At 65.9% G+C, this 57,538-nt stretch carries 47 protein-coding genes (2 of these 47 only partly in view); 16 read left to right on the forward strand and 31 right to left on the reverse strand.

The window, feature by feature from the left end:
• On the forward strand, positions 1–1,471 hold the 3' portion of the coding sequence (locus M2319_RS05525) for a M23 family metallopeptidase (protein ID WP_264600449.1). The gene continues 431 nt to the left of window position 1, outside the view; only the last 1,471 of its 1,902 coding nucleotides appear in the window; its start codon lies beyond the left edge, outside the window; the stop codon is at positions 1,469–1,471.
• A gap of 18 nt (positions 1,472–1,489) precedes the next feature.
• Here M2319_RS05525 and M2319_RS05530 read toward each other — a convergent pair whose 3' ends face one another.
• The 3 genes from M2319_RS05530 to clpB all read right to left on the reverse strand — a co-directional run bounded on the left by M2319_RS05530 (position 1,490) and on the right by clpB (position 5,035).
• A complete protein-coding gene (locus M2319_RS05530) occupies positions 1,490–1,852 on the reverse strand; it encodes an MmcQ/YjbR family DNA-binding protein (protein WP_264600450.1) in 363 nt (120 codons plus the stop codon).
• The gene (locus tag M2319_RS05535) at positions 1,852–2,328 is read right to left on the reverse strand and encodes a GNAT family N-acetyltransferase (protein WP_264600451.1); all 477 of its coding nucleotides are present in this window, start codon (positions 2,326–2,328) and stop codon (positions 1,852–1,854) included. Before M2319_RS05535 ends, M2319_RS05530 begins: the two co-directional genes overlap by 1 nt.
• Positions 2,329–2,425: 97 nt before the next feature.
• Complete coding sequence (clpB, locus tag M2319_RS05540) at positions 2,426–5,035, reverse strand: ATP-dependent chaperone ClpB (protein ID WP_264600452.1); 2,610 nt, start codon at positions 5,033–5,035, stop codon at positions 2,426–2,428.
• A 314-nt stretch (positions 5,036–5,349) separates the two neighbouring features.
• Between clpB and M2319_RS05545 the strand changes: the two genes are divergently transcribed.
• The gene (locus tag M2319_RS05545; protein WP_264600453.1) at positions 5,350–6,117 is read left to right on the forward strand and encodes an MOSC domain-containing protein; all 768 of its coding nucleotides are present in this window, start codon (positions 5,350–5,352) and stop codon (positions 6,115–6,117) included.
• Between the two features lie 112 nt (positions 6,118–6,229).
• On the opposite strand, the gene M2319_RS05550 is transcribed toward M2319_RS05545, so the two are convergent.
• The 5 genes from M2319_RS05550 to M2319_RS05570 form a co-directional block, all read right to left on the reverse strand.
• Complete coding sequence (locus M2319_RS05550) at positions 6,230–6,973, reverse strand: DUF4167 domain-containing protein (RefSeq protein ID WP_264600454.1); 744 nt, start codon at positions 6,971–6,973, stop codon at positions 6,230–6,232.
• Positions 6,974–7,320: 347 nt separating this feature from the next.
• Positions 7,321–8,232 (reverse strand): peptide chain release factor N(5)-glutamine methyltransferase, encoded by a 912-nt coding sequence (gene prmC, locus M2319_RS05555; protein ID WP_264600455.1) that lies wholly within the window; start codon positions 8,230–8,232, stop codon positions 7,321–7,323.
• Positions 8,225–9,301, reverse strand: a complete 1,077-nt coding sequence (gene prfA / locus M2319_RS05560) for a peptide chain release factor 1 (RefSeq protein ID WP_264600456.1) — start codon at positions 9,299–9,301, stop codon at positions 8,225–8,227. The genes prmC and prfA overlap by 8 nt, the downstream gene beginning before the upstream one ends.
• A 66-nt stretch (positions 9,302–9,367) precedes the next feature.
• The gene (ptsP, locus tag M2319_RS05565) at positions 9,368–11,635 is read right to left on the reverse strand and encodes a phosphoenolpyruvate--protein phosphotransferase (protein ID WP_264600457.1); all 2,268 of its coding nucleotides are present in this window, start codon (positions 11,633–11,635) and stop codon (positions 9,368–9,370) included.
• Between the two features lie 85 nt (positions 11,636–11,720).
• Entirely contained in the window at positions 11,721–12,974 is a 1,254-nt protein-coding gene (locus M2319_RS05570; protein WP_264600458.1) for an aspartate kinase, read from the reverse strand.
• A gap of 178 nt (positions 12,975–13,152) precedes the next feature.
• Between M2319_RS05570 and ubiG the strand changes: the two genes are divergently transcribed.
• Positions 13,153–13,938 carry a bifunctional 2-polyprenyl-6-hydroxyphenol methylase/3-demethylubiquinol 3-O-methyltransferase UbiG gene (gene ubiG, locus M2319_RS05575; RefSeq protein ID WP_264600459.1) on the forward strand — a complete coding sequence of 262 codons (786 nt, stop codon included), beginning with the start codon at positions 13,153–13,155 and terminating at the stop codon, positions 13,936–13,938.
• Between the two features lie 26 nt (positions 13,939–13,964).
• On the opposite strand, the gene M2319_RS05580 is transcribed toward ubiG, so the two are convergent.
• From M2319_RS05580 to M2319_RS05595, 4 genes are read right to left on the reverse strand one after another with little or no spacing between them, the layout of a single operon-like run.
• Positions 13,965–14,507, reverse strand: a complete 543-nt coding sequence (locus M2319_RS05580) for a DUF1178 family protein (protein ID WP_264600460.1) — start codon at positions 14,505–14,507, stop codon at positions 13,965–13,967.
• Positions 14,504–15,358 carry a carbon-nitrogen hydrolase family protein gene (locus M2319_RS05585; protein WP_264600461.1) on the reverse strand — a complete coding sequence of 285 codons (855 nt, stop codon included), beginning with the start codon at positions 15,356–15,358 and terminating at the stop codon, positions 14,504–14,506. The genes M2319_RS05580 and M2319_RS05585 overlap by 4 nt, the downstream gene beginning before the upstream one ends.
• Before the next feature lie 42 nt (positions 15,359–15,400).
• The gene (gene grxC / locus M2319_RS05590) at positions 15,401–15,658 is read right to left on the reverse strand and encodes a glutaredoxin 3 (protein ID WP_264600462.1); all 258 of its coding nucleotides are present in this window, start codon (positions 15,656–15,658) and stop codon (positions 15,401–15,403) included.
• A gap of 60 nt (positions 15,659–15,718) precedes the next feature.
• Positions 15,719–16,528 carry a ComF family protein gene (locus M2319_RS05595; RefSeq protein WP_406682081.1) on the reverse strand — a complete coding sequence of 270 codons (810 nt, stop codon included), beginning with the start codon at positions 16,526–16,528 and terminating at the stop codon, positions 15,719–15,721.
• Between the two features lie 134 nt (positions 16,529–16,662).
• Here M2319_RS05595 and M2319_RS05600 point away from each other — a divergent pair, with 134 nt between their 5' ends.
• Positions 16,663–17,556, forward strand: a complete 894-nt coding sequence (locus tag M2319_RS05600) for a class I SAM-dependent methyltransferase (protein WP_264600464.1) — start codon at positions 16,663–16,665, stop codon at positions 17,554–17,556.
• Here M2319_RS05600 and M2319_RS05605 read toward each other — a convergent pair.
• The 6 genes from M2319_RS05605 to M2319_RS05630 all read right to left on the reverse strand — a co-directional run bounded on the left by M2319_RS05605 (position 17,540) and on the right by M2319_RS05630 (position 21,544).
• On the reverse strand, positions 17,540–17,908 hold the full coding sequence (locus tag M2319_RS05605) for a Flp family type IVb pilin (protein ID WP_264600465.1): 369 nt from the start codon (positions 17,906–17,908) through the stop codon (positions 17,540–17,542). The genes M2319_RS05600 and M2319_RS05605 overlap by 17 nt on opposite strands.
• An 80-nt stretch (positions 17,909–17,988) precedes the next feature.
• Positions 17,989–18,204 (reverse strand): Flp family type IVb pilin, encoded by a 216-nt coding sequence (locus M2319_RS05610; RefSeq protein WP_264600466.1) that lies wholly within the window; start codon positions 18,202–18,204, stop codon positions 17,989–17,991.
• Between the two features lie 43 nt (positions 18,205–18,247).
• Positions 18,248–18,646, reverse strand: coding sequence for a (deoxy)nucleoside triphosphate pyrophosphohydrolase (locus tag M2319_RS05615; RefSeq protein ID WP_264600467.1), 399 nt, complete (start codon positions 18,644–18,646; stop codon positions 18,248–18,250).
• Complete coding sequence (locus tag M2319_RS05620) at positions 18,643–19,431, reverse strand: GNAT family N-acetyltransferase (protein ID WP_264600468.1); 789 nt, start codon at positions 19,429–19,431, stop codon at positions 18,643–18,645. The genes M2319_RS05615 and M2319_RS05620 overlap by 4 nt, the downstream gene beginning before the upstream one ends.
• 6 nt (positions 19,432–19,437) lie before the next feature.
• Entirely contained in the window at positions 19,438–20,679 is a 1,242-nt protein-coding gene (gene argJ, locus M2319_RS05625; RefSeq protein ID WP_264600469.1) for a bifunctional glutamate N-acetyltransferase/amino-acid acetyltransferase ArgJ, read from the reverse strand.
• A gap of 7 nt (positions 20,680–20,686) precedes the next feature.
• Positions 20,687–21,544 (reverse strand): peptidylprolyl isomerase, encoded by an 858-nt coding sequence (locus M2319_RS05630; RefSeq protein WP_264600470.1) that lies wholly within the window; start codon positions 21,542–21,544, stop codon positions 20,687–20,689.
• A gap of 297 nt (positions 21,545–21,841) precedes the next feature.
• Between M2319_RS05630 and secA the strand changes: the two genes are divergently transcribed.
• From secA to M2319_RS05655, 5 genes are all read left to right on the forward strand, one after another.
• The gene (secA, locus tag M2319_RS05635; RefSeq protein ID WP_264600471.1) at positions 21,842–24,649 is read left to right on the forward strand and encodes a preprotein translocase subunit SecA; all 2,808 of its coding nucleotides are present in this window, start codon (positions 21,842–21,844) and stop codon (positions 24,647–24,649) included.
• A gap of 872 nt (positions 24,650–25,521) precedes the next feature.
• Positions 25,522–26,199: a CerR family C-terminal domain-containing protein gene (locus M2319_RS05640; protein WP_264600472.1), complete on the forward strand. Its 678-nt coding sequence runs from the start codon at positions 25,522–25,524 to the stop codon at positions 26,197–26,199.
• Positions 26,199–27,170 (forward strand): HlyD family secretion protein, encoded by a 972-nt coding sequence (locus M2319_RS05645; RefSeq protein WP_264600861.1) that lies wholly within the window; start codon positions 26,199–26,201, stop codon positions 27,168–27,170. Before M2319_RS05640 ends, M2319_RS05645 begins: the two co-directional genes overlap by 1 nt.
• Positions 27,167–28,114 (forward strand): ABC transporter ATP-binding protein, encoded by a 948-nt coding sequence (locus tag M2319_RS05650; protein ID WP_264600473.1) that lies wholly within the window; start codon positions 27,167–27,169, stop codon positions 28,112–28,114. Before M2319_RS05645 ends, M2319_RS05650 begins: the two co-directional genes overlap by 4 nt.
• Entirely contained in the window at positions 28,111–29,247 is a 1,137-nt protein-coding gene (locus tag M2319_RS05655) for an ABC transporter permease (RefSeq protein ID WP_264600474.1), read from the forward strand. Before M2319_RS05650 ends, M2319_RS05655 begins: the two co-directional genes overlap by 4 nt.
• Before the next feature lie 250 nt (positions 29,248–29,497).
• Here M2319_RS05655 and putA read toward each other — a convergent pair whose 3' ends face one another.
• On the reverse strand, positions 29,498–33,211 hold the full coding sequence (putA, locus tag M2319_RS05660; protein WP_264600475.1) for a bifunctional proline dehydrogenase/L-glutamate gamma-semialdehyde dehydrogenase PutA: 3,714 nt from the start codon (positions 33,209–33,211) through the stop codon (positions 29,498–29,500).
• Between the two features lie 143 nt (positions 33,212–33,354).
• Between putA and M2319_RS05665 the strand changes: the two genes are divergently transcribed.
• The 4 genes from M2319_RS05665 (at position 33,355) to M2319_RS05680 (ending at position 37,640) form a co-directional block, all read left to right on the forward strand.
• On the forward strand, positions 33,355–33,807 hold the full coding sequence (locus M2319_RS05665; RefSeq protein ID WP_264600476.1) for an Lrp/AsnC ligand binding domain-containing protein: 453 nt from the start codon (positions 33,355–33,357) through the stop codon (positions 33,805–33,807).
• Positions 33,808–33,905: 98 nt separating this feature from the next.
• Entirely contained in the window at positions 33,906–34,412 is a 507-nt protein-coding gene (locus M2319_RS05670; protein WP_264600477.1) for a hypothetical protein, read from the forward strand.
• Between the two features lie 243 nt (positions 34,413–34,655).
• Complete coding sequence (locus M2319_RS05675; RefSeq protein WP_264600478.1) at positions 34,656–36,440, forward strand: SulP family inorganic anion transporter; 1,785 nt, start codon at positions 34,656–34,658, stop codon at positions 36,438–36,440.
• 183 nt (positions 36,441–36,623) lie between these two features.
• Positions 36,624–37,640 (forward strand): hypothetical protein, encoded by a 1,017-nt coding sequence (locus tag M2319_RS05680; protein WP_264600479.1) that lies wholly within the window; start codon positions 36,624–36,626, stop codon positions 37,638–37,640.
• Positions 37,641–37,682: 42 nt separating this feature from the next.
• Here M2319_RS05680 and M2319_RS05685 read toward each other — a convergent pair whose 3' ends face one another.
• From M2319_RS05685 to M2319_RS05700, 4 genes are all read right to left on the reverse strand, one after another.
• Positions 37,683–38,684, reverse strand: coding sequence for a 2-oxoacid:ferredoxin oxidoreductase subunit beta (locus M2319_RS05685; protein WP_264600480.1), 1,002 nt, complete (start codon positions 38,682–38,684; stop codon positions 37,683–37,685).
• Positions 38,681–40,585 carry a 2-oxoacid:acceptor oxidoreductase subunit alpha gene (locus tag M2319_RS05690; RefSeq protein WP_264600481.1) on the reverse strand — a complete coding sequence of 635 codons (1,905 nt, stop codon included), beginning with the start codon at positions 40,583–40,585 and terminating at the stop codon, positions 38,681–38,683. Before M2319_RS05690 ends, M2319_RS05685 begins: the two co-directional genes overlap by 4 nt.
• 225 nt (positions 40,586–40,810) lie before the next feature.
• Positions 40,811–43,066: a heavy metal translocating P-type ATPase gene (locus M2319_RS05695; RefSeq protein ID WP_264600482.1), complete on the reverse strand. Its 2,256-nt coding sequence runs from the start codon at positions 43,064–43,066 to the stop codon at positions 40,811–40,813.
• Positions 43,067–43,212: 146 nt separating this feature from the next.
• Complete coding sequence (locus M2319_RS05700) at positions 43,213–44,757, reverse strand: CYTH and CHAD domain-containing protein (protein WP_264600483.1); 1,545 nt, start codon at positions 44,755–44,757, stop codon at positions 43,213–43,215.
• Positions 44,758–44,983: 226 nt separating this feature from the next.
• On the opposite strand from M2319_RS05700, the gene M2319_RS05705 reads away from it, so the two are divergent.
• Positions 44,984–45,661: a ParA family protein gene (locus tag M2319_RS05705; RefSeq protein ID WP_264600484.1), complete on the forward strand. Its 678-nt coding sequence runs from the start codon at positions 44,984–44,986 to the stop codon at positions 45,659–45,661.
• Positions 45,662–45,670: 9 nt separating this feature from the next.
• Here the strand turns inward: M2319_RS05705 and argE are convergent, their stop codons facing one another.
• The 8 genes from argE to M2319_RS05745 all read right to left on the reverse strand — a co-directional run bounded on the left by argE (position 45,671) and on the right by M2319_RS05745 (position 55,207).
• On the reverse strand, positions 45,671–46,828 hold the full coding sequence (gene argE, locus M2319_RS05710; protein WP_264600485.1) for an acetylornithine deacetylase: 1,158 nt from the start codon (positions 46,826–46,828) through the stop codon (positions 45,671–45,673).
• Between the two features lie 19 nt (positions 46,829–46,847).
• Positions 46,848–47,819 carry a dipeptide ABC transporter ATP-binding protein gene (locus tag M2319_RS05715; protein ID WP_264600486.1) on the reverse strand — a complete coding sequence of 324 codons (972 nt, stop codon included), beginning with the start codon at positions 47,817–47,819 and terminating at the stop codon, positions 46,848–46,850.
• The gene (locus M2319_RS05720; protein WP_264600487.1) at positions 47,816–48,787 is read right to left on the reverse strand and encodes an ABC transporter ATP-binding protein; all 972 of its coding nucleotides are present in this window, start codon (positions 48,785–48,787) and stop codon (positions 47,816–47,818) included. The genes M2319_RS05715 and M2319_RS05720 overlap by 4 nt, the downstream gene beginning before the upstream one ends.
• Before the next feature lie 3 nt (positions 48,788–48,790).
• Positions 48,791–49,702, reverse strand: coding sequence for an ABC transporter permease subunit (locus M2319_RS05725; RefSeq protein WP_264600488.1), 912 nt, complete (start codon positions 49,700–49,702; stop codon positions 48,791–48,793).
• Between the two features lie 4 nt (positions 49,703–49,706).
• On the reverse strand, positions 49,707–50,717 hold the full coding sequence (locus M2319_RS05730; RefSeq protein WP_264600489.1) for an ABC transporter permease subunit: 1,011 nt from the start codon (positions 50,715–50,717) through the stop codon (positions 49,707–49,709).
• Positions 50,718–50,887: 170 nt separating this feature from the next.
• Positions 50,888–52,483, reverse strand: coding sequence for an ABC transporter substrate-binding protein (locus M2319_RS05735; RefSeq protein WP_264600490.1), 1,596 nt, complete (start codon positions 52,481–52,483; stop codon positions 50,888–50,890).
• A 151-nt stretch (positions 52,484–52,634) separates the two neighbouring features.
• Positions 52,635–54,350, reverse strand: a complete 1,716-nt coding sequence (locus tag M2319_RS05740; protein ID WP_264600491.1) for an adenylate/guanylate cyclase domain-containing protein — start codon at positions 54,348–54,350, stop codon at positions 52,635–52,637.
• A gap of 65 nt (positions 54,351–54,415) precedes the next feature.
• Positions 54,416–55,207 carry a creatininase family protein gene (locus tag M2319_RS05745; RefSeq protein WP_264600492.1) on the reverse strand — a complete coding sequence of 264 codons (792 nt, stop codon included), beginning with the start codon at positions 55,205–55,207 and terminating at the stop codon, positions 54,416–54,418.
• Between the two features lie 147 nt (positions 55,208–55,354).
• Between M2319_RS05745 and M2319_RS05750 the strand changes: the two genes are divergently transcribed.
• Positions 55,355–56,158 (forward strand): ABC transporter ATP-binding protein, encoded by an 804-nt coding sequence (locus M2319_RS05750; RefSeq protein ID WP_264600493.1) that lies wholly within the window; start codon positions 55,355–55,357, stop codon positions 56,156–56,158.
• A 239-nt stretch (positions 56,159–56,397) separates the two neighbouring features.
• Positions 56,398–57,538: the 5' portion of an FAD-binding oxidoreductase gene (locus tag M2319_RS05755; protein ID WP_264600494.1), read on the forward strand. The gene runs 278 nt beyond the window's last position; the window shows 1,141 of its 1,419 coding nt (coding positions 1–1,141); the start codon lies at positions 56,398–56,400; its stop codon lies off the right edge, out of view.

The raw sequence follows: 57,538 nt of genomic DNA on the forward strand, positions 1-57,538 counted from the left end.
GATCTACGGCGCGGAGGTCGATGGCGAGGTCGCGATCACCGTTCGCGACTTCCCCAAGGACAATCCGCTGATCGATGCCGACGCCGCACCGAGCGAGCCGGAGATCGAGGCGATGGTGCGGCGCCACGCCGTCAACCCGACCGGCGAGAACCTGCAGGTCGCTTCCCTGCCCCGGATCAACCCGGACCGGTTCGACTTCGAACTGGCCAAGCGGCCCTCCGCGCTCGGCCGTTTCGCCATCCGCATCGTGCCGGAGAACGTCTCCTTCGTCGCCAAGACCGAGGAGCCGACGGCGGACATCACCCCGGGCCTGCAGGAAAAGGTCATCGACGTCGACGACAACACGTCCCTGAAGGACCTGTTGACCGGCAACGGCTCCACCGACGACGAGGCCGAGGAGATCACCGCCGTGCTCGGCCGCGTCTTCCGCATCGGCAAGCCGCCGGAGAACGGCCGCGTTCGCCTCGGCATCGATGAGGCCGAGATCGACATCGACCGCTCGATCCCGGTGCGCATCAGCATCTATGACGGCGAAAAGCATATCGCCACGGTCGCCCGCTCCGACGACGGCTTCTACGTGCCGGCCAACGAGCCGCCGCCGATCGTCACCGCGGCCGCGGAAGAGGAAGAGCCGCAGCAGCCCGCCGTCTACAAGGGCGGCCCCGCGCTCAGTCTTTATGAGAGCATCTACCAGACCGGCATGGAGCAGCAGATTCCGGTCGCGCTGATCAACGACATGATCCGCATCTTCTCGTTCGAGGTCGACTTCAACACCCGCGTCAGCCCGGCCGACAAGCTGGAGGTGTTCTATGCGCTGGCCGACGAGCGCGACCCCGGCTCGGCCAAGGAGATCCTGTTCGCCTCGCTGACGCTGAAGTCCAACGAGCGCCGATTCTACCGCTTCAAGACGCCGGACGACGGCGCCGTCGACTACTATGACGAGACCGGCAAGAGTTCGAAGAAGTTCCTGATGCGCAAGCCGATGTCGCGCGGCAAGTTCCGCTCCGGCTTCGGCAGCCGGCGCCACCCGATCCTCGGCTATGCGCGCATGCACAAAGGCGTCGACTGGGCGGCCCCGCGCGGCACCCCGGTCATGGCATCCGGCAACGGCGTCATCGAAGAGGCCAAATGGAAGTCCGGCTACGGCCGCTGGGTGAAGATCCGCCACTCCAACGGCTACGCCACCGGCTACGGCCACATGTCGGGCTTTGCCAAAGGCATCCATTCCGGCCAGCGCATCCGCCAGGGCCAGGTGATCGGCTTCGTCGGCTCCACCGGCCTGTCGACCGGACCGCACCTGCACTACGAGGTCATGGTCAACGGCCGCCACGTCAACCCGTTGCGCATCCGCCTGCCGCGCGGCCGCGTGCTGACCGACGAGGTCCTGACCTCCTTCGAGCAGGAGCGCAACCACATCGACGCCCTGCTCGCCAAGGACCCGAGCCAGCAGCGCCTCATCGCCACCAACTGAGTTAGAGAAACAGCCGCATCAGCCCGAAAGGCCGAGATCGGCCCGTTGCCTGCGCGTCAGCTTGGCCACGACGATGCGGTGGGATTCGGCGAGATAGGCCTTCAGGTCGTCGTCCGAAAGCCCCGGATCGTCATGCATCTGGATCCAGGTAGGGCTGCGCGGCGACAGATACGGCGCCGGCCTCAGGCCCGGCTGCTCCCTCAGGATCCGGTAGGCGAGCTCGCTGCATTTGAAGGTGATGAAGGGCACCTCGCCCTTCGACCAGCCGGCGATGGCGAACACCTTGCCGCCGACCTTCCAGACATGCGCCCCGCCCCACTGCTCGACATATGTCGCTGCCCGCAGGCTGCCGCAGAAGGCATCGAAAGTCTCGTAACTCATCATGACATTGGCTTCGTCATCGGCGTGAAGCGCAGACCGTTATCGTCCCTTTCGCCGCTGGCCGGGACAAAGTCGGCCTTTTCATAGAACGGGACCGAATTCGGCGAAGCGTTGACGGTCATCGTCTTGCCGTGGCGATCGATCTCGCGGCAACGCTCGGCCGCGAGCGCGACCAGGGCGCGACCGATCCCTTTGCCCTGGTATTCGGGAGCAACGAAGAGCAGCGCGATATGGTGTCCGCGCGCCAATGCCACCATGCCGACAAGCACCGCCCCCTTTGCGGCAACGAATACGCCGCCGACAGGGTCCTCAGCCTTTTCCCGCAACGACGTTTCGGAAACCTGCGCGTAGAACCGGGCAACGCCGGACGGCGAATAGTGCGGCGCGACGCAGGCGTCGAAAACCCGCTGGATCAGGGAAAAGACGACAGGCTCTTGCCCCCTCTCCATCTGCCGATAGCAAACCTCGTCGGACATCGATCTTCCCCGAAAGCAAATCCCAGCGACCGAATTGGATGGGCCGGCGGCAATCCCGCCGCCGGCCCGATTCTACCTTGCACGAAGGTGCCTGTCGTCAGGCGGCCTGGCGGTCGTCCGTCACCACCTCGAAGTCGAGCGCATCGTCCGCAGTCGTCACCTTGACGGTTTGGCCGTCGGCCACGTCGCCTGCAAGAATGCGCTCCGCCAGCGGGTTCTGCACGAAGCGCTGGATCACCCGCTTCAGCGGCCGCGCGCCATAGACCGGGTCGTAGCCCTTGTCGGCGAGCCAGGCGCGGGCGCCCTCATCCAGCTCCAGCACGATCTTGCGGTCGTCCAGCAGCTTCTGCAGCCGGACGAGCTGGATATCGACGATCGCGCCCATCTGCTCGCGCTTCAGGCGATGGAACAGGATGATCTCGTCGAGCCGGTTGAGGAACTCCGGCCGGAAATGCGACCGGACGACGTCCATCACCGCATCGCGCGCGCCCTCGACATCCGCCCCCTCCGGCTGCTCGGCCAGGAACTCCGAGCCGAGGTTGGAGGTCATGATGATCAGCGTGTTGCGGAAGTCGACGGTGCGGCCCTGTCCATCCGTCAGCCGGCCGTCGTCGAGCACCTGCAGGAGCACGTTGAAGACGTCGTGGTGCGCCTTTTCGACCTCGTCGAACAGAATCACCTGGTACGGCCGGCGCCGAACCGTCTCCGTCAGCGCCCCGCCCTCCTCATAGCCGACATAGCCCGGAGGCGCGCCGATCAGACGGGCGACGGAATGTTTCTCCATGTATTCCGACATGTCGATGCGAGCCATCGCCGTCTCGTCGTCGAACAGGAACGCGGCCAGGGCCTTGGTCAGCTCGGTCTTGCCGACGCCGGTCGGGCCGAGGAACATGAACGAGCCGATCGGCCGGTTCGGGTCCTGCAGGCCGGCGCGGGCGCGGCGCACGGCCGTGGAGACGGCCTCGACCGCTTCCTCCTGGCCGACGACGCGCTTGGCGATCGCCTCTTCCATCCGGAGCAGCTTGTCGCGTTCGCCTTCCAGCATCTTGTCGACGGGAATGCCGGTCCAGCGTGAGACGATCTGGGCGATGTGGTCCGGCGTCACCGCCTCCTCCACCATCGCGCCCGGCTCGGCCGCGCTGCCCTCCGCCGCTTCGGTTTCGGCCAGCCGCTTTTCCAGTTCCGGAATCCGGCCATAGGCGATCTCGCCCGCCTTGGCGAGGTTGCCCTCGCGCTGCGCCCGCTCCAGGTCGCCGCGGGCCTCGTCGAGCGCCGCCTTGATCTGCTGGGCCGAGGACAGCTTGTCCTTCTCCGCCCGCCAGCGCGCGGTCAGCCCGGCAGACTTTTCTTCCAGGTCGACAAGCTCGCGATCGAGCCGCTCCAGCCGGTCCTTGGAGGCCTGGTCGGTCTCCTTCTTCAGCGCCTCGCGCTCGATCTTGAGCTGGATGATGCGCCGATCGAGTTCGTCCAGTTCCTCCGGCTTGGAATCGACCTGCATGCGCAGCCGCGAGGCGGCCTCGTCGACGAGGTCGATAGCCTTGTCCGGCAGGAACCGGTCGGTGATGTAGCGATTCGACAGGGTCGCGGCGGCGACCAGCGCGGAGTCGGTGACCCTGACGCCATGGTGCAGCTCGTATTTTTCCTTCAGGCCGCGCAGGATCGACACGGTATCGGTCACCGTCGGCTCGGAGACGAACACCGGCTGGAAGCGCCGTGCGAGGGCGGCGTCCTTTTCCACATGCTTGCGGTATTCGTCGAGCGTGGTGGCGCCGACGCAGTGCAGTTCGCCGCGGGCGAGAGCCGGCTTCAGGAGGTTGGAGGCGTCCATCGCCCCTTCCGCCTTGCCGGCGCCGACGAGGGTGTGCATTTCATCGATGAAGAGGATCACCTGGCCGCCCGCCGCCTGGATTTCCGAAAGAACGGCCTTCAGCCGCTCCTCGAACTCGCCGCGATATTTCGCGCCGGCGATCAGCGCGCCCATGTCGAGGGCCAGCAGCTTCTTGTCCTTCAGGCTCTCCGGCACGTCGCCATTGACGATACGCAGCGCCAGGCCCTCGGCAATCGCGGTCTTGCCGACGCCCGGCTCGCCGATCAGCACCGGATTGTTCTTGGTCCGGCGCGACAGCACCTGGATCGTGCGGCGGATTTCCTCATCCCGCCCGATGACGGGGTCGAGCTTTCCGTCCGCGGCGACTTCCGTCAGGTCGCGGGCATATTTCTTCAGGGCGTCGTAGCCCGATTCGGCCGACGCCGAATCGGCCGTGCGGCCCTTGCGAATCTCGTTGATCGCCTCGTTGAGGCCGGTCGGCGTAACGCCGGCCTCCTTCAGGATCTTCGAGCTTTCCGCTTCCTTCTCCATGGCCAGCGCCAACAGCAGGCGCTCCACGGTGACGAACGAGTCGCCCGCCTTCTTGGCGAGTTCCTCGGCGGTGTTGAAGACCTTGGCGGTGGGACCGGCGAGATAGAGCTGGCCTTCGCCACCGCTCACCTTCGGCATCTTGTCGAGCGCGAGATCCACGGCGGTGAGCGCCCGGCGCGGGCGGCCGCCGGCGGCCTCGATAAGCCGGGCCGACATGCCCTCCGGATCGTCGAGCAGCACCTTCAGGATGTGCTCGGGCGTGAATTGCTGGTGGCCCCTGGAAAGGGCCGCGTTCTGGGCGGATTGAATGAACCCGCGCGCACGTTCGGTATATTTCTCGAAATTCATCATGACCTCCTGAGCCCGCCCCGACCCGTCCGAAGCACGGGAACCGGTGACGTCCGGCCGTTGACAGATGTCCGCCCCGCATCCCCCGATAGCGGCAGGACGCGGACCCGGATCGGCCCCGGCACGCGCCGGGACGTCCTCAATATAGTGTTGCAGATCGGTAACAGAAGAGGGTACGGCAGAGAAGTCGGCCGCGCGGCGGACCGCAAGCCAAATTGGCCCAAAAGCCGCCGGGATTGGCTCTCGCCCGCCGCGCGGGCGCGCTATATGGTGGCCGCCAATCCGCCGATATTCCAGCCCACAGGACAAAGACGATGACGTCGATCGCGAAAATCGCCGGCCTTTACCGCTTTCCGGTCAAGGGCCTTTCCGCCGAACCGTTGGACCGCGTGGCGTTGCAGGTGGACCGCCCGCTCCCCGGCGACCGGGCGATCGCCCTGGAATTTCGCGATTCGGGGATAGACCCGGACCATCCGGAGTTCCGCAAGAAGTCCTATTTCCTGCAGCTCGCCCTCTTTCCGGCACTCGCCGTCCTGAAGAGCCGGTTCGATCCTGAGACCGGACGGCTGGAAGTGACCCGCAGTGGCGCGCCCTTCGCCGAGGGCGTCATTTCCGATGCCGCCGACCGGGAACGTATCGAAACCGCGTTCCAGAACTTCTTCGAGCCGCCCCTGCCGCGACAGCCGCGGCTGATCGCCGGCGGCGACGTCCAGTTCACCGACCAGTCCGGGCCGCTGATCTCACTGATCAACCTTGCCACCGTCAACGCCATCGCCGACGTCGCCGGCGGCCCGCTCGATCCGGTGCGCTTCCGCGGCAATCTGACCCTCGACGGCATGGAGGCCTGGGCCGAGAACGATCTCGTCGGCAAGCGGATCAGAGTCGGCGATAGAGCGGTGCTGGAGGTGGAAAAGCGCATCGACCGCTGCGCTGCCACCGAGGTCGACCTTGAGACCGGCGAGCGCAACCGGCCGGTCATCGCGCGCCTGCGCGAGACCTTCGGCCACATCGATTGCGGGGTGTTCGCCCGGGTCGTCGAACCGGGTGCCATCGCCCCCGGCGACGCTTTGAAAGTCCTGTAGGCAGAAAAGCAAACGGCGCCGGACGTGACCGTCCGGCGCCGCAAATAAGCTGGCGAAAAAAGTCCTTTGCCGGCGCCTGCACGTTGACAGGTGCAAGGGCGCAAAGCGCGGGTCAGGCCTCCGAGACGGCGCCTTCCGCGGAATCCGCCTTGGTCTCGCCGCCGTCGGACTTGGCCTCGGCGCCCTTGGCCTCGTCGCCGCCATCCGCGCCGTCCTCGGCCTTGGTCTTGCGACTGCCGCGCCCGCGCGTGCCGCGCACCCGGCGCTTCGGCTTCGGGGCATCCTCGCCGGCGTCAGCGGACATCGCCTCTTCAGCCTTGGCTTCGCTGGCCTTGTCCTCACCGGCTTTGTCGTCGCTGCCCTTGGCCTCTTCGGCCTTGGCCGGAGCCTCGGACCCGGCGTCGTCGCCGGAGGAGCCCTTCGGCGGCTTGGAGCCGTTGCCGCCCTTGGTGTTGACGCCGGGCATGGCGTCGACGAAGGGTTGCGGGGCATCGGCGGCCATCACCTGCCGGGACTGCCCGGACGGACCCGAGCCGTTGTTGCCGCCCTCGGCATCAGCGCCATTGCCCTGATTGCCCTGGTAGGGCTGGTCGTTGTCGCGCTGGGGATTGTTGGCGCCCTGTGCCGCGGCAATGATCCGGAAATAATGCTCGGCGTGCTGCAGGTAGTTCTCCGCCATGACGCGGTCGCCTGCGGATTGCGCATCGCGGGCGAGCTGGACGTATTTTTCCGCGACATGCATGGCCGATCCGCGGATTTTCACATCGGGACCGTTCGATTCGTAGGACCGCGTCAGCGGATTCGGACCCTTGCGGGTCCGGCCCCGAACGCGCTTGTTCTGGTTGTTCTGCCTCATTACGCCGTAGTCTCTTTCGGAAAAAGGTGCTGAGAGTCCCTCAACGCGACCGGGCTTGGGAACCACGGTCCAGGATAAGAGATCGCCCGTCCGAAAAGGGTCGAGATCCGATCAATCGAAAAACCGAAAGTCCGACCGAAATCCCTCGCGTTCTGCTCCCTGCAACCACCCGTCAGGGGCGATCGATGGACCACGCAGTCAAGGTCAAGATCGAAGTTCGGTTGTCGGCATGAGCCCCTGCTACCCGTTTCCCGAAACGTTTGCGCGGCGAAAATTGTGCTGCGCCGGGGCCTCATGCAGTGCTTCGGCGAGGTGAACCTAGCCGGTCCGCCTCAATTTTCCAAGCGCTAATTTCCGTTTTGCCTAATACCTGCGGTTCTTTTGCCGCAATCGGGGCGACGCGCCGCAACAACCCGGTCGTGTCCGGCAAGGTCCGTGTATACAGAAACGCCGGCAAGACCGACATCCGTGAACAACCCCGCAACATCGCCGGCCTGCCCGGCACCGGTCTCAACGACAAGCCCGCCGCCGGGGGCGAGCAGGCGCGCTGCATCCGCGGCGATTGCACGGTAGGCGTTCAGCCCGTCGGCACCGCCGTCGAGCGCACGGGCCGGATCGTGATCGCGCACCTCCGGGTCGAGCCCGGCGATCTCGCCGCTGGCGATATAGGGCGGGTTGGAGAGGACGAGGTCGAAACCGGGGCGCAGCCCGTCGCCGTAGTTCATGGCGGCAAAGGCCGCGCGGTCGCCGACGCCGGCCGCAACCGCATTTTCCCGCGCCATGGCGAGTGCGCCGGGCGCTAGATCGGTCCCGATGCCTTCGGCCTTCGGACATTCCGACAGGAGCGCGACGAGAAGCGCGCCGGACCCTGTGCCGAGGTCGGCGATCCGCAGCGGCGCCGATCGGCGGCCGGTGTCGTCGAGGAAGCCGAGCGCAGCCTCGACCACCGTTTCGGTATCGGCCCGCGGCTCCAGCGTGTCCGGCGACAGCCTGAACGAATGGCCCCAGAACTCCCGCGTGCCGAGGATGCGTCCGACAGGCTCGCGCGCGGCGCGCCGGGCAACAAGGTTCTCGATCCGCGTGCATTCCGAAGATGTGACGAAACGATCCGCCTCCAGCGCCAGCCGGAGCGGCGCAATATCGAGGGCGGCACCGACGAGAAGGCGCGCGTCCGTCTCCGTGCCCTCGATGCCCGCTTGCGCCAGCCGGGCCCGGACCTGCCGTAAAAGGTCGCCGAGCCGGACCGGCCCGTCAGGCATCTTCTTCAACGGCCGCCAGCAGCGTTGCCTGGTGATCGGTGATGAGCGCGTCGATCAGCTCGTCGAGACCCTCGCCGATGAGGATCTCGTTGAGCTTGTAGAGCGTGAGGCCGATGCGGTGATCGGTCACCCGGCCTTGCGGGAAATTGTAGGTGCGGATGCGCTCCGAGCGGTCGCCGGAGCCGACCTGGACGCGCCGCGCCTCGGCTCGCTCGTCGGCCGCCTTCTGGCGCTCCATGTCGAACAGGCGCGTGCGCAGGATTTCCATCGCCCGGGCCCGGTTCTGGTGCTGCGACTTTTCCGCCTGGACGACAACGATGCCGGTCGGGATATGGGTGATGCGCACGGCGGAGTCCGTCGTGTTGACGTGCTGGCCGCCGGCGCCGGAGGCGCGCATGGTGTCGATGCGGATGTCCTCGTTGCGGATCTCGATGTCGACGTCTTCCGCCTTCGGCAGCACCGCAACGGTCGCCGCCGACGTATGGATGCGCCCGCCCGATTCCGTTGCCGGCACCCGCTGCACCCGGTGGACACCCGATTCGAACTTCAGCCGGGCAAAGACGCCCGCCCCGGTGATCGTCGCGATGATCTCCTTGTAGCCGCCGACCTCGCCCTCGGTCGCCGACATCTCCTCCACCTTCCAGCCGCGCAGCGCCGCATAGCGTTCGTACATGCGATAGAGATCGCCGGCGAACAGCGCCGCCTCGTCGCCGCCGGTGCCGGCGCGCACCTCGATGATGACGTTCTTGTCGTCGGCCACGTCCTTGGGCAGGAGCGCGAATTGAATCTCCTGCAAGAGCCGCTCGACCGTCTCCTCAAGGTCCGGACGCTCCGCCTCGGCGAGCTCGCGCATTTCCCTGTCGGTATCGCCGTCCTCAAGCAGTTCGTCGAGGCCGGAAAGATCGGCGCGCGCGGACTGCAGCGCCCGGATCTTTTCCACGACCGGCTGCATCTCGGCGTATTCCCGCGACAGCCGGATATAGATCTCCGGCTCGGGGTTTTCCGCCATCGCCTGTTCCAGGTTGGAGAAGCGGGTAATGAGACTGTCGAGTTTTTCCTGTGCGAGCATTCTTCTTGTCCGGATGGGTCGGGCACAGGCACCGCCGTGCCCGTGCGGGGTCCAGCGCCAGATGCGCTAGACGGGAATGTTCTGGTCGTCGGCGTAGCTTTTCAGGAACAGGCGCAGATCGCCGTCCCAGCGCCCGGCCTCCAGCCGCGGAAGCAAGCGCGCGCGCAGTTCGTTCGCCTTCAGCTTGCGCAGCATCGCCTTCACCGGGCCGATCGCCGAGGGCGACATGGAGAGCGTGCGGTAGCCGAGCGCGATCAGCGCCATCGCCTCCAGCGGCCGGCCGGCCATCTCGCCGCAGATGCTGAGCGGCACGTCGGCAACGGCCGCCCGGTCGACGATGGTCTTCAGGACGCGCAGGAACGGCGCCGACATGGCGTCGTAGCGCTCCGCCACCCGCGGATTGCCGCGGTCGGTGGCGGTGAGGAAATGGAACAGGTCGTTGGAGCCGACCGAGGCGAAATCGACGATGCGGAACAGCTCGTCGAGCTCGAACAGCAGCGAGGGCACCTCGATCATGGTGCCGAGCTTGATCTCGGCCGGGACGTCGTGGCCGTGCTTCTTCAGGTGCAGCTTGTCGCGCTCAAGGATCGCGCGCGCCTGCTCGAACTCGCCGGTCTCCGTCACCATCGGGAACATCAGCCTGAGGCGCCGACCCGCCGAGGCGCGCAGCAGCGCCCGCTGCTGGGTGCGCAGGAGCGCCGGCCGGTCGAGGCCGAGGCGCACGGCGCGCCAGCCCATTGCCGGATTCTCCTCCTGCACCGCGCGCAGATACGGCAGCACCTTGTCACCGCCGATATCGAGGGTGCGGAACACGACGGGGCGCTCGCCCGCGGCCGAAATGACGTTCTCATAGAGCCCGGTCTGCTCGCGCATGCGCGGAAAGGTCTGGGCGACCATGAACGGGATCTCGGTGCGGAACAGCCCGATGCCGGCGGCCCCCGCCTCCTCCAGATGCGGCAGGTCGACGGTGAGGCCCGCATTCAGCATCAGCGAAATTTCCTCGCCGTCGAGGGTGACGGACGGGCGGTGCCGCAGCCGCTTGTACTGGGCCTGGCGCCGCGCCCGGAACCGGACCTTTTCCGCATAGGCGTTCTGGACGTCCGTCGGCGGGCGCAACTGGACGACGCCGGTGCTGCCATCGGCGATGATGGAATCGCCCGATTCGCAGAGCGATGTGACGCCCGCGACCTGGCCGACGGCGGGAATGCCGAGCGCCCGGGCGATGATCGTCGCATGGCTCGTCGGTCCCGCCTCTTCGAAGACGAGGCCGCGCACCCGGCCGCGCTCATAGTCGAGGAGTTCGGCGGCCCCCATGTTGCGGGCGACGATGATGGCGTCCTTCGGCAGGTCCTTGGCCGAGATCGACATCGGCACGCCGACCAGTTCGCGCAGCAAGCGGTTGGTCAGGTCGTCGATGTCGTGCAGCCGCTCGCGCAAATAGGGGTCGGTCTGGCGCATCATCCGCGCCCGGGTGTCGTTCTGGACCTTTTCCACCGCCGCCTCGGCGGTCAGGCCGTTGCCGATCGCCTCCTCGATGCGCCGCACCCAGCCGCGGTCGTTGGCAAACATGCGGTAGGCTTCCAGGACGTCCCGGTGCTCGCCGTGATGGGCGACGTCGCGGCTCGCCAGCATCCGGTCGAGCGACAGCCGCAGCTTGTCGACGGCGGCTTCCAGACGGTCGAGCTCGGTGTTGGCGTCCTCGGCAATGAGGTTGGTGACGACCACCCGCGGCTCGTGCAGCACGACCTCGCCGAGGCCGACGCCGTCGGCCAGCGGCTGGCCCTCGATCTGCATGGTCCGGCGCGCATCGAGCTGGTTCGCCTGCGGGAACATCGCCCCTGGCTCACGCGCGGCGACCATCTCGGCGATCACCATCGCCGTCGTCTGCAGCGCCTCGATCTCCTCGTCGGTATAGGTGCGCTTGGCCCGGTTCTGGACGACGAGGACGCCGAGCGTCTGGCCGGCGCGCAGCACCGGCACGCCGAGAAAGGAGTGGTAGATCTCCTCGCCCGTCTCCGGCTTGTAGGCAAAAGACGGATGGGCGCTGGCGTCGGTGAGGTTGAGCGGCTCGGCCTCGGCCGCGATCAAGCCGACGAGGCCTTCGCCGAGCCTGAGGCTGGTGCGGTGGACGGCGGTCCGGTTGAGGCCTTCCGTGGCGAACAGCTCGAGCTGCCGGTCGGCCCGAAGCAAATAGATCGAGCAGACTTCCGCCACCATGTTGGCAGCGATCAGCACCACGATTTTGTCGAGCCGTTCCTGAGGACTGATCTCCTCGGCCATCACCTCACGAAGACGGCGGAGCAACAGTCTTGGTCCGGCGAGCGTCCTGCGCATCGCCTAGGTGTCTCCGTGCCGCGGCCGGCAGGATCAAGGATATCGATTGCCGGAAGAAAAACGACGGGTCGCCAGCCGCGCGTTGTTACTGTTTGTCGAGTCCGTATACCGAATGCAAAGTCCGCACCGCAAGTTCGGTATAGGCTTGGTCGATCAATACGGAAATCTTAATTTCCGAGGTGGAGATCGCCAGAATATTGATATTCCGGTCGGCAAGAGCCTGGAAGGCGCGGGCCGCAACGCCGGCGTGCGAGCGCATGCCGACGCCAACGACGGAGACCTTGACCACGTCGCGCACGCCCTCGATCTCGGTATAGGTGAGCGTGTTGCGGGCCGATTCGATGACCTGCTTGGCCTGGTCGTAGCTGCTGTCGGGCACCGTGAAGGTGATGTCCGTGGTCGATCCGTCCGGCGAGACGTTCTGCACGATCATGTCGACATTGATATGCGCATCGGCGAGCCTGACGAAGACGTCGGCGGCAACGCCCGGCTTGTCGGCAACGCCGCGGATCGATATCTGCGCCTCTTCCTTGGAATAGGCGATTCCGGTGACGACCTGCTGTTCCACGATTTCGTCCTCGTCGCAGATAAGGGTTCCATGTGGCAATCCGTTGGCGCCGTCCGTGGCCGTTGCCGGATCCTCGAAGCTGGAGCGCACCATGACTCGGACGCCCTTGACCATGGCAAGCTCGACGGAGCGCACCTGCAGCACCTTGGCGCCGAGCGAGGCCATTTCCAGCATCTCCTCAAAGGAGACTTTTTCAAGCCGCCGCGCCCGGGCGACGATCCGCGGATCGGTGGTGTAGACGCCGTCGACGTCGGTGTAGATGTCGCAGCGGTCCGCGTTGATGGCCGCGGCGATCGCCACCGCGCTGGTATCGGAGCCGCCGCGCCCCAATGTCGCGATGCGGTTGTCCGGGGAAATGCCCTGGAAGCCGGCGACCACAGCGACCTGATTCTGTTCCAGCCGCTCGATCAGCCGCCCGCCGTCGATCTCCTCGATGCGCGCCACGCTGTGCGCCGCATCGGTCTTGATCGGGATCTGCCAGCCCTGCCAGGAGCGGGCATCGACGCCCATCGCCTGCAGCACCAGGGCAAGGAGCCCGGACGACACCTGTTCGCCGGAGGCGACCACCGCGTCGTATTCGCGGGCATCGTGCAGCGGCGAGGCCTCGCGGGCGAGCGCCACCAGCTTATTGGTCTCGCCGGCCATCGCCGAGACGACGACGGCGACCTGGTGGCCTGCGTCGACCTCGCGCTTGACGTGGCGCGCCACGTTGCGAATACGATCGATATCGGCGACGGACGTGCCGCCAAATTTCATCACCAGCCGGGCCATGGGGCGAAACTCGTGTCCGGATTGCCTCGGATTGACGGGGGCACGACTGGGCCGCGCCGGGTCGGCGCATCAATACAGAGAACGCGCCGACATCGCAACGGCGACATCTGCAGCTTGACATCCGCGCCCGTCGGCCCGAGTTACCCGCCTAGAGACGTGCCACTTTCGGAGACCCGCCATGACCGCAGCCGCCCCGGAAAAGAAAACGGCCGAGCCCCCCTTTGCGGAAACGGGGACAGTCGACGCCGACGAGGTCGCGCGGTTCTCCGCCATGGCCGACGCCTGGTGGGACCCGACCGGCAAGTTCCGGCCGCTGCACAAGATCAATCCGGTCCGGCTCGCCTATATCCGCGACACCGTGACCCGCCAGTTGCGGCGCGACGCCAAGGCGGACAAACCGCTGAAGGGCCTGAAGCTTCTCGACATCGGCTGCGGCGGCGGGCTGCTTTCCGAACCGATGGCGCGGCTCGGCGCAACGGTCGTCGGCGCCGATCCCTCCCGCAACAACATCGAGACCGCGCGGGTCCATGCCGAGCGCAGCGGAGTTGAGATCGACTACCGGCAGACGACGGCGGAAGACATCGCCGCGGGCGGGGAAAAATTCGACGTCATCCTCAACATGGAAGTGGTCGAGCACGTCGCCGACGTCGACCTTTTCCTGAAGACCTGCGCTGACTTGCTGAAGCCGGGCGGGATCATGACCGTCGCCACCCTCAACCGCACCCTGAAGGCCTATGCGCTGGCCATCGTCGGCGCGGAATATATCCTGCGCTGGCTGCCGCGCGGCACCCACCAGTGGGAAAAGTTCCTGAAGCCGGCGGAACTGCAGGCCTCGCTTGAGGCCGCCGGGCTCGAGGTCATCGACCGCTCCGGCATCGTCTTCGATCCCCTGCGCGACCAGTGGAACGCCTCGCCGGACATGAGCGTCAACTACATGCTGGCGACACAGAAGCCGATGGAATAGGCGGCGGCGCGACCGGCCGCGGCCGGTCAGTTGTGCTCTTCCGGCAGCCTCGGCAGCGGCAGAACGTCAATGCCCTCTTCCAGAAGCTCCGCGGCATCCTCGAGGGTCGCCTCGCCGTAGATGCCGCGCTTTTCCTCGTCGCCGAAATGCATCGCCCGGGCGACCTTCGGGAATTCCTTGCCGACGTTTTCCGCGTTCTCGGTGACGAATTTCTTCACCTCGCGCACCATCTCGACCAGCTTCGTCATCTGCTTGTCACTGAGATGGCCGGAGATCTCAGGCGCCTGCGCGGGTGCCGGCGCGGCGACGGGCACCGGAACCTTGGCCGCCGGCTGCGGGGCCGCGCCGCCCTGCGAGGACGCATCCGAATGCGCCTGGTCCGCAGGCGGCGCCGCGCGCGAGCGTGCCGTCACCACCGACGGCGCCATCAGCCGCTTGGCGATCTCGCGGTTGCCGCAATGGGGACAGGAGATCGCGCCCTCGGCGATCTGCCGGTCGCAGTCGTCGGAGCCGCGGAACCAGATCTCCAGGTCGTGGCCGTTGCCGCAGACGAGTTGGTAGCGGATCATTCGCTCGTGCTTTCGAAAGGCCCGGGCAGCCCCTCCGTCTCGATGTCCCGGTCGTGGGTCAGGGCCGGGATGCGCTTGCGGGCCGCATCCACCTCGGCCGGATCGATCATCGCCTGGATGACGCCGGGATCGGTGCCGGCCTCGGCGAGGATCTCGCCCCACGGGTTGATGATCAGGCTGTGCCCGAATGTATCACGTCCGTTCTCGTGATGCCCGCCCTGGGCCGCTGCAATGACGAAGGAGCCGGTCTCGATCGCCCGGGCGCGCAGGAGCACGTGCCAGTGGGCTGCGCCCGTCTGCTTGGTGAAGGCGGCCGGCGCGGTCAAAAGCCCGGCCCCGGCCCGTGCCAGCGCCCGGTAGAGATAAGCAAAACGCAAATCGTAGCAGATCGAAAAGCCGAGGCGGATCCAGGGAAGGTCGGCGACGGCCACGGCCGAGCCCGGCTGATAGGTCGCCGATTCCCGATAGGATTCGCCGCCGTCGAGATCGACGTCGAACATGTGGATCTTGTCGTAGCGGGCCGCGATCCCGCCGGTCGGCGAGATCAGATAGCCGCGGTTGGCGGCCTTGTCGGGCCCGACGCGCACGGCCAGCGATCCGATATGGAGCCAGATATTGAGGTCGTCGGCGAGACGCCTCAGCCGTGCCAGGCTCCGATCGCAGGCTTCCGGCGTGATGTTCTCGAACAACATCTTGCGGTCGAGCTCCATCAGCGCCGTCTGCTCGGGCGTCTGCACGAACCGGGCACCGCCGAGCGCTGCCTGACGGATCAGCGAAACCGCCTCGTCGATATTGTTGGAAACGCTTCGTCCGGCCCGAAGCTGGACACAGGCGGCTTGAAAAGCGCCCATTCGGTCACCTTGATCAATGGAACAAAAGAACGCCCGTGAGGATCATGCAGCGAGCAACGGATCGAGCTTGCCCTGGCGCTCAAGCGCATAGAGTTCGTCGCACCCCCCGACATGGACGTCGCCGATAAATATCTGCGGAAACGTGCTGCCGCCATTCGCCCTTTTGATCATTTCCTGCCGTTTCGACGGGTCGAAGGTAGCATCGATCTCGGTGAACTCGGCGCCCTTTTCGGCAAGGAGGCGTTTTGCCGAAGAGCAATAACCGCAGAATTTGCGGGTGTAGATGACGATTTCGGGCATCAACGTCTCCGTCAGGCCGGTCTGCCGGGAAAGGCAACCGGGATCAATATCTTCTCTTTCTTATATTATGCCCGTTTCCTTCCCGACAACCCTTGCGAAAACAAGTACATCAACCGATTGTGCGCCGCCGCGAAGAAGCGCCCTGGTCGAAGCCTTGACCGTGGCACCGGAGGTCAGCACGTCGTCGATGAGAAGAACCCGCTTGCCCGCGACGGCCGGGCGCCGCTCCGCGGGCACCCGGAATGCCCCGCGCACATTGCGGTCCCGCTCGCTGCCGGTCAGCCCGACCTGGTGCTGGGTGGCGCGAATGCGGTGGAGGATGAGCGGGTCGAAGGCTACGCCGGCGAGCCGGGAAATTTCCGCCCCGAGCAGCGCCGCCTGGTTGAAGCGCCGCCGCCACAGCCGCCAGCGATGCAGCGGCACCGGCACGATGACGTCCGCCTCCATGAGGAGTTCCCTCCCGGCCCGCGCCATCAGCCGCGCCATCAGGCGCACATGCTCGGTGTGGTCGCGATATTTGAAGCCATGGACGATGTCGCGGGCGACGTCGTCGAAGACGGCGGCGGCCCGCGCCCGCTCGAACGGCGGCGGATCGGCGATCGCCTCGGCGCTGAGCGCGCCCTCGCCGAGATCGTAGGAGAACGGAATGCCGAGCCGGGCGCAATAGGGCTTGTCGATCAGGGTCAGCCGCGACCAGCAGTCCGCGCACAGCGCATCGGCCACCGCCACCGGCTGCCGGCAGGCCATGCAAACGGGCGGCAGAACCAGATCGAACAGCGCGCGCCCGGCGGAACCGATCGCGGAGCCGGCACGCCGAAGCCGTCCCGGTTCGGGCGCGATAGCAGTATCGGCAAAGGCGGGATCCGGCATCATGCTACAACGATAGCGCGAAGAACGGTCTCCGTCATCCGCGCCGGCAGCATCGATCGACATATCGGCTTTGACCATCGCGCTCCCCGGACCCATAACCACCACAACGGAACGGCAAGCCGAAAGGAGAAGGTGTGGCCGACGACAGCCGGGTCTTTGATCGCGAACTCCTGAAGACGCGCCGCCGCCGGGCCCTTGCCCGCAGCGGCGAGCCGGCCGATTTCCTCGCCCGCATCGTTGCCGAAGACCTCGCCGAAAGGCTGAAGGCCGTCACCCGCGACTTCGACATCGCCGTCGACCTCGGCGGCATCGCGGGCGCGGCCACGGGCGCCATCCTGGAAACCGGCAAGGTCGACATGCTCATCCGCGCCGACGACCTCGCCGGAGGCGGTCCGGCGCCGGGCATCCCCATCACCATCGATGCCGAGATCCTGCCCTTTGCCGAATCGTCCCTCGACCTCGTCGTCTCCTCGCTCTCCCTGCAATTCGTCAACGACCTGCCGGGAACCCTCGTCCAGATCCGCAAGGCGCTGCGGCCGGACGGCCTGTTCCTCGGCACCGTCATCGGCGGCGATACACTGAGCGAACTGAGGATCGCGCTCACCGAGGCCGAAATCGAGGTCACCGGCGGCATCAGCCCGCGCGTTGCCCCGGCGCTGGACGTGCGCGATGCCGGCGCTCTATTGCAGCGGGCGGGCTTCGCCCTTCCGGTCGTCGACCGCGACGCCCTCACCGTGCGCTACGACACGCTGTTCGACCTCGCCCGCGACTTGCGGGCGATGGCCGCCGCCAACTGCCTTGCCGAGCGCCGGCGGGCGCCGACGCCGAAGGCCCTGTTCCTGAGGGCGGCGGAAATCTATGCGGAGAAATTCAGCGATCCGGACGGGCGCATCCGCGCCACCTTCGAGGTGATCTCGCTGTCCGGCTGGGCACCCGACGAGAGCCAGCAAAAGCCGCTGAAGCCCGGCTCGGCGAGGGCAAGTCTCGCCGATGCCCTCAATACGGAAAAACCTAGCGACGCAGGATGACCGGCGGCAGTTGCGGGCAGGTGACCGCGCTCGGCGCCGTCGCCGCGTCCTTGCGGGCAGCGGTGATTGAGCCGGTGATCAGCATGTCGACGCCGTCCGGCGCCTCCGCATATTGGCGTTCCTTAGCCGGCTGAATACCAAGGCCGAGCGCCAGCAACCCCACCGACAGGGCCATCGCGAGCGAGGCCGAGATCAACGCGAAATCAAGGGCGCCCATCCCGCGCTCATCGCGCCAGAAACGGCGGGCGCCCGAAAGAAACCGACCCATGAGCGAACACTCCATCGACACGAAAACCAGCCGGCCAAGCACGCAAGGCGCCGGCCGAACGCCGATGACGATACGGGATCGCACTTAATACTTCGGTAACGACGAGGACGGAATTGGCGCGATGGCCGCGGTGTGCCGGAAATCTTGCAGGGCAGCCGCTTCGTTCAGGAGGACCCCGGATACATCTCCAGGATTCGCCCGAAGTAGTTTTCCGATAACTCCGTGCCCAACTGGCTGATAGCGGTGATCGCCATGACGCCCGTGATTATCGCAACGAGCGCGTATTCGATCGCGGTCGTGCCGCGTTCGTCGGCAGCAAAACACCGTAGCAGATCGGAAAATTGTCGTTTTGAAACCGTAAGGTAGGTCTTTTCCGCCATTCCTGCCTCGCAGCGCATGGGCCGCGACACCGCAGGTGATTGCCTAGAGCAGGTCAATCAGGTGCGGGATCAGCGGCTCGTCCGCCGGCGGCATCGGATAATCCCTGAGCCGCGCCGGGCGCACCCATTTCAGGTCCTGCCCCTCGCGCGCCTCGACCGTTCCCGACCATCTCCGGCAGACGTAAAGTGGCATCAAAAGGTGAAAATCCTCATAAGCGTAGCTGGCGAAGGTAAGCGGCGCGAGGCAGGCCGGATTGATGTCGATGCCGAGCTCTTCGTTGAGTTCGCGGATCAGGGAATCTTCCGGCCGCTCGCCGGGCTCCAACTTGCCGCCGGGAAATTCCCACAGGCCTGCGAGCGCCTTGCCCTCGGGACGCCGGGCGATCAGCACCCGCCCGTCCACATCGATGAGCGCACAGGCAACGACGAGAAGGAGATTCATCCGGTCCCTTCCTCCGCAGGCCGGGGGGCCCGCCGGTAGTGATAGCGATAGGCCTCGGCGAACCCGCAGCCTTCGTAAAGGGCGCGCGCCGGGGCATTGTCGACTTCGACGCCGATCCAGAACAGCGTGGCGCCGGCGCCTGCCGCCCACGCGAACGCCGCCCCAAGGCAGGCCCGCGCATGGCCGCGGCGCCGGGCGGCGGGGTCGGTGGCGACCGCAAAGACCGTCGCAATATCCCGGTGCAGCGCCGCGATCAGGCAGCTTGCGGGCATCCCCTCCCGGTCGCGGGCGAGCACGAAGACGGTCTCGTCGGCCATCGCGGACAGGATCGCCCAGAAGCCGGCCCGCTCCCGGTCCGACTGGTTGGAGAACCGGGCGACAGCGCCGAGGAACTCGTCCGTCGCCGTCTCCAGGACCTCGACAGCCTGGGCCGGCGTCGCGGCCTCCGTGACCGGCACCGCAGGGGCGTCGCGGACCAGCATCAGCGTCTCGCCGAAGCGCGCAAACCCGAGCGCATCCGTCCGGGCAAGGACGGGCGCGGGCGTCAGCGGCGTTACCCTGACCACCGGATCGAGGCCGGCGCGACGATAGAGGCGAAAGACCCAGTCGAGCCGCTCGTCCGTCCCGTCCCCGTCATGGGGATCGAGAATGTTGAGGGAGTTGGCGCGGTTGGTGTGGCCGCCGGAAATCCGGACGATCCAGCTCCCGTCGATCGCCGTGCGGACGCCCGGCCAGACCGAGAGCTGGGCGTCCTCGATGCGGCGGACGAGGGCGGGATCGGCCACGTGCCGTCAGCTCCGGTAGTCGCCGTTGATGGCGATGTAGCCCTTTGTGAGGTCGCAGGTCCACACCGTGTCGCGTCCCTTGCCGAGGCCGAGGTCGACGCGGATGGCGATCTCCGGCTCTTTCATCACCGCCGAGGCGGCCGCCTCCGAATAGTCCGGGTCGCGCTCGCCCTCGACGGCGACGCGCACGTCGCCGAACCAGATCGCCAGCCGGTCCCGGTCGGCCGGCTCGCCGGCCTTGCCGACGGCCATGACGACGCGGCCCCAATTGGCGTCCTCGCCGGCGATCGCGGTCTTGACCAGCGGCGAATTGGCGATCGCCATGCCGATCTTTCGGGCCGACGCCTTGGAGGTCGCGCCCTCAACGGTGATGGAAACGAACTTGCGCGCCCCCTCGCCGTCCTTGACCACCTGGTGGGCGAGGTCGAGGAGGAGACCGTCAAACGCCTTGCGGAAGGCGAAAAGCCGGCGGTCGCCGGGCTCGGCAATCTCTGGCGCGCCGCGCGTCGCGGCAGCACCCGTGGCGAACGCCAGCACCGTGTCGCTGGTCGAGGTATCGCCGTCGACGGTGATGGCGTTGAACGAGTCCTTCACGCCGCGCGAAAGGAGCTTCTGCAGTACGGCCGCCTTGATCGGCGCATCGGTGAAGACGAAGGACAGCATGGTCGCCATGTCCGGCGCGATCATGCCGGAGCCCTTGGCAATGCCGACGAGCGTCGTCTCGACGCCGCCGATCTTTGCCGTCGCCGTCGCCACCTTCGCGAAAGTGTCGGTGGTCATGATCGCCTTGGCCGCGTCCAGGAACCGGCCGGACACCGCATCGCGCACCAGCCCGTCGACGACGGCCCCGAACTTCGTCGCATCGAGCGGCTCGCCGATGACGCCTGTGGAGGCGAGATAGACCTCCTCAGGCGTGCAGCCCGCCGCCGCCGCCATCTGGTCGGCGGAAAGCTTCACGGCCTCGGCACCGCGTTTTCCCGTAAAGGCATTGGCGTTGCCGGAATTGACGAGAAGCGCCCCGGCCCGGCCGTGGCCGAGGTTCTGCTTGCACCAGTCGACCGGCGCGGAGGCGCATTTCGACTTCGTGAAGACGCCGGCAACCTCGGCCCCGCCGTCGAAGACGACGGCGAGCACGTCGGTGCGGCCCTTGTACTTGATGCCGGCCGCGACTGTTGCCAGCCGCACGCCGGCGACCTCCGGCGGCTCGGGATAGGAGGCCGGCGCGAACGGCGAGGGCGTCAGCTCCATGGCGCGCCTATTCGCTCTTCTTGGCCGCTTCGTCGAGCCGTTCGATGGTCGCGTCTTCCTTCAGCTTGGCCACGGACTCGATGTACTTCTCGCGCATCAGGCTTTCGCGGATGCGGTCCTTGACCTGATCGAAGGCCGGCGGCTCCTGCTTGCGGCGCTCCTCGACCTTGATGACGTGCCAGCCGAACTGGGTCTGCACCGGCTCCTTGGTGTATTCGCCGGCGGCGAGCTGGAAGGCCGCGTCCTCGAATTCCTTGACCATCCGGCCCTTGGTGAAGAAGCCGAGATCGCCGCCGTTCGGGCCGGACGGGCCGGTCGACTTCTCCTTCGCCAGCGCCGCGAAATCGGCGCCGTCGTCGAGCTGCTTGATGATGTCCTTGGCCTCGTCCTCGGTCTTGACGAGGATGTGCCGCGCCTTCAGCTCTTCGGACGCTTCGAAGTCGGCGGTGTCCTTGTCGTAGCGCGCCTTGATCGCGGCCTCGTCGATCGCGCCGGCGATGTTTTCCTGCACATAGGCGTCGCGCAGCGCCCGCATCTTCAGGAAGTTCATCCGCGTCTTGAACGCCTCGCTCTCGGCAAGGCCCTGTTTTTCGGCGGCCTGGGACATCAACAGCATGTCGATCAGGGCCGAGACCAGGATCGGCCGGCGCTGGTCTTCAGGCACCCGGCGCAACTCGGCGAGGAAGTCCTCGGCCATAAAGGCGAGGTCGGACTCCCGGATGACGCCGTCACCGACCTTGGCAAGAACGTTGTTCTCCACGGCCGCATCCTCGGCAAGGGCGCTCGCGGGCACCATCACCGAAGGCGTGGCAAGGAGCAGGAAAGCGGCCGAAAGGGCGGCGCTGACGCGGGATCTGGATGGCATTGTCATTCCTTTCGCTCGGAAACGGGCCGCAATTCCGTTTCCACGGGGCTTGCGGCAGACAGATATGCCGAATTCGGTGGCGTTGACAACATACCGACCCCCTCTTATCTGTCGAACGGTTCCGCACGGCCCGTCCGGAGCCGCCTTTTCGTTGCGGTCGCGGCCGCCTCCACCGGCAGTCCGGCCGCCATGAAGTCGCGGAACCGACTTCATGGCACGTTCATGCACCGCTCTTAGATAGCGCTTGCCAGCGACCGCACCGGCTGTTTCCGGCCGCAGGCAAAGAAAGGATCACCAATGGTCGGGTTCGGTTCAATCGCCCGCAAGATTTTCGGTTCGGCGAACGACCGCAAGATCAAGGGATACCATTCCCGGGTCGCCGCCATTAACGCGCTGGAAGCCGAAGTCGAGCCGCTGAGCGACGACGACCTCAAGGCCCGCACCGACGCCTTCCGCAAGCAGATCGCCGACGGCGCCAAGCTCGACGACATCCTCGTCGAGGCCTTTGCGACCGTACGCGAAGCCGCCAAGCGCACCCTCCACCAGCGCCACTACGACGTCCAGCTCATCGGCGGCATGGTCCTGCACGAGGGCAAGATCGCCGAGATGAAGACCGGCGAAGGCAAGACCCTCGTCGCCACCCTCGCCGTCTACCTCAACGCCCTTGCCGGCCGCGGCGTCCACGTCGTCACCGTCAACGATTACCTGGCCAAGCGCGACTCCGACTGGATGGGGCAGATCTACCGGTTCCTCGGCCTCACCGTCGGCGTCATCGTCCACGGCCTCGACGACGACGAGCGCAAGGCCGCCTATGCCTGCGACGTCACCTACGGCACCAACAACGAGTTCGGCTTCGACTACCTTCGCGACAATATGAAGCACGAGCGCGCGTCAATGGTGCAGCGCGACCATGCCTTTGCCATCGTCGACGAGGTCGACTCCATCCTCATCGACGAAGCGCGCACGCCGCTGATCATTTCCGGCGCCATCGAGGACCGCTCCGACCTCTACAACACGGTCGACGCCTTCATTCCGAACCTGGTGCCCGACGACTACGAGCTCGACGAAAAGACCCGCGCCGTCACCTTTACCGAACAGGGCAACGAGAAGCTGGAGAAGCTTCTGTCGGAGGCCGGCCTCCTGAAGGGCGACTCCCTCTACGACCTGGAAAACGTCACCGTCGTCCACCACCTCAACAACGCGCTTCGCGCCCACCAGCTCTTCCAGCGCGACCGCGACTACATCGTCAAGGGCGGCGAGGTCATCATCATCGACGAGTTCACCGGCCGCATGATGCCGGGCCGGCGCTTCTCCGACGGCCTGCACCAGGCGCTGGAGGCCAAGGAACACGTCGACATCCAGCCGGAAAACCAGACGCTCGCCTCCATCACCTTCCAGAACTACTTCCGCATGTACGACAAGCTCGCCGGCATGACCGGCACGGCGCTGACCGAGGCGGACGAGTTCCTCGACATCTACGACCTGGAAGTGATGGAAATCCCGACCAACATGCCGATCGCCCGCGTCGACGACGACGACGAGGTCTATCGCACGGCGCACGAGAAGTTCGCCTCCATCATCGAGCTGATCAAGGACTGCAAGCAGCGCGGCCAGCCGATCCTCGTCGGCACGACCTCGATCGAGAAGTCGGAAATCCTCGCCGAGATGCTGAAGAAGGAAGGGTTCCGCCAGCGCGACTTTTCCGTCCTGTTCGACGGCGACCAGGGCACCAAGAAGGAAATGGTGTTCCAGGTCCTCAACGCCCGCTACCACGAGCAGGAAGCCCACATCATCGCCCAGGCCGGCGTCCCCGGCGCCGTCACCATCGCCACCAACATGGCCGGCCGCGGCACCGACATCCAGCTCGGCGGCAACCCCGACATGCGCATCGCCAGCGAACTGGCCGACATGCCGGAAGGCCCGGAGCGCGAGGCGAAAGAAAAGCAGATCCGCGACGACGTTGATCGCCTGAAGCACATCGCCATCGAGGCCGGCGGCCTCTTCATCGTCGGCACCGAGCGCCACGAAAGCCGGCGCATCGACAACCAGCTCCGCGGCCGCTCCGGCCGCCAGGGTGATCCGGGGCATTCCCGCTTCTTCCTGTCGCTGGAAGACGATCTGATGCGCATCTTCGGCTCCGACCGCATGGATTCCATGCTGCAGAAGCTGGGCCTCAAGGAAGGCGAGGCGATCGTCCATCCCTGGGTCAACAAGGCTTTGGAAAAGGCGCAGCAGAAGGTCGAGGCGCGCAACTTCGACGTCCGCAAGAACATCCTGAAGTTCGACGACGTCATGAACGACCAGCGCAAGGTCGTGTTCGAGCAGCGCATCGAGCTGATGTCGAACGACTCCGTCGCCGACACCATCGCCGACATGCGCCACGACGTCATCGCCGACCTGGTGCTCAAGCACATTCCGGAAAAGGCCTATCCGGAGCAGTGGGACGTCAAGGGCCTGCGCCAGGAACTGCAGGAGGTGCTCGACCTCGACCTGCCGGTCGACGAATGGGCCCACGAGGAAGGCATCGCCGAGGAAGAGGTGGAGCACCGCGTCGCCAAGGCAGCCGACGAAAAGGCAGCCGCCAAGGTCGCCCGCTACGGCGCGGAGAACATGCGCTACGTGGAAAAGGTGATCCTTCTCCAGACCCTCGATTTCCTGTGGCGCGAGCACATCGCCACCCTCGACCATCTGCGCTCGGTCATCGGGTTCCGCGGCTACGGCCAGCGCGATCCGCTGAACGAGTACAAGACCGAGTCCTTCGAGCTGTTCCAGGCGATGCTGGCCAATCTGCGCCAGGTCGTCACCGGCAATCTGATGCGCGTCGAGCTCGTCAAGGAAACGCCGGCAATGCCGAGCGACGAGGACCTGCCGGAGATGTACGCCTACCACGACGACCCGGCGATGATGGACGAGGACTACGGCTTCGTCGAAGGCCCGGAACCGGAGCAGATGGAGCCGGTCACCTACGGCGTCGCCGCAAGACACGTCGCGAAAGAGGACCGCAACCCGGGCGATCAGTCCACCTGGGGCAAGGTCGGCCGCAACGAGCCCTGCCCCTGCGGCTCCGGCAAGAAATACAAGCACTGCCACGGCAAGTTCGCGTAAGGGGCGGGCGAGCGGCCGGAACACTGCCTGTCCTGATCACCGAAGACAAAAAGGGCGCGCACCAAAAATGGCTGCGCGCCTTTTTGCTTTTCGGTCGGCGAAGGCCGGCCGTCGTTGATGCACCCTCCGCCCTGTTCGGTGCCGCATCGCCTGGCTCGCGAGCCTCGTCTGACGTCGTCACGCCATCGCTCTTATTCGCCATCACCTGCCGACGATCGCGATCGTCTGGCACCGTGGCGGGCTCATGCGTTGCGCAGCCCGACGCCCCGCCCCGCGTCAAGAACGGGCGCGCGCCACCACTGTCCGGCTCATGGCTTACGCACTCCCGGTCCCAATCACTCCACGTCATTGCCGTGCTTGACACGGCAATCCATGCGGCGCCAACCGATTGTTTCGACAGCCAGAATGGATCACCGGGTCAAGCCCGGTGATGATGCAGAGCGTGTGGGTCCCAGAGTGCATTGGCCTTTAACCGGACAGCAGTGGGTCAAGCCCGGCAATGACGCATGAGAGGGGGCAAACGAGGAGCAAAAAATGCATCCCCATGGTCCTGCCGGCGACTTCTGCCCGCCGCCTCACCGACCCGTTCCCCGAGAAGCTCCCTCACACCGTCGTTGCTCCGTCCGAACACCCCGGTCGATCCGTCACCCTCCACGCACCTCTTCTCCCCTTCCTACATCCCTTCCTACATCCCTCCCTACCTTCCTTCCTGCCCCCTTCCTCCCCGAACCCGCCCAGCTTTTCCACGATCTCAATCAAACGATTGATTGATTCTGAAAAATCGAATATCGTCATCTGAATGGGAAAGGCGTAGCGGCGCCGGGCGCCCACTTCCCCGGGCCGGAGAGATGAGCAGACGGACAAAAGACCCCATGGATGCTGAGACGAAGGCCACCCCCACGGCCAAGACCGCACCCGCCTCCCCCGGCCGCCAGAAACTCCTCGATGCCGCCATCGTCCTCTTCGGCCGCAAGGGGTTCGACGCCACGACGACGCGCGAGATCGCGGAGGCCGCCGGCGTCAACATCGCCAACATCGCCTACCATTTCGGCGGCAAGGAGGGGCTCTACCGGGCCTGCGCCGAGGAGCTTGGCCGCGCCATCAAGGCCCGGCTCACCGTCGTCCTCGACCGGGCGCCACCGCAAGGCCCCCTTGAGGCCCGCGACGCCATGACGGCGGTGCTGTCGCGGATGACCCGGCTGATCGCCGCCGATCCGGCCATGGCGGCCCCGGCCCGCTTCATCCTGAGGGAATATTTCGACCCGACGCCGGCGCTGAGGCTCCTCTACCGGGGCCTGATCGAGCCGATATCGGGCCGCCTCATCGCCCTGTGGGCGGCGGCCACCGGCGCCGATCCGGACAGCGAGGAGACGCGGCTCATCGTCCTCGGCCTCGTCGGCCAGATCCTTGTCTTCCGCGCCGCCCGCGACGCCGTCTGCCTGCGCATGGAGTGGGAGACCATCGGCCCGCGCGAGGCCGAAGCCATCGAAACCATGGTGATCGCGACGCTCGATGCGCGGATCGCCGCTGAAAAGGAGAAAAGGCCGTGATCGACCTGATCTGCAAGATCGCTGTCATCGCCCAGATCGCCGCCTTTTGCGGGCCCGACACAGGGCCGGTCTTTGCCGGCTATGTGGAGGGCGACTACACCCGCATCGCCCCGATCGAGGCAAGCCGCATCATCGACGTCCATGTCGGCCGCGGCGACCGGGTGACAAAGGACCAGTTGATCGCCGACATGGAAAAGGACGACGCAAAACTCGCCGTCGACAATGCGCGGGCGAGCGTCGCCGAGGCGGAGGCGCGCTACGCGGACCTCAAGCTCGGCAAACGGCCGGAGGAGATCGCCGCCATCGAGGCATCGCTGCGCTCCGCCGAGGCCCAGGCCAAGCAGGCGAGCGCCACCTTCGAGCGCCAGAAACAGCTCTTTGAGCGCGGCCATGCCTCCAAGGCACAACTCGACGAGGCCGAGGCCAACCACGACGTCGCCAAGGCCAAGGTCGGCGAGATCGAGGCCAATCTCGCCGTCGCCCGCCTGCCGGCCCGCAAGGAAGAGATCAAGGCGGCCGACGAGCGCCTGAGCCAGGCCCGCTCGAACCTGGAGACCGCCCTCTGGAAGCTGGAGCAGCGACGGCTTCTGGCGCCGGCGAACGGGCGCATCTTCGACGTCCTCAGGCGCTCCGGCGAGATCGCGGCGCCGGAAAGCGCCGTCGTCACCATGCTCGCCGACGGCGCCATCAAGCTGCGCTTCTACGTGCCAGAACAAAGCATCGCCGACATCAAGACGGGCACAAAACTCTCCGTCGGTTGCGACGGCTGCGCCGACGACCTCACTGCCACCGTCAGCTATGTCGCCGCCGAGCCGGAATTCACCCCGCCGGTGATCTACTCCATCGAGACCCGCCAGAAGCTCGTCTATCTGGTCGAGGCCCGCCCGCCCGAGGGCGACGACCGCCTGCGGCCCGGCCAGATCATCGACGTGCGCCTTGCCGAGCCGAAGACCGCGGAGGCGTCCCGATGACGGCAGACGCCCCCGGCGCGGACCAGCCCAACGCCATCGACGTCACCGGCATCACCAAGAGCTTTTCCGGCAAGACGGTGGTGGACGATGTGGACCTCACGGTCCGGCACGGCGAGATCGTCGGCTTTCTGGGCCCGAACGGCTCCGGCAAGACGACGACCATCCGCGTCATCTGCGGCCTCTTGCTGCCCGATGCCGGCGCCGGCACGGTCCTCGGCTACGACGTCATCCGCGAGGCGCGGCGCATCAAGCACCAGGTCGGCTATATGACGCAGCATTTCTCGTTCTATGGCGACCTGACCATTGCGGAAAACCTCGACTTCGTCGCCCGGCTCTACGGCCTGAAGCCGCGCAGGAAGCACGTCTTAGAGGCGCTGAAAGGCCTCGGCATGGCGAGCCGCGCCGACCAGCTCGCCGAGACGCTCTCCGGCGGCTGGAAGCAGCGCCTGGCGCTCGCCGCCTGCATCATGCACAAGCCGAAGCTGCTGCTCCTCGACGAGCCGACGGCGGGCGTCGACCCCAAGGCGCGGCGCGACTTCTGGGACGAGATCCACCAGCTCGCCGCCGACGGCCTCACGGTGCTGGTCTCCACCCACTACATGGACGAGGCCGAGCGCTGCCACCGCATCGCCTATATTTCTTACGGCAAGCTGATCGCTCAAGGCACCGTCGCGGACATCGTCGCCGGTTCCAACCTCATCACCTATGTCGTGGAAGGCCCCGACCTCGCCAGGGTCCAGCGCCGGCTGCAGGACACCGACGGTATCGAGCAGATCGCCCCCTTCGGCGCGACGCTCCATGTGGTCGGCTCCGATCCGGGCCGGCTGAAGGCCGCGCTCCGCCCGCTTGAGGAAGACGCCGCCTATTCCGTGCGCCCGGCCGACACGAGCCTGGAAGACGTCTTCATCAAGTTCATGGGCACGGCCACGGACAACATGCAATGAACCGCTTCTTCTCGCTCTCGCGGACCGGCGCCGTCCTCATCAAGGAGTTTATCCAGATGCGGCGCGACCGCATCACCTTCGCGATGATGCTCGGCGTGCCGCTGATGCAGCTCCTCCTCTTCGGTTATGCCATCAACATGGACCCCAAGGGCCTGCCCGCCGCCCTCGTCCCCCTCGACCAGGGCCGCTATGCGCGAGCCGTCGTCTCGGCCCTGGAAAACACCGACTACTACCGCTTCGATTACGTGGTCGGCAGCATTGCCGAGGCCGAAGAGCTCATCCTTGCCGGCGACGTCGCCTTCGTCGTCACCATCCCGAGCGACTTCACGCGCCGGGTGGAGCGGGGCGAGAGCCCGCAGATCCTGGTCGATGCCGATGCCTCCGATCCGACCGCGGCAACCAACGCCCTCGGCGCCCTGCCCCAACTCGCCCGCCGCGCGCTCAGCCGAGAGCTCGGACAGGAACTGCAGGCGGCGGAGGAAAGCACCCGGAACCTGGAGATCGTCGTCCACCGCCGCTACAACCCGGAAGGCATCTCGCAATACAACATCGTGCCGGCCCTTCTCGGCGTCATCCTGCAGATGACCATGGTGATGATGACGGCGATGGCGCTGACCCGAGAGGTCGAGCGCGGCACCATGGAAAACCTGCTCGCCATGCCGGCGAACCCGCTGGAGATCATGATCGGCAAGGTGACGCCCTATATCGGCGTCGGCGCGGTGCAGGTCGTTGTCGTGCTGACGACGGCAAAGCTGCTTTTTTCCATCCCCTTCGTCGGCTCGCTGGCGCTGCTCCTTGCCGCCATCCTCGTCTTCATCATCGCCCTGGTGCTCCTGGGCTACACCTTTTCCACCTTCGCCCGCACCCAGATGCAGGCGATGCAGCTCACCTTCTTCTTCTTCCTGCCCTCGATCATGCTGTCGGGCTTCATGTTCCCGTTCCGCGGCATGCCGGAATGGGCGCAGGTCTTCGGCGAGGTGCTGCCGCTCACCCATTTCCTTCGCGTTGTGCGCGGCATCATGCTGAAGGGCGCGGACTGGCGCGCGATCTCGTTCGAGGTCTGGGTGCTGGTCGCCTTCGTTCTCGCCTACGCCGTCATGGCGCTGTTGCGTTTCCGGCGGACGCTCGATTGAGGACGGGTCGCGAGGGCAATGGCCCGCCGCGCCGACAACGAGGTCGTGACGGCACCACAGCGCACCCCCACACCTCCGGCCACCCCTGCGCAGTCTGGCCGCAGGGCTATAACCGGCGATTGTATCCGTTTAATACGACGAACGTATAAATCGGATACATACACCTGACAGGCGCTCTGCAGACCGGATTGGGCGTTCGGCATTTTCAGGGGCGGCACGCCGGCGCCGCCCCTTGCCTGAAACGGGTCGCCTAACTGCCGCTTGCCGCCAGCAGCGAGGCGTTGCCGCCGGCCGCCGTGGTGTCGATGCAAAGGTGCCGCTCCAGCACGTAGCGCTCCGGCGCGACCAGCTCGGTGATCAGCGGCAGGATGGCCCCGTGGCGACCGGCGAGCGCCTGCCGCAGCGCGGCAAGGTAGCTGCCGTCGCCCGTCGCCGCCACCGCGCCGATGCCGGTCAAGGTGCCGACGGCCGCCGCATCGAACGCACCGTCGAGCCCGGCTATCGGCGCACCCCGCGACGCGAACTCGTGAACGAAGCCGGGAGCGCCCGGCGCAACGGCAACGACCGCATTGCCTGCCGCAAGCGCCTGCACGGTCTGCACGGCCAGGCTTTCAAGATCCGGCCCGAGGCAGAGAACCCGCCCGCGCGGCGGAAAGGAGAGCCGGTTGCTTTCGCCCGTCGGTCCCGGCAGGTCCATGGTCGCGGCAATGCCGGTCGCGGCCTCAAGCGCGTCGGAGGCTGGCGCGCCGGAACGCGACAGCGCCTCGCCGAGCACCGCGGCCCGGTCCTCGCGCCCCGCCCAGACCGCAGTGTCGAGCTTGTCGAGCGCCGCCTGAACGGCGCCCGCATCGATGGTCTTTGCCTCCGGCGCCGGTGCCGGCGCATCGGGCGCGGCCGCTCCGGCCGCCTCGCCGCCGCGGCGCATGAAGCGGGCCACATAGTGCGGCCCGCCGGCCTTCGGGCCGGTGCCCGAAAGCCCCTCGCCGCCGAAGGGCTGGGAGCCGACGATGGCGCCGATCTGGTTGCGGTTGACGTAGAGATTGCCCACATGGAGCCGGTCGACGACCTGCTGGACGCGGCTGTCGACGCGGGTGTGCAGCCCGAAGGTGAGGCCGTAGCCCTTGGCGTTGACGGCATCGATCACATCGTCGATGCCCTCGGCCGGGAACGTCGCCACATGCAGCACCGGCCCGAAGATTTCCCGCTCCATCTCCTCGATGCCGGAGACCTTTATGACGGTCGGCGCAACGAACCGGCCGCCGCCCGGAACGCTGAGCTTCTTGATCAGCTTGCCGTCCGCCTCCATCTGCCGGCAATAGCCCTCGATGGTGTCGCGCGCCTCGTCGTCGATGACCGGACCGATGTCGGTCTGGAGCTTCCAGGGATCGCCGAGTTCCAGCTCGTCCATGGCGCCGGACAGCATCTTCATGATGCGGTCTTCCACATCCTCCTGCACATAGAGGATGCGCAGCGCCGAGCAGCGCTGGCCGGCGCTCTGGAAGGCTGAGGCGAGGATATCGCCGACCGCCTGCTCCGGCAGCGCGGAGGAATCGACGATCATGGCGTTGAGGCCGCCGGTCTCGGCAATCAGCGGCGCCGACGGCGCAAGCGTTTCGGACATTGACCGGTTGATGCGCTGCGCGACCTCCGTGGAGCCGGTGAAGCAGACGCCCGCGATCCGCGGATCGGCGGCAAGCGGCGCGCCGACCGTCGGCCCGTCGCCGGGAAGAAGCTGGATTGCGGCCTCCGGAATGCCGGCCTCGCACATCAGGGCGACGGCCCGCGCCGCGATCAGCGGCGTCTGTTCGGCGGGCTTGGCAATCACCGCGTTGCCGGCGGCAAGGGCGGCCGAAATCTGGCCGGTGAAGATCGCCAGCGGGAAGTTCCACGGCGAGATGCAGGCAAAAACGCCCCGGCCGGAGCCCGCCGCTTCGCCTTCCAACCGCCGCGCCTCACTGGCGTAGTAGCGCAGGAAGTCGACCGCCTCGCGTACTTCAGCGACCGCATCGTTGAGCGTCTTGCCGGCCTCGCGGGCGCACAGCGCAAAGAACTCCGGCGCGTTCTCCTCATAAAGATCGGCGACGCGCTCAAGGGCGCTCGCCCGCTCGTCGACGGAGCGCGCCGACCACTCGGAGAATCCCTCGGCCGCAGCCGACAGCGCCGCCGCAAGGTCCTCCTGGCTCGCCTCGACGACCGTGCCGACGACGTCGCCCGGTTTTGCCGGGTTAGCCATCTCGCGCCCGCCATCGCGCATCGCCTGCCCCGCCACCATCGGCGCGGCATGCCAGCGGCTTGCCGCGAACCGGTCGCGCGCGGCAAAGAGCTCGTCCAGTTCCAGCGGATCGGTCAGGTCCCAGCCCTTGGCGTTCCGGCGCGCCTCGCCGTAAAGCATCGGCGGCAGCGGAATGCGCGGATTGGCGATCGCCTGGCCATGCGCTTCCAAGACCGCGAAGGGATCGCGGGCGACTTCCTCCGGCGGGATCTCCTCATCGACAATCTGGTTGACGAAGGAGCTGTTGGCGCCGTTTTCCAAGAGCCGCCGGACGAGATAGGCAAGGAGGTCCCGGTGCTCGCCGACCGGCGCATAGATGCGGCAGCGCACATCGTTGGACTTCTTCACCGTGTCGTAGAGCGACTCGCCCATGCCGTGCAGCCGCTGGAACTCGAACGACGTCTTCCCATCCGCCATTTCCAGGATCGAGGCGACGCTGTGGGCGTTGTGGCTGGCGAACTGCGGATAGATGCGCTCGCTCATGGAGAGAAGCTTCTGCGCACAGACCAGGTAACAGACGTCGGAATTGACCTTGCGCGTATAGACCGGATAGCCGGGAAGGCCCTCCGTCTGGGCGATCTTGACCTCGCTGTCCCAATAGGCGCCCTTGACGAGGCGCACCATGATCTTGCGGTCGAGCTTTGTCGCCAGCGCATGGAGCCAGTCGATCTCGGCCGGCGCGCGCTTGGCATAGGCCTGGACGACGATACCCATGCCGTCCCAGCCGGCAAGTGCGGGATCGGAGAGCACCGCCTCGAAGACGTCGAGCGACAGGTCGAGCCGGTCCATCTCCTCGGCATCGATGTTGAAGCCCATATTGGCGCTCTTGGCGATGAGGGCGAGCGCCCTTGTCCGCGCCACCAGCTCCGTCATCACCCGCTCGCGCTTGGCGAACTCGTAGCGCGGATGGAGCGCGGAAAGCTTCACCGAGACGCCCGGATTGGCGCGGATGTCCGGCCCACAGGAGGCGGCCAGTTCGGTGATGGCGTTGGAATAGGAAAGGTGGTGGCGCCGCGCATCAGCCTCGGTCAGCGCCGCCTCGCCCAGCATGTCGTAGGAATAGCAGTAGCCGGCGGCCTCGCGCTTCTTGGCCCGCGCGATCGCCTCGTGGATGTTGCGGCCGAGCACGAACTGGCGGCCGAGCTCCTTCATGGTCTGGCCGACGGCGACGCGCACGACGGGCTCGCCGAGCCGGCGGATCATGCCGCGCACGGTCTTGGCGACGTTCTGCCCGTCCTTGTCGGTGAGAACGTGGCCGGTCAGCATCAGCGCCCAGGTCGAGGCATTGACCAGCACCGAGCTCGACTGGCCGAGATGGGTGCTCCAGTCCGACGGCGCGATCTTGTCGGAGATCAGCGCATCGATCGTCTCGTCGTCCGGCACACGTAAGAGCGCCTCGGCAAGGCACATCAGGGCGACGCCCTCGCGGGTCGAGAGCCCGAACTCGGCCAGGAAACTTTCCATCATCGTCGGCTTCGACGAGGACCGCACCTTGGCGACCAGTTCCGCGCCGCGCGCGGCGATCTTCTTGCGGGTCTCCTCCGTGATCGGCGTTGCGGCGGCGAGCGCCCGCATGGTCTCCGCCTCGTCGGCGATGATCGCCTCGCGCATGCGCTGGCGGATAGCAGCGAGATCGGACGGGTCGGAAGCGGAAACGGGGGACGGAGCGGCACCGGAGGAGGCGTCAGACATGGCGGTTCTTTCGGCTGGAAGGGTTGTTTCCCCTAGGATACTCCAATCCTTGTAGCCGATTTTCCCGAGAATCGACGTAAGATAGGAAAAAATCGCGAAAATATGCTACTCGTCAGTCCGAATGCACCGGCAAAGGCCCGACAATGGACGATCTGGACGCCATCGACAGGAGGATCATCGACGCGCTGGTCGCCAACGGGCGGATCACCGTCACCGATCTCGCCGCCAAGGCCGGGCTTTCCAAGACGCCCTGCCAGAACCGCATGCGCCGGCTGGAGGAGCGCGGCTACATCCGCGGCTACACGGCGATCACCGACCCGGCAAAGCTCGGCGCCGGCCACATCGCCTTCGTCCAGGTGACGCTCAGCGACACCCGCTCCGCCGCACTCGCCGCCTTCAACGAGGCGGTGCGGAGCGTGCGCGAAATCGAGGAGTGCCACATGATCGCCGGCGGCTTCGACTATCTCCTGAAGGTCCGCACCCGCGACATCGCCGGCTACCGGCGCGTCCTCGGCGAGCGCATCTCGGCGCTCCCCCACGTCACCCAGACCTCCACATTCGTCGTCATGGAGGCGGTCAAGGACCGGAGCCGATAGGAGGTCGCACCGACAAAGCGCCGCAGCGGGCCGCCACATTCGCTCCACGCCGCTGGCGCACAGTCGCCGTGCCCCGATCCGGTGAGGAGACGACCCCGATGTCTATTCTGAGGCTTCTCGGCGCGGCCGCCCTTGCCGCCGCCCTGTCTGCCGCGAGCGCGGCGAGCGCCCCGAAACCGATGCCCGATGCCTGCGCCGTGATGAAGGGTCTCGAGGCGGGAGCGTACCTGTCCGGCGAAGCGCGCTACGACCTGATGGTCAATCGCCGGGACGAGGCCGTCGCCTTCAGTCAGTGCGTCGTCGTGGAAAAAGACGGCGCAGCGTCCGTCAGCCTGCAGATCCGCGAGCAGCGGTCGGGCGCCTCCCCGGCGACGGCCGCCACCCAGCGCGAGGACTACGTCAAGGAACTCGCAGGGACCTTCGGCTTCGTGCCGAAGGCGGAGGAGGTTGCCGTCGGCGAGGCGGCGGTCTGGATCGGCGACGTCGGCCAGTTGACCGTCTGGTACCGCGACGGCCGGGTGCAGATGATCGTCTCCGGCCGCGGCGGCGACAGCAAAGGACTGGCGGCCGAGATCGCCCGCCGCGTCGTCGAAGCCTACCCCTGATCGCCGGCGCCGCGACGAGGTCGGCATTCCGATCCGGCCCGGCCAAATCCCATGCCCGAAAATACCTATCGCGACGATTTCATTTGCCGTCGGACGACAACCATAATATTAGTCTATTCTAATAAGAAAGAATAAGTTCAGGGAGGGCGGTGCGCGATGCCCGGAAGCGGCCTGTTCGGGCCGCCGGCCGCTGGTCAGGCGCACACATGCACCGCCGCTCAAACATTTGGGCGACGCGACACCATGCTGAATTCCACCCTTTGGGAGGCCTTTACCCCGTTCACCAAATGGGCGCCGCGGGTCACCCGCGACGACCTGCAGCGCGACCTCGTCGCCGGCATCACCGGTGCCCTCGTCGTCCTGCCGCAGGGCGTCGCCTTCGCCTCCATCGCCGGCATGCCGCCGGAATACGGCCTCTATGCCGGCATCGTCCCGGCCATCGTCGCCGCCCTCTTCGGCTCCTCGCGCCACCTCGTCTCCGGTCCGACGACGGCCGCCTCGATCGTCCTCTTCTCCGCCCTCTCGGTGCAGGCGGTGCCGGAAAGCGCGCAATATGTGACGCTGGCGCTCACCCTCACCTTCATGGTCGGCCTTTTCGAGCTGGCGCTCGGCCTTGCCCGCATGGGCGCACTCGTCAACTTCATCTCCCATTCCGTCGTCGTCGGCTTCACCGCCGGCGCTGCCGTGCTCATCGCCGCCAAGCAGCTGAGGCATTTCTTCGGCATCGAGATGCCCTCCGGCGGCCATCTCCACCACATCCTCATCGCCTTCGTCGAACAGATCGACCGCCTCAACCCCTATGTCACGGCCGTCGCTGCCGCGACCCTCGTCAGCGGCATTCTCCTCAAGATGTTCGCGCGAAAGATCCCCTATCTCATCGTTTCCATGGTCGTCGGCAGCCTCGTCGGTGTTTTGCTCAATGCCCGCTTCGGCCAGGAGGTGACGGGGATCGCCACCGTCGGCGCCCTGCCGACCCATCTGCCGCCACTGTCAGCGCCCGACCTCACCTTCGACACCATCAAGGAGCTCGCCCCGACGGCCCTTGCCATGACGCTGTTCGCGCTGACCGAGGCGGTCTCCATCGGCCGCTCGCTTGCCGCCCGCGGCGGCTACCGCATCAACGGCAGCCAGGAATTCGTCGGCCAGGGCCTGTCCAACATCTTCGGGGCGTTCTTTTCCGGCTATGTGGCGACAGGCTCCTTCAACCGCTCCGGCCTCAACTACGAGGCGGGGGCAAGGACCCCCTTCGCCGCGGTCTTCGCCGGCGGCCTCCTTATGGTCGTCCTCCTCTTCGTCGCCCCGCTCGCGGTCTACCTGCCGAAGGCCACCATGGCCGGGCTCCTCTTCCTCGTCGCCTGGGGCCTTTTCGACTTCAAGGAGATCGGCCACATCCTGAAGGCGTCGGGGCGCGAGACGGCCGTCCTCCTCGTCACCTTCTTCAGCGCGCTCTTTTTAGAGTTGGAACTCGCCATCTTCGCCGGCGTCATGCTGTCGCTGATCATGTATCTGGAAAGGGTCTCCAAGCCGACGATCCGCCGCCAGGTGCCGGACCCCTATGGCGCCAAGAGGGTCTTCGTGTCCGACCCCACCCTGCCGGAATGCCCGCAGCTCCGCTTTGCCCAGATCGACGGCTCGATCTTCTTCGGCAACGTCAATCGCGTGGAGGACACCTTCGACCTCTATCGCAACACCCATCCGGACCAGAAACACCTCGCCATCGTCGCGCAGGCGATCCGCTTCGTCGACCTGCAAGGGGCCGAAGCTTTCGTCGAGGAAGCCAAAAAGAGGAAGGAAATGGGCGGCGGTCTCTACATCGTCAACGCCCAGATCCCCTTGTGGGAAATCCTGGAAAGCCTCGGCAGCCTCGACGACATCAACGAAAAGCACTTCTTCCAGGGCAAGACGGCCGCCGTCCACGCCATCTACCAGAAGCTCGACAAAACGGTCTGCAAGGGCTGCAACCAGCGCATCTTTACCGAATGCATGTGGGACCACGGGGTAAGAGGCAAGCCAGCGCCGGGGGAGTGAGGGGGCTCTCACTTTTTTCTATTTCAAATGGTCAAAGTATTTTAGTATTCACAACGGCTGGGGCCACCCAAGCGGTCAATCCTGACGTCCGCCACGAAATAAGGAACATACTTTAGGTCTTTGGTAATTAATTTATTGAGCCTCAGATTCCATCAGTTAATATGGCAAATAACAGAAAGCGCAATGAGTATAGTTAAATTCACAGCGTTTTATCCATCGAGGCCGTATTTTGCTGACCGAAAACCAACATCCATCCCTAAGAGTACAACAGATTTCTTTAAGAAAATGGACAAAGTCGTTTTCTCAAACGACAACGATTCATTCCTCCTGAGGGTCTGCAGAGATGGACGCATCATAGTAAGAATCAAAAGCCTTGAAAAGGATATCGAAGGCAAAAACACAAGGTCAATTGAACAAAACGTTAAGCATTGGAGCCAGTATCTAGAATACTTAAATTCGATATATCTTCTGATTGATTCTGCTATGCTTGAATTAGATAATAATGCATACTTTAATATTCACGAAATCACAAGACGAGATGCGTTTCGCGTATCCTATAAAAATGGGGAGTGGAACGGTGAGCAGATGGCAGATGAAAGCCTAGCATCACGATTTCAAAGAACTCGCCTATTCAAAGAAAGCATCTACGGTGGCGCATGGGCTCTTGAAATGGATTTCGATCAGAGACAAACTGTGCCAATAAAAATATTCGATCATGCATGTCAGAATTTTTATAAATGTTCGAAGCAGGCTATTATAATAAAATATCTATCTAGATTGACGAAGAGCATATCGGAATACAAAGTTGGCAGCTATGAGAATTCTATTATTTTTTCTTGGTTCATTATTGAGTCAATAATGAATGATTTCTGGGATAAAGTTTTAGCCGAAAAGGATCGCCAAATCTCCCCAACAGAGAAGCGTATAAATAAGGACAGAAAGAAATTTCTAACAGGAAGAGAATTCCCTTCCAGCGTTGTCTCAAATTTACTCGAACTTGAAGGGGAAATAGATTATGAAGAATTCAAAGAAATCAACAACGTCAGAGGACACCGAAACGACATAGTGCACTCGATTGGGAAGAAACCGATAACCGTTAAAGAGGCAAGGGCAGCATTAAATATAGCGAGAAAAATGATTGAAAAGCGGTCTGGGATCGACCTTCATATCAACGATGGCTACCACGTATTCGGGCTTTAGCTACCTCCCTAATCAAAAGCTCAAAATTGATCTCGAGCGCCTCTACTCCACCCGCCACGTATTCCCCGCATGCATCGCGCCGGCAAGCCGCGCGGCGGATTTGGCCATGGTGCCTTGGGGGATCGGCTGGCGGCCGATGAAGGTGGCTTCCGGGGCCGCGTAGATGACGCCGACGGGGAGCGGGGCCTCTAACGCCGAGAGCATCATGGCAAGGCCGTGGCTGGTCTCGTCGTGGACGACGATGTCGTCGAGCGTGACGCCGTCGAGGCCGATCGTCACCGGCTCCAGCGCATAGGTCTTGGGGTTGAACAGGATGCCCTTCGACTTGTCGGCGCCATAGAGCATGGGCTCGCCGTGGTGCAGCCACAGGAGCGTGTCGTCGATCTTCTTCTTGTCCTCCTGGTCGGAAAAGACGCCGTCATTGAAGACGAGGCAGTTCTGCAGGATTTCAACGAAGCTCGTGCCGTGGAAGGCGTGCGCCCGGGCGAAGGTCTCCGACAGAAGGTTCTGCAGCGCGTCGACACAGCGGGCGATGAACCGGCCGTGGGCGCCGATGGCGAACTCGATCGGATTCACCGGCTGGTCGAGCGTGCCGTGCGGCGAGGTCGGCGACAGGGTGCCGCGACGCGAGGTCGGCGAGGCCTGGCCCTTGGTGAGGCCGTAGATCTCGTTGTTGAGCAGCAGATAGGTGACGTCGACGTTGCGGCGCAGGAGATGCAGCAGGTGGTTGCCGCCGATGGCGAGCGAGTCGCCGTCGCCGGAGACCACCCAGACGTCCAGTTCCGGCTTGGAAATCTTGACGCCGGTGGCGACCGCCGCGGCGCGGCCGTGGATGGTGTGGAAGCCGTAGGTCTCCATGTAATAGGGGAACCGGGACGAGCAGCCGATGCCGGAGACGAAGACGGTGTTCTCCGGATTGCAGCCGGCCTCGGCCAGCGTCTTCTGCACCGCCTTGATGACGGAATAGTTGCCGCAACCGGGGCACCAGCGAACGTCCTGCGCGGACGCGTAATCCTTCGGCTTCAGGGCGACTTCTGCGGTCATGACGACATCTCCGAAAGCGCGGCGCGGATCGCCGTCTCAACTTCACCGATCTGGAACGGACGGCCGGCGACCTTGGTCACGGCCTCCACCGGCAACAGGGTCTTGGCCCTGAGAAGCATGGTGAGTTGGCCGGTGTTCAACTCCGGCACGATCACCTTCTTGAATCCCTTGAGGAGCTCGGGAAGGTTGCGCGGGAAGGGGTGGATGTAGCGCAGGTGAATGTGGCTGACGGACAGCCCCTCGGCGACGAGCTTTTCGACCGCATCGGTGATCGCCCCATAGGTCGAGCCCCAGCCGAGGACCGCGATGTCGCCGGTCTCCGCGCCGAGTTCCACCTCCTGCAACGGAATATCCTCGGCGATGCCGTCGATCTTGCGCATCCGCAATTCGGTCATGCGCTCGTGGTTCTTGGCGTCGTAGGAGACCTCGCCGCTGCCGTCCTGGCGCTCCAGACCGCCGAGGCGGTGGACGCCGCCGGCCATGCCGGGAACGATCCACGGCCGCGCCAGGGTGTCCGGGTCGCGCGCGAAGGGCTGGATGCCGTGGGCATCGCCCCGTTGCAGGCGCCGGTCCGGCAGGTCGGTGAGGCTCGGGATCTTCCAGGGCTCGGCCGCATTGGCGATATAGCCATCGGACAGCACGATCACCGGCGTCATGTATTTGACGGCAATCCGCGCGGCCTCGACCGCAATGTCGAAGCCCTCGGACGGTGAGCGCATGGCGATCACCGGCATCGGCGCATCGCCGTGCCGGCCGGCGACGGCCTGCAAGAGGTCCGACTGTTCGACCTTGGTCGGCAGGCCGGTGGACGGGCCGCCGCGCTGGACGTTGACGATGACGAGCGGCAGTTCGGCCGCGACCGCAAGGCCGAAGCCTTCAGACTTCAGCGCCATGCCGGGCCCGGAGGTGCCGGTCATGCCGAGGCCGCCGGCGTAGGACGCGCCGATGGCGGCGCAGATCGCCGCGATCTCGTCCTCGGCCTGGAAGGTGCGGATGCCCGCCTCCTCGCCGAGCCGGGCCAGCGTGTGCAGCATGGTGGTCGCTGGCGTGATCGGATAGGAGCAGTAGACCGGCAGGAGGCCCTGCTTCAGGGCGCCGGCGGCAAGGCCGTAGGCGGTGGTCTCCGCGCCGGTCGCCGTGCGGTAAAGCCCGGGCGCGGCCTTGGCCGGCTCGATGGTCACGGGCTCCAGCCCGCTCGGCAGAAGCGCCGTTGCGCCGAAGGCATAGCCGGCCTCGATGGCTGCGGAATTGACCGCGCGCACGATCGGCTTGGTGCCGAACTTCTTGTTGATCCACTCAAGGGTGGCGCCCTTTTCCCGGCCGTAGAGCCAGAGCACCAGGCCGAGCACCCACATGTTGCGGGCCTTCAGCGCGTCCTTCTTGGAGGAGACGTCGATATCGGGAATGGCGCTGACCGTCTCGCGGGTCAGCGTCGAGATGTCGACATTGAGGAGCCGGTAGTCGGCGAGTTCGTCGGCGTGGTCCTCGGACAGGGGATCGTGCTCATAGCCGGCCTTCTTCAGGCCCGCGGCCTTGAACGCGCCGGCATCGACGATGAGGACGCCGCCCGGCTTCAGGTCGCCAAGGTGCACCTTGAGAGCCGCCGGGTTGAAGGCGACGAGGCAGTCGAGCTTGTCGCCCGGCGTATGGATCTCCTGGGAGGCGATCTGGATCTGGAACGAGGAGACGCCGTAGGTGGTGCCGGCGGGGGCGCGGATCTCGGACGGGTAGTCCGGATAGGTCGACAGGTCATTGCCGGCGAGTGCTGCCTCGATCCCGAACTGGCTGCCGGCGGCCTGGATGCCGTCGCCTGAGTCTCCTGCGAAGCGGATGACGACCGCCTCGCGCCGTAAGCGGCGCCCTTCGTCCGGGGCGGTTCCGGCCGACGTTTGGAAATTCATGATGGACCCTCAATGCCTTGCGCGGCCTCCTCCCCAGGTGGCCTTCGCGTTGATCGCGTCGCCTGCATACCACCCGCAGGGCGCAACCGAATTGATGTGAATCACATACCGCATTTAAGGGAGCGGCTTCCCTCCTTCAAGGCGGTGTCGAACGTGCCGCAGCGGCAGCGCTTACGCCCCAAATGCGGCCATTCGACGTTGTCTCACAAATCCTTTCAAATTCTTCTAATGGCTCTTAAACGCAGGTCGCCAGCGCTTCAAGAGAGCGGCATTACTGACCACCGAGATCGAGCTCATCGCCATCGCCGCACCGGCCAGTTCCGGCGACAGGAAGCCGAGGGCGGCCAGCGGCACGCCGACGACGTTGTAGACGAAGGCCCAGAAGAGGTTCTGGCGGATCTTGCGCCCGGTCGCGCGCGACACGTCGAGCGCGGCGGAGACGAGCCGCGGGTCCGGCCGCATCAGGGTGAGGCCCGCGGTCTCCATGGCGATGTCCGTGCCGGTGCCCATGGCAATGCCGATGTCGGCGGCGGCGAGTGCCGGCGCATCGTTGATGCCGTCGCCGACCATGGCGACCACCCGGCCCTCCTTGCGCAGCGCCTCGACCCGGCCGCTCTTGTCTTCGGGACGCACCGGCCCCTGCCAGTCGTTGAGGCCGATATCGGCGGCAACGGACGCAGCAACACCGGCCGCATCGCCGGTCATCATCGTCGTCTCGATGCCGCGGCCCTTCAGCGCCGCAACGGCCTCGCGGGCCTCCTCGCGCACCGGGTCGGCAAGCGCGACGATGCCGAGGGCAACGCCGTCGCGGGCGACCGTGACGACGGTTTCCGCACTGCTTTCACGTGCCGCCAGCAGGGCCTCGACCGGCGCCATATCGACGCCGTTCTCGGCCATCAGGGCGCTGTTGCCGACCAGGACCGACGCGCCGTCGACGGTGGCGGAGACGCCCCGCCCGGCGATCGCCTTGAGGCCGGAGGATGGCGCCAGCGCAAGGCCCCGCTCCTCGGCGGCCATTACGCTCGCCTTGGCCAGCGGGTGCTCGCTGGAGCGGTTGGCCGAAGCGGCGAGCGCCAGCACCTCGTTGTCAGAAATGCCGTCGGCAGCTTCCACGGCCGTGACCGCCGGCCGGCCTTCGGTCAGCGTCCCGGTCTTGTCGAAGACGACGGTGTCGACCCGGTGCGCCACTTCCAGCGCCTCGATGTCCTTGATGAGGACGCCGGCGCGGGCCGCCGCCCCGGTGCCGGCAACAAGCGCCGTTGGCGTCGCAAGGCCGAGCGCACAGGGGCAGGCAATGACGAGAACCGAGACGGCCGCAACGAGCGCTGTCTCGAAGGTGCCGCCGGCGACCATCCAGCCCGCGAAGGTGACAATGGCGATGGCGACGATCACCGGCACGAAGACGGCGGCGATGCGGTCGACCAGCCGCTGGATCGGCGCCTTGCCGACCTGGGCGGTTTCCACCAGCCGGATGATCCGGGCAAGGGTGGTGTCCTCGCCGACGGCGCCGGTCGAAACCTCCAGCGCGCCGGAACCGTTGATCGTCCCGGCCGTGACCTTGTCGCCGACGTCGCGCGCAACCGGCAGGCTCTCACCGGTGACGAGCGACTCGTCGAGCTCGCTGGCACCGGAGGAAATCGTGCCGTCGACCGGCACCCGCTCGCCCGGCCGCACCAGGACGATATCTCCGGGCGCGACGCGCTCGATCGGAACGACCTCGGGCTGGCCATCGCGCAAGACGGTCGCCGTTTCGGGCCTCAGCGCCATCAGGGCGCGGATCGCGGCCGTGGTGGAGCGCTTGGCGCGGGCCTCGATCAGCTTGCCGGTGAGGATGAGGGTGAGGATGACGGCGGCGGACTCGAAATAGAGCGCTCCGGCCGCCGACGGCCCCCGCTGGATCAGCAGCACCAGCGAATAGAAATAGGCCGCCGAGGTGCCGAGCGAGACCAGCACGTCCATATTGGCCGAGCCGCCGCGCAGCGACTTGTAAGCGCCGATATAGAACCGCTGGCCGACCAGTACCTGGACGGGCGTCGCCAGGGCGAGCTGGACCAGCGCCGGGATATACCAGTCGAGCCCGAACGCCATCGCCACCATGGAGACGATGAACGGCGCGGTGAGGACGACGGAGAGGGCCAGGAGCAGCATCATGCGCCGCTCCTGGGCATGCCGCGCCTGTTCGGAAGCCTCTTCCGCTTCGCGCCGCTTGGAGGCTGCCGTCTCGGCTTTCTTGGCCGTGAAGCCGGCCTTTTCCACGACGGCGATCAGCCGCGCGGTATCGACCTTTGCTGCGGGCACCACCTCGGCGCGCTCCAGCGCCAGGTTGACGCTGGCCGAACCGACGCCCTCGACCCGCGACAGCACCCGCTCGACGCGGGCCGAGCAGGCGGCGCAGGTCATGCCGCCGATTTCAAGGGTGATGGGATCCGCGGGCGGTGCCGGCTGAACCGGCGTGTCGGTGCGGGCTTCGGCAATGGTCATTTCAAGGAGCGTCCCTGCCGCCAGTTGAAGAAGGAAAGGGGTATTGACGCTCAGATAGGTCTTCCAGTCACTGGAAGGTCAAGATGCGGGCGCAAGGCAAGACGCGACAAAAGGGAACGGCGCGGGGATGCGCCGGTCCCGAAAAACTAGTCCTTGTCGTGCCAGAACGGCCGCGTGTCGGCAAAGGCGTACCAGTCCTTGATGAGTTGCCGGTCGATTTCCGCCGCCCGCCGCTGGTGCCAGCCGAGCACCTGACCGCCGGCGAGCACCCGCCGACGCTCCTCCTCCGCCGTTGCCTCCGGCGCGCCCGGGATCGGCGCGGTCAGCCTCTCGATCATCGTCTCGGCCATGGCGACGTCGTTGAGCCGGCCGAGATCGTCCTGCAGGGCCGCAAGGCGCTTGTTGTAGCGCTCCTGCTTCTTGCCCGGGAACAGCCCGCCGAAGAACTCGACCGCATAGCGCATCTTCTTGACCGCAATCCGCACCCGGTGACGCTTTTCCGCCGACAGTTTCTCGAATTTCCTGCCCCGCTTCAGGAGCTTGGCGTGCAGCGTGTCGAGCGAGCGCCGAGCGAAGGCGACGACCGGCATCTTGGCGGCCTCCGTCAGCCCCGGCCGGGTCTCCATGAAGCGGCAGAGATCGATGAGGAGCGCGCCGTAGCGCTCCGACGACAGCGCCGCGGCCACCTCCTCATAGGCGGCGGCGCGCAGGATCTCGCCGCGGGCGATCAGCGCGTCGAGGAGGCTGGTGTCCTCCATCGTCGCCATTACCGGGTCGAAGAGATCGGCCTTCAACACGTCGAGATCGCGCGCCGGGCCCATGGACGAGCCGAGCCAGCGCACCTCTTCGCTCAGCGGTGTGAGGACATCTCCGTCGACGACATCCTTGAAGGTGCCGAAGGCCGAGCGCAGGCGCCGCGCCGCCACCCGCGACTGGTGCACGCCCTCGATGTGGCAGTTGACCCGCGCGCACTCGTCATTGGCGGTGAGGTGCGACAGGCAGGTGCCGACGATGGCCGACAGCGCCTCCCCGGCGGTCATCTGCGGATCGAGGTCGAGCTTTTCCGCCTTCGACCAGGGCTTCAGCTTGGACGCCGCCAGGCGATAGCCGGCGTCGGATTTGGAAAAGAGGTGCAGCCGCGTCGGCACCACCGCGTTGATCGCTTCGGCTTCGGCAAAGAGCGCGGCCGGATCGCCATCCTTGAGCTCCAGTTCCAGCTCGCAGAAATGAAGCCGCGCATCGCCGGCCATGATCGTGCCGTCGTCATAGGCCAGTTCGATCTCCGCCCCGTCGGCGGCAAATGTCCGTGTCTCGCGGGTCACTTCGGACGAGAACACCGGGGCGACGTCCGCCGACGTCAGCCCGCGCACGGGTTCAGGCAGCGCTTCGTCGATAACCAGGGAGGGATCCGGCACGGCGTCCGGCACGATCGCTTCCCATTCGGTCCGCGAAATGCCGCTGTCGCCGGGATCGCGCAGCTTGATGGTCTGGCGATAGGTGCTGCCGTCGTGGCGGATGCGCAGGTCGACCCCGAGGCCGCGCAGCGCTTGCTCCGCCGTATCGAAATAGGTGTTGTGGAGGGTCTTCTTCCTGCCCCGGCCGAGCTTCTTCCACCAGGCGGATTTGCGCAGGCGCGCCATTCTCTCCGGATCGATACGCAACTTCAGTTCGATCTCGCGCGGCGTCGTCATATGTCCCTCGGTCTTTTTCTTACGCGCCGACGGCCGGCACCCCGTTGCCCTTTCTAAGCGTTTCGGGGCGGCCCGTCACGCCCCCGGCGCATCGGCTGCGACCTTTGCGACCCTGCAAGGAAATAGGCGCGGCCCCTCGACAAGGCTCTGCGTTTTGGCCGACAGTGGCGGCAATCGAGGCCCGCCGGCACCGCCGGTCCCCATTCGGAGGCAGGAACCCCCAAAGATGGCCCGCCGCATCCTCTTCACCTCGCAAAAGGGCGGCGTCGGCAAGTCGACGCTCGCCCGCGCCGCCGCCGTCGCCCTTGCCGCCAGGGGCCGCAAGGTCCTGCTTGCCGATTTCGACGAAGCCCAGCAGACGGTGATGCGCTGGAACGCCCAGCGCCGCGCCCGCGGCCTGGAGCCTGAACTCGATGCGGCGGTGTTTTCCAAGAAGAAGAAGCTGCGCGGCGTCGACGATAGCTATGACGACATCGTCATCGACACGCGCGGCCACCACGACGAGGCGACGCTGGAGCTTGCCGGTGCCTCGGACGTTGTCTTCCTGCCGGCGAGCTTTTCCAGCGATGACCTCTTCCCGACGTTGAGGGTCGTGGCGAGCTTGCGCGAGACCGGCGTCGCGCCCGAGCGCGTTGCCATCGTCTTCTGCCGCACCGGCGGCTCCAAGCGCCAGGAGGAGCAGGCACGCTCGGTGCTGGAAATGAACCGCATCGCGGCGCTGTCAGAGGCCCTGCCGCAAAAGGACGGCTTCGTCACCGCCTACGCCACCGGCCGCACCGGCGCCGAGGCCCCGAACCGGTACCTGCGCGCCGCAGCAAAAGCCGTCGACGACGCCATGCTGGACTTCATCGACAAGGTGGCGGTGGAGAAAAAGCGCGGGAAGAAGAAGGCCGCGAAGGCCTGAGCGACAGCCTTACTTCAAATGCTCAACTAAACGCCGCACGAAGTCCGTGCCGGCCTGAAGCTGGTCGAGCGAGAGGAACTCGTCCGGCTGGTGGGCCTGGTCGATGGAGCCGGGCCCGCAGATGACGGTGGCGAACCCCGCCTTCTGGAACTGGCCGGCCTCGGCACAAAAGGCAGCGCCGCGCACCTCGTTGTCGCCGGTCAGCATGCGCGCCAGCCGCTCCGCCTCGTTCTCCGCCTCCGGCCTCAGGCCGGGCACGACGGAGCGGACCTCGATGTCGATGCCGGTCTCCGGCGCCACCGACCGCATCGCCGGCACCACGGTCTTGCGCACATGGGCCTCGAAGCGCTGCAGATAGGCTTCCGGGTCTTCCTCCGGCAGGGCACGGATGTCGGTGACGAAGCGGCATTCCCTAGCGACGATGTTGGACGCCGTGCCGCCGTTGAGGAGCCCGACATGGATCGTGGTGAAGGGCGGATCGTAGGCCGGGTTTTCGACGGCCGTCCCCTTCCCCTCCTCCATCATGTCTTCCAGGAAGGTGACGAGCCGGGCGGCGATCATGGTCGCGGAGACGCCGCGCGGGATCTGGCTGGAATGCACCGAATGGCCGGTCACGGTCGTCGTAAAGACCAGGATGCTCTTGTGGCCGGTGATCACCTTCATGGAGCTCGGCTCGCCGACGATGACGGCGACCGACGGCGGCAGTTCGGCCGCCATTTCCGCGATCATCTCCGGCGCACCGAGGCAGCCGACCTCCTCGTCATAGGAGAGCGCCAGGTGGATCGGACGTGACAGCCCCGCCCGCTTCATCTCCGGCACCAGCGAAAGCGCGATCGCCAAAAACCCCTTCATGTCGCAGGTGCCGCGGCCGAAGAGTTTTCCGCCCCGTTCAGTCAGCGTGAACGGATCGCTCGACCAGTGCTGGCCATCGACCGGGACGACGTCCGTATGACCGGAAAGCACGACACCGCCGGCCACATTCGGTCCGATGGTGGCGTAGAGATTGGCCTTGGAGCCGTCGGCGTTCGGGACGATCCGCGCCTCAATGCCGAGATGGGCGAGATAGCCGGCGACGAAGTCGATCAGCGCCCGGTTGGAGTCCCGCGACACGGTCGGAAAGCCGACGAGCTTTGCCAGCATCTCCCGCGGGGTCAGTTCCTTCATCATTGCCGTGACGCCCGCCGGGTCATATCCGGCCTTCTTCGATGCCGTGGCAGGCGACCAGTGTCTCGCCGTCCGCAAGCACCTCCGGCACTTCCTCGCGGCAGCGCTGGTTGGCGTAGGGGCAGCGCGGATGGAAGGCGCAGCCGGAGGGCGGGTCGATCGGCGACGGCAGTTCGCCCTCAAGCTGGATGCGCTCGCGGGCAAGGGTCGGATCGGCGATCGGCGTCGCGGACAGCAGCGCCCGCGTATAGGGGTGGCGCGGGTTCGAAAAAATCTCGTCGACCGAGCCCTTCTCCACCGCCCGGCCGAGATACATCACCATGACGCCGTCGGCGACGTGCTTCACGACCGAAAGGTCGTGCGAGATGAAGAGATAGGTGAGCTGGAACTCCTGCTGCAGGTCGTAGAGGAGGTTGAGGATCTGCGCCTGGATAGAGACGTCGAGGGCCGAGACCGGCTCGTCCAGCACGATGATCTTCGGCTCCAGCATCAGCGCGCGGGCGACCGCGATGCGCTGGCGCTGGCCGCCGGAGAACATGTGCGGATAGCGCCCGTAATGCTCCGGCCGGAGCCCCACCTGGGCCAGCATCTTCTTGGCCTTGTCCCGCCGCTCGGCGGCTGAGAGGTCGGTGTTGATGACCAGCGGCTCTTCCAGCGCCTTGCCGATCTTCTGGCGCGGATTGAGCGAGCCGACCGGGTCCTGGAAGACGATCTGCACTGCCCGCCGCAGCTTCCGGCGCTCGTGGCCGGAGGCCGAGAGCACGTCGATGCCGTCGATGGTCAGGTGCCCCGCCGTCGGCGGCTCGATCATGGTGACAAGCCGGGCGAGCGTGGACTTGCCGCAGCCGGATTCGCCGACGATGGCGAGCGTCTCGCCCTCTCCGACGGCAAAGCTCGCCTGCGCCAGTGCCTTCAGCTCGGCCGGCTTTGAGAACGGCCCGCGCGAGACCAGGTAGTGGCGCGCCAGATCGGTTGCTTCGATGACCGCCGTCACGCCGCTTCCTCCCCGTTGATCGGATAATGGCAGAGCGCCTCGCCGAGCTCCGGCCCGGTGCGGGGCGGCACCACGCGGCGGCAGCGCTCGTCGGCATAGCCGCAGCGCGGATTGAAGAGGCAGCCGTCGGGCTGGTCGCCGAGGCCCGGCACGACGCCGGGGATCTGCGGCAGCCGTCCGCGCCCGGCCCGCTCCGGCAGGGCGGCAAGGAGCGCGGCCGTATAGGGATGGTGCGGCGCCTGGAAGAGGCCGCGGATCGACTGGCGCTCGACCTGCTGGCCGGCATACTGGACGACGACCCGTTCCGCCGTCTCGGCGACGACGCCCATGTCGTGGGTGATCAGCACCAGCGCCATGCCGGTGTCCTTCTGCAGGCTGATCAGCAGCTCCAGGATCTGCGCCTGGATGGTGACGTCGAGCGCCGTCGTCGGCTCGTCGGCGATCAAAAGCTTCGGCTGGCAGGAGATCGCCATGGCGATCATCACCCGCTGGCTCATGCCGCCGGAAAGCTGGTGCGGAAAGGCGGAGAGCCGCTGCGCCGGCTCCGGGATGCCGACGGCTTCGAGCAGTTCGATGGAGCGCTTGCGCCGCGCCGACCGGTCAAGCCCGAGATGGGTCTTCAGCGCCTCGCCGATCTGGAAGCCGACCGTGAAGCACGGATTGAGGCTGGCGATCGGCTCCTGGAAGATCATCGACATGTCGCGGCCGATGATCTTGCGCCGCGAGCGCGCGTCGAGCTTCCGAAGGTCATGGCCGTTGAACGCCATCAGGTCGGCGGTGACGGTCGCCGTCTTCGGCAACAGACCCATCACCGCCAGCATCGCCACCGACTTGCCGGAGCCGGATTCGCCGACGATCGCCAGCCGCTCGCCGGTGTCGACGGAAAAGTCCACCGAATCGACCGCCCGGAACGGTCCCTGCGCCGTCTCGAAGGTGACGGAGAGATTGCGGATATCGAGGAGGGCCATCGCTCAGCTCCTCTTCAGCTTCGGATCGAGGGCGTCACGGAGGCCGTCACCAATGAGGTTGATGGCGAGCACCGTTGTCAGGATGGCAACGCCCGGGAAGGTCACCACCCACCAGGCGCGCAGGATGAACTCGCGCGCCTCGGCGAGCATCGTGCCCCATTCCGGGGTCGGCGGCTGGGCGCCGACGCCAAGGAAGCCGAGCGCGGCGGCATCGAGGATGGCGGAGGAAAAGGCGAGCGTTGCCTGCACGATCAGCGGCGCCAGGCAGTTCGGCAGGATGGTGCGGATCATCACCCGGAGCGGTCCCGCCCCGGCGACCCGGGCCGCCACCACATAATCGCGCGAGCGCTCCGACATCACCGAGGCCCGCGTCAGGCGGACGAAATGCGGCTGCAGGATGATGCCGATGGCGATCATCGCGTTCATCAGGCCGGGCCCGAGGATGGCGACGAGGACGAGGGCGAGCAACAGGCTTGGGAACGACAGGATGACGTCCATGATGCGCATGATCACGGTGTCGACCCAGCCCCCGAAATAGCCGGAGATGAGGCCTAAGAGGATGCCGCCGGCAAGGGCAATGGCGACCACCATGCAGCCGATGAAGAGCGAGAACTGGGTGCCGTAGATGAGCCGCGAGAGCATGTCGCGGCCGACGGCGTCGGTGCCGAGCAGGTAGTCGATGCGCCCGCCCTCCTGCCAGAACGGCGGCAAGAGCAGCGCGTCGCGGTACTGGTGGATCGGATCGTGCGGCGCCAGCAGCGGCGCCAGCAGTGCCACCACGACCAGCGCGACAAAGACGAAAAGGCCGACGACCGCGCCCCGGTTCTCGCGGAAATAGAACCAGAATTCCTTCAGGAGCGCGACGGTGGGGTTCTGCTGGGGCGCCGGGGCGGCGTCGGCGGTTCGATCGCTCATGGCGCTACCTCTTGTGCCGGATTCTGGGGTTGATGAGGCCGTAGAGGATGTCGACGGAAAGGTTCACCAGCATCACCAGCGAGGCGATCAGCAGGAGCCCGCCCTGCACGGCCGGATAGTCGCGCCGGGAGACCGAATCGATCATCCACTTGCCGACCCCGGGCCAGGAAAAGATCGTCTCGGTCAGGATCGCGCCGGCCAGGAGCACGCCGACCTGCAGGCCGATGGTGGTGATCACCGGGATCATCGCGTTGCGAAGGGCATGGAGCCCGATCACCCGGCGCGGCGCGAGGCCCTTGGCCCGTGCCGTGCGCACATAGTCCTCGCCGAGCACCTCCAGCATCGCCGAGCGGGTCTGGCGGGCGATGACGGCAAGCGGAATGGTGCCGAGCACGATGGTCGGCAGGATCAGGTGTTCGACCGCACTGGCAAAGGCGCCCTTCTGACCGGAGAGCAGCGAGTCGATCAGCATGAAGCCGGTGACCGGCTCGAAGAAGAACATGAATGATATTCGCCCCGACACCGGCGTCCATCCGAGCGTGCCGGAAAAGACGATGATGAGCAGCAGCCCCCACCAGAAGATCGGCATCGAATAGCCGGTCAGCGCCGTCGCCATGACGGTGTGGTCGAACACCGAGCCGCGCCGGACGGCGGCGATGATGCCGGCCGGCAGGCCGACGGCGATGGCGAAGATGATGGCGCAGATGGAAAGTTCCAGCGTCGCCGGGAACAGCGTGAAGAACTCGTCGAACACCGGCCGCTTGGTGACGATCGAGCGGCCGAGATCCCCCTGCAGCACGTCACCGACGAAGGTCAGGTACTGCTGCCAGATCGGCTGGTCGAAGCCCATCAGGTGCATGAGCTGGGCGTGCCGTTCGGGCGTCACGCCGCGCTCGCCGGCGAGCAGCTCGATGGGGTCGCCGGGCAACAGCCGGATGAACAGGAACGCGATGATGGTGACGCCGATGAATGTCGGCACAAGCACGGCGATGCGGTTAAGAAGAAAGCGCAGCATATGGGTGCCGGGAAATCCGTGTCAGTGATCCGCAAGAAAAGCGCCGCTTCGACCAACGGTTGATGGCGCCGATTGTTCCGCCGTCGGCTCTGCGGATCGTCCCGCCCGGCCCTGTCGCCGAGGGGAAGAAAAATCGGGCGCCGGCAGGCCGGCGCCCGAAATGGACCGTTCTACTTGAGGTCGACACCGTAGAAGATGTGACCGCCGAACGGATCGATCTTGTAGTCCGAGACTTCCTTGCGGACCGGCTCGAAGACGACCGAGTGCGCGATGGTCGCCCACGGCGCCTGCTCCTTGAAGACCACCTGGGCGTCTTCATAGAGCTTGGTGCGCTCGTCGGTGTCGGAGACGATCTTGGCCTTCTGGATCAGGTCCTCGAACGGCTTGTGGCACCACTGGGCGCGGTTGGCGCCGCCGACCGCATCGCAGCCGAGCAGCACGGCGAGGAAGTTGTCCGGGTCGCCATTGTCGCCGGTCCAGCCGAGCAGCACGGCACCGTCGCGATCCTCTTCCTTGGAGCGCTTCAGGTACTCGCCCCACTCATAGGAGACGATCTCGGCCTTGACGCCGACCGCGGCCCAGTCGGCCTGGATCAGCTCGGCCATGCGCCGTGCGTTCGGGTTGTAGGGCCGCTGCACCGGCATCGCCCAGAGCTTCATGGACAGATCCGTGACGCCGGCATCCTCCAGCATCTTCTTGGCGACCTCAGGCTCGTAGGTGTCGTCCTTCAGGTTCGCATTGTAGGACCAGATGGTCGGCGGGATCGGCGCCACGGCGACCTTGCCGGCGCCCTGGAACACGGCGTCGAGGATCGCCTGCTTGTTGATCGCCTTGTTCAGAGCCTTGCGCACCTCGACCTTGTCGAACGGCGCCACCTTGGTGTTGTAGGCGAGATAGCCGACGTTGAGGCCTTCCTGTTCCATCAGGTTGATGGCGGCATCCGTCTTCATCGCGGCGATGTCGGCCGGATTCGGATACGGCATGATGTGGCATTCGCCGGCCTTCAGCTTCTGATAGCGCACCGAAGCGTCCGGGGTGATGGCAAAGACCAGGTCGTCGATCGGCGCCTTGCCGTCCCAGTAGTCCTCATGCGCCTTGTAGCGGATGACGGCGTCCTTCTGGTAGGCGACGAACTTGAACGGACCGGTGCCGACGGGCTGCTGGTTCAGCATCTCCGGCTTGCCTTCGGCCACGAGCTGGTCGGCGAATTCCTTCGACAGGATCGAGGCGAAATCCATCGCCAGGTTCGCCATCATCGGCGCTTCCGGCCGGTTCAGCACGAACTTGACGGTATAGTCGTCGACCTTGACGATCTCCTTGATGAGATCGGGCATCGACATGCCGTTGAAGTATTCCCAGGACGCGCCGCCGACATAGGCATGCATCGGATGGTCGGCCTTGAGCTGCCGGTTGAAGCTGAACAGCACGTCGTCGGCGTTGAAGTCGCGGGTCGGGGTGAAGAAGTCCGTGGTGTGGAACTTCACGCCCTTGCGCAGATGGAAGGTGTATTCGGTGCCGTCCTTGGAAATGTCCCAGGACTCGGCAAGGCCGGGAATGATCTTGGTGGTGCCGCGCTCGAATTCGGCGAGCTTGTTGAAAACGTTTTTCGACGTCGCGTCGAAGGTCGTACCGGCGGTGTAGAGCGCCGGGTCGAACCCTTCCGGGGACCCTTCGGAGCAATAGACGAGGGTCTTTGCGTGCGCGGCGCCGGCAATCATGGTCGCGGCGAACAGTCCCGCAGCCAGTCGTACCAGGGTTTTTGACATTCTTGTCCTCCTTGTTTCGGACGGCATCTGCGTATGCTTATGAAAAAAGGCCCGACACCGAGGTGGCATGGAGCTACCGCCGTCCGACGTGCCGGCAATTTAGACTCGCCGGAGTGCCGTAGGGCAAGAGCGAATAGATAACAATCCTGTTTTAATTGCTTTCGGAAAGGTTTCCTTTTTCATGCAAATGATGTGCAAGAGCAGACAGGTCCTTAAAGACGCTGGCCTTCAGGGATTTGCGTCGTCCGCGCACGGAAATGTCTGTGTGATCAATGTCCGCGCTGTCGAAACCGGCATGGACGAGCACCGCTTCTGAGACAACGAGACGCGCTCCGTAGTCCTTCGACATGCTTTCCAGGCGGCTGGCCGTGTTGACGGTGTCGCCGAGCGCGGTGATGTGGGCGGAGATGTGTTCCGCGCCGACCGCGCCGATACGCCCGAGGATCGCTGGGCCGGCATGGATGCCGATGCCGATGGCGAGCGGCGCATCGAGGCTGGCCGCCAGTTCCTCGTTGAGCGCGGCGAGCGCGGCATCGATGCGCACGGCGGCCTCCAGCGCCTGGCGCGCGCCGGTCCTGGCGCCGCTCGACATGCCGAAGATCGCCATGATGCCGTCGCCGATGAACTTGTCCACATAGCCGCCGGCGCCGTCGATCGCCCGGGTCATGACGTCGAAATAGCGGTTGAGAACATAAACGATGTCGTAGGAGAGCCGCTGTTCGGACAGGGTGGTGAAGCCGCGGATGTCGATGAACATCACCGCAACGGTCTGCTCCACGCCCCAGTAATAGGCATCGGCCGCGCGCGCCGCGGCACGCCCGGAACTGCGCGCCGGCAACAGCGGGCGCACGGTCATGTCCTCGCTCGGCCGGATCTGGCAGGCAAGCCGAACGTCCTTTTCCGCGCCGATCCGCTCAAGCACGGCGGTCTCGTTTGCATCCGGCGGGTCCAGGTGGTCGAGGCCCTTGAGAATCTTGGTCCGGCAGGTGGAGCACCGGGCGCGTCCGCCGCAGACCGAGGCGTGCGGAATGCCGCTCATGCGGCTGATTTCCAGAAGGGTCGGCCCGGGCGGCGTGCGGATGGCGAGGTCGCCGGGATAGGTGATCTGGATGCCTTTGACCATGCTGCGCTGCAGGCGGTAGGCGATCAGCGCGCCGGCGATGGTGGCGACGACGACGATGAGGACGGCATGGCCGATATCTGTCGTCCGGTTGATCCAGTCGAACTGTTCCTGGGTCAGGGTGCCGGTGTTCTGGCCGAGCAGCCAGAGGCGCCTTGCGGCATCGACCCAACCCCACATCGCCAGCGCCGGAATGGCGACGGCAAGGGACAGGAGGTAGGGAAAGGCGCGCGAATACCAGGGCCGGATGCGCAGCCAGAAATGGAGGCCGATGCAGCCATGGGCCCAGACGATGAGCAACAGGATCGACTGGGAGGCGACACTGCCCGGCCACAGGATCGACAGCTCCTGGGTATAGGTGACGTTGACGCCGAAAACCTCATAGATGCCGCGCGTCGCCGCCACGTGCTTGACGAGGTAGTAGGGAATGGTGAGACCGAGCAGGAGCTGGACCGCCTCCCAGGGCGGCAGCCGGAGGGTGCGCCGGCGCGCCGTCTTCATCACCGCAAGGGTCGCATGGGTGAGCGCCGCACCGGCCAAGAGGATCGTGCCGGGAATGGAGTGCCAGACCGCCTCGCGCCAGTCCTGCACCTCCTCCATCAGCCCGACGGAATAGACGCCGATGATGTGGTTGAGGAAGTGGGTCAGCACGAAGGTGAAGAGGACGAGGCCGGAATAAAGCCTCAGCCGTTGCAGGAGATCGCCCTGCCCCGGCGCCCAGCGAAACGTCTGCTCGCGTTCAGCCATGGCCGTCGCTCCCGGACGCGCGGCGCATGCCGGTGGGGGATTTGTCGCTCGGCAACTGCGCCATGTCAGGCGAACCGGTCCGGATCGAACCGGTCGACATCGGAAAGAAGCTCCACGAAGCCGCGCGCGGCGTGGTCGAGGATCGCCCGGCCCGCCTCCGCGGTCGCAAGGCGCGCATCGCCGACGACACCGGCCGGGTTGAGGTCGTCGGAGCGCCAGCCGAACCGGGCCGGCCCGTAGGCGCGCAGATGCGTGAAGTCTTCGGCAAAAGTCTCCTGCGCCGAGGCGAACCGGTCGGCCTTGTCCATCGCCACCAGATCCGGGCGCAGATGCAGCATCAGCGAGGTCTCGACGGCGCCGCCATGGATGCCGAAGGCCTTTTCCTCGGCCGGGAACAGCCCCTCGGGCAGGCCGAACCGGCTCCACGATGCGGCGACCGCCAGCATCCGGTGCTCCGTCCTCAGCTTCTGAATGACGATGTCGACGACGGGCGAGTTGCCGCCGTGGGAATTGACGATGACGAGCTTGCGAACCCCGGACGCGCAAAAGCTCCCGCCGATCTCCGTCAGCACCCTGAGAAGCGTCTCCGGCGACAGGGTCAGCATGCCGGGAAAGGCCCGGTGCTCCTCGGACCAGCCGACGGAAAGGAGCGGCAGGAAGGAGACAGGCAGATCGTCCGGCATCAAGGCGATGACGCGCTCCACATGCCCGCGCGCGATCTCCGCGTCGGTGGCAAGCGGCAGGTGGCCGCCATGGGGCTCGACCGCCGCGATCGGCAGCACCCCGATCCAGCGCGCGGTATCCGCCGCTGCGATCTCTTCGGCCGTCATCTCCTGCCAGGTGCGGCGCGGCAGCATCGTCTGTCCTCTTTTGTCGTCTGCGTATAAATGATTAGGCGCTGCCGCAACGCCCGTAAAGGCCGCGAACGGAAACCGAACGGCTTGCGCGGTTTCGCAAACCCGACAATGATGGCCGGCGAATCCGGAAAAAGAAAGCAACCGCCGATGTCCGCCACCGCCGGCCCGATCCGCGAGGAAATGCCCGCACCCGCCGTTTGTCTCCAGGACGTCTCGATGACCTATCCGAGCGGCCACGAGGCGCTCCGGGACGTCTCGCTGACCGTGGCGCCCGGCGAATTCGTCAGCATCATCGGCCCGTCCGGCTGCGGCAAGACGACGATCCTCAGAATCATCGCCGGCCTCGTGCGCCCGACCGCAGGCGGCGTCTTTCTCGACCTGCCGCAAAATCCGGGTGCGGGAAACGGCAATATCGGCTTCGTCTTCCAGGAGCCGACGCTGATGCCCTGGGCCGACGTCTTTTCCAATGTCTGGCTGCCGCTGCGCCTGCGCGGCCTGTCGAAGGCGGCTGCCCGGCCTGAGATCGAGACGATGCTGGAACGGGTCGGTCTTGCTGATGCCGCAGGCGCCTTTCCCGGCGAATTGTCGGGCGGCATGAAGATGCGGGTGTCGATCGCCCGCGCCCTCGTCACCGGCCCGCCGCTCCTGTTGATGGACGAGCCCTTCGCCGCCCTCGACGAGATCACAAGGTTCCGCCTCAACGACGACCTCCTGTCGTTGTGGTCGGACCTCGGCTGCACCATTCTGTTCGTCACACATTCGGTATATGAATCGGTCTACCTGTCGGACCGCATCGCCGTCATGGGCAATGCACCCGGCCGGATCTGCGAAGAAATGACCGTAGACGGCAAAAGACCCCGCAACGGCGATTTCAGGGTTTCCGGGGACTATCTGGCGGCATGCGCCACGGCGTCGCGGCTGCTCAGGGCCGCAACCGCAGGAGGCGGCTGAAATACCCCGTATCCAACAGGGGTTGAGCCCCGAGCCCGGCCTTGCCGGCGGAATTCCCGGGCCGCTTTTGGCGGATCAACCTTGCATATCGGAGGCGTTCGTTTCATCGTCTCTTATTGAACACGCGTTGAAGAAGAGATGCGGAGCCAGATCGGGGTGTGGCTGCCCAAAGGCATGTCCGCGAGGGTGGATAACGCAGCAGCCATCGCGCCGCGACCGGCGACATCTGGAGGCATGAAGTGACGAACATCGACGCGTTCAAGGCCGATATCGCCGGAATAGACTTCCGCGACCAGGGCGCCATCGTCCAGCAGAAGAGCCGCGATTTCTTCTGGTATTCGCCGGTCCTGCGGCGCCAGCTCGACAAGGCGTGCGCCGACGTCATCGTCATTCCCCAGGGCGAGGCCGACATCCTGCGCGTGCTCGCAGCCGCGTACCGCCACGACATACCGGTCACCGCCCGCGGCGCCGGCACCGGCAATTTCGGCCAGTCGGTGCCGCTGTCCGGCGGCGTCGTGCTCGACCTGTCGCCGTTCGATGCCATCACCGATATCCGCCCCGGCGCCATCGTCGTGCAGCCCGGCGCCAAGCCGATCGCAGTTGACCAGGCAGCCCGCGACCAGGGCCGCCAGGAACTGCGCGTGCGCCCGACCACCCACCGCACCGCGACCATGGGCGGCTTCGTCGCCGGCGGCATCGGCGGCATCGGCTCGGTCCGCTACGGCACCCTCAGCGATCCCGGCAACGTCCTGAAGCTGCGCATCGCCACCCTTGAGGCCGAGCCCCGGATCATCGAGCTTTCCGGCGCCGACGTCTTCAAGGCGATGCACACCTACGGCACCACGGGCGTCTACACCGAGCTGGAGCTGGGGCTGACCGAGGCCCATGACTGGGTCGACGTGCTGGCCGGCTTCGACCGCTTCATGGCCGCCTCCCGCTTCGGCTACGACATCGCCAATGACGAGGGGGTCGTCGTCAACGAGGTGGCGGTGATCGCCGCGCCGTTCCCCTATGACAGCTTCATCCACCACCAGAAATACATCCGCACCGGCCAGCATGTCTGCCTGGTGAAGGTCGCCGCCTCGTCCCTTGCCGCCTTCGAGGAAGCCGTCGCCCGCCATGACGGCGAGATCATCTTCCGCACCGACGAGATGGAATGCACCGACCTCACCGGCCTGCCGAGCGTCGACGAGATGGTCTGGAACCACACCACCCTGCGCGGCATTCGCATGGACCCGACCGTGACCTATCTGCAGGTGCTCTATCCGGCCGAGAACGTGCTGGGCGTGATCGAGAACCTTCTCGGCAAGATGAACGACGAGGTCACCACCCACCTGGAATTCATCCGCGTCGGCGGCAAGATCACCTGCTACGCCATGC

Source organism: Rhodobium gokarnense, from assembly GCF_025961475.1.
In the GTDB taxonomy this organism is placed as follows: domain Bacteria; phylum Pseudomonadota; class Alphaproteobacteria; order Rhizobiales; family Rhodobiaceae; genus Rhodobium; species Rhodobium gokarnense.

Excerpts from the sequence above, each read along its gene's own strand:
- M2319_RS05665 (WP_264600476.1), top strand. The coding sequence starts at position 33,355 with ATGGACGATCTGGACGCCATCGACAGGAGGATCATCGACGCGCTGGTC.
- M2319_RS05585 (WP_264600461.1), bottom strand. The coding sequence starts at position 15,358 with ATGGGCGCTTTTCAAGCCGCCTGTGTCCAGCTTCGGGCCGGACGAAGC.
- M2319_RS05530 (WP_264600450.1), bottom strand. The coding sequence starts at position 1,852 with ATGAGTTACGAGACTTTCGATGCCTTCTGCGGCAGCCTGCGGGCAGCG.
- M2319_RS05745 (WP_264600492.1), bottom strand. The coding sequence starts at position 55,207 with ATGCTGCCGCGCCGCACCTGGCAGGAGATGACGGCCGAAGAGATCGCA.
- M2319_RS05670 (WP_264600477.1), top strand. The coding sequence starts at position 33,906 with ATGTCTATTCTGAGGCTTCTCGGCGCGGCCGCCCTTGCCGCCGCCCTG.
- prfA (WP_264600456.1), bottom strand. The coding sequence starts at position 9,301 with ATGCTCGCACAGGAAAAACTCGACAGTCTCATTACCCGCTTCTCCAAC.
- M2319_RS05740 (WP_264600491.1), bottom strand. The coding sequence starts at position 54,350 with ATGGCTGAACGCGAGCAGACGTTTCGCTGGGCGCCGGGGCAGGGCGAT.
- M2319_RS05730 (WP_264600489.1), bottom strand. The coding sequence starts at position 50,717 with ATGCTGCGCTTTCTTCTTAACCGCATCGCCGTGCTTGTGCCGACATTC.
- M2319_RS05750 (WP_264600493.1), top strand. The coding sequence starts at position 55,355 with ATGTCCGCCACCGCCGGCCCGATCCGCGAGGAAATGCCCGCACCCGCC.
- prmC (WP_264600455.1), bottom strand. The coding sequence starts at position 8,232 with ATGCCTGACGGGCCGGTCCGGCTCGGCGACCTTTTACGGCAGGTCCGG.
- M2319_RS05615 (WP_264600467.1), bottom strand. The coding sequence starts at position 18,646 with ATGAATCTCCTTCTCGTCGTTGCCTGTGCGCTCATCGATGTGGACGGG.
- M2319_RS05550 (WP_264600454.1), bottom strand. The coding sequence starts at position 6,973 with ATGAGGCAGAACAACCAGAACAAGCGCGTTCGGGGCCGGACCCGCAAG.
- M2319_RS05570 (WP_264600458.1), bottom strand. The coding sequence starts at position 12,974 with ATGGCCCGGCTGGTGATGAAATTTGGCGGCACGTCCGTCGCCGATATC.
- M2319_RS05690 (WP_264600481.1), bottom strand. The coding sequence starts at position 40,585 with ATGAATTTCCAAACGTCGGCCGGAACCGCCCCGGACGAAGGGCGCCGC.
- grxC (WP_264600462.1), bottom strand. The coding sequence starts at position 15,658 with ATGCCCGAAATCGTCATCTACACCCGCAAATTCTGCGGTTATTGCTCT.
- M2319_RS05695 (WP_264600482.1), bottom strand. The coding sequence starts at position 43,066 with ATGACCATTGCCGAAGCCCGCACCGACACGCCGGTTCAGCCGGCACCG.
- M2319_RS05545 (WP_264600453.1), top strand. The coding sequence starts at position 5,350 with ATGACGTCGATCGCGAAAATCGCCGGCCTTTACCGCTTTCCGGTCAAG.
- M2319_RS05650 (WP_264600473.1), top strand. The coding sequence starts at position 27,167 with ATGACGGCAGACGCCCCCGGCGCGGACCAGCCCAACGCCATCGACGTC.
- M2319_RS05685 (WP_264600480.1), bottom strand. The coding sequence starts at position 38,684 with ATGACCGCAGAAGTCGCCCTGAAGCCGAAGGATTACGCGTCCGCGCAG.
- M2319_RS05655 (WP_264600474.1), top strand. The coding sequence starts at position 28,111 with ATGAACCGCTTCTTCTCGCTCTCGCGGACCGGCGCCGTCCTCATCAAG.
- M2319_RS05705 (WP_264600484.1), top strand. The coding sequence starts at position 44,984 with ATGGCCCGCCGCATCCTCTTCACCTCGCAAAAGGGCGGCGTCGGCAAG.
- M2319_RS05720 (WP_264600487.1), bottom strand. The coding sequence starts at position 48,787 with ATGGCCCTCCTCGATATCCGCAATCTCTCCGTCACCTTCGAGACGGCG.
- argE (WP_264600485.1), bottom strand. The coding sequence starts at position 46,828 with ATGATGAAGGAACTGACCCCGCGGGAGATGCTGGCAAAGCTCGTCGGC.
- M2319_RS05725 (WP_264600488.1), bottom strand. The coding sequence starts at position 49,702 with ATGAGCGATCGAACCGCCGACGCCGCCCCGGCGCCCCAGCAGAACCCC.
- M2319_RS05700 (WP_264600483.1), bottom strand. The coding sequence starts at position 44,757 with ATGACGACGCCGCGCGAGATCGAACTGAAGTTGCGTATCGATCCGGAG.
- M2319_RS05610 (WP_264600466.1), bottom strand. The coding sequence starts at position 18,204 with ATGGCGGAAAAGACCTACCTTACGGTTTCAAAACGACAATTTTCCGAT.
- ptsP (WP_264600457.1), bottom strand. The coding sequence starts at position 11,635 with ATGCGCAGGACGCTCGCCGGACCAAGACTGTTGCTCCGCCGTCTTCGT.
- M2319_RS05680 (WP_264600479.1), top strand. The coding sequence starts at position 36,624 with ATGAGTATAGTTAAATTCACAGCGTTTTATCCATCGAGGCCGTATTTT.
- M2319_RS05535 (WP_264600451.1), bottom strand. The coding sequence starts at position 2,328 with ATGTCCGACGAGGTTTGCTATCGGCAGATGGAGAGGGGGCAAGAGCCT.
- ubiG (WP_264600459.1), top strand. The coding sequence starts at position 13,153 with ATGACCGCAGCCGCCCCGGAAAAGAAAACGGCCGAGCCCCCCTTTGCG.
- M2319_RS05630 (WP_264600470.1), bottom strand. The coding sequence starts at position 21,544 with ATGCCATCCAGATCCCGCGTCAGCGCCGCCCTTTCGGCCGCTTTCCTG.
- putA (WP_264600475.1), bottom strand. The coding sequence starts at position 33,211 with ATGTCTGACGCCTCCTCCGGTGCCGCTCCGTCCCCCGTTTCCGCTTCC.
- M2319_RS05675 (WP_264600478.1), top strand. The coding sequence starts at position 34,656 with ATGCTGAATTCCACCCTTTGGGAGGCCTTTACCCCGTTCACCAAATGG.
- M2319_RS05640 (WP_264600472.1), top strand. The coding sequence starts at position 25,522 with ATGGATGCTGAGACGAAGGCCACCCCCACGGCCAAGACCGCACCCGCC.
- clpB (WP_264600452.1), bottom strand. The coding sequence starts at position 5,035 with ATGAATTTCGAGAAATATACCGAACGTGCGCGCGGGTTCATTCAATCC.
- M2319_RS05595 (WP_406682081.1), bottom strand. The coding sequence starts at position 16,528 with ATGCCGGATCCCGCCTTTGCCGATACTGCTATCGCGCCCGAACCGGGA.
- secA (WP_264600471.1), top strand. The coding sequence starts at position 21,842 with ATGGTCGGGTTCGGTTCAATCGCCCGCAAGATTTTCGGTTCGGCGAAC.
- M2319_RS05580 (WP_264600460.1), bottom strand. The coding sequence starts at position 14,507 with ATGATCCGCTACCAACTCGTCTGCGGCAACGGCCACGACCTGGAGATC.
- M2319_RS05735 (WP_264600490.1), bottom strand. The coding sequence starts at position 52,483 with ATGTCAAAAACCCTGGTACGACTGGCTGCGGGACTGTTCGCCGCGACC.
- argJ (WP_264600469.1), bottom strand. The coding sequence starts at position 20,679 with ATGGAGCTGACGCCCTCGCCGTTCGCGCCGGCCTCCTATCCCGAGCCG.